We start from the raw sequence: 57,671 nt of genomic DNA, 5'->3' as shown, positions 1-57,671 counted from the left end.
CTCGGGCGATCCCAAGAACCGCCTGACGCTGCCGGTGATCTACCAGTCGTTCTCGTTCCAGGACGATGCCGGGACGCAGAGCCACGAACTGCGCCTCAACGGCAAGATCGGCGGCGTGATCTACCAGATCGGCGGATTCTACTTCAAGGAGAAGCTTGACCGCGAGAACGGCTTCTTCCTCGGCCCGATCGCACCTCCGGCTGGCACCTACCTCTCGTACTTCGGCCGCAAGATCTCCAGCGACAGCAAGTCTCTGTTCGGTCAGGTCGAAGTGCCGTTGGGCGACAAGCTGACCGCGGTCGGCGGTCTGCGCTACACTGACAACTCGCGCGACGCCGTCTACGTCAATGGCACGCCGTTCGTTCGCTACAATACCGCGCCCATCCCGCAGCGCCCGGATTGCCCGACTGTCGGGTCCTGCCCCGTCGGTGGCCCCAACTTCACGCTGCTCGGTGCGGGTCCGGGACGCAAGGATCTGAACGCCATCAATGCTCAGATCCTGCCGCTGGGCAGCAACGACAGCAAGGTCACCTGGCTCGCCGGGCTGAACTACAAGCCCAATGCCGATACGCTGGTCTATTTCAAGGCCTCCACCGGCTTCAAGGGCGGTGGCTTCGACGCGGTCGGCACTTACCGGCCCGAAACCAACACCGCCTTCGAAGGCGGCTGGAAGCAGACCTTCGGCGATCACCGCCAGCACCAGTTCAACCTCGGCGCGTTCTACTACGACTACAAGGACCTCCAGGTCTCGGTCCTGCTCGACACCACGGTGGGCGGTCAGACCTTCAACGCGGGCAAGGCCAAGATCTGGGGCATCGAAGCCTCGGCGAGCATCCAGCTGGATGACGCGACGAACTTCCACACCTCGTTCAACTACCTGAACGCGGAGTACAAGGAACTGCTCGCCCAGTTCAACGTGCTCGATCTGAGCGGCGCGCTCAACGGCATCGGCGATCTCGATCCCACGACTCCCGGCGTGCAGCAGCCGAACTTTGCCGGCAATCGCCCGCCGTTCTCGCCCAAGTTCATCATCACCGCCGGGATCGACCACACCTTCCAGTTGGGCGGTGCGGGCAGCCTGACGGCGCGTGCGGACACGACCTTCAAGTCGTCCTACTTCACCGACTTCTACAACTACCGCGACGGCACGCAGCAGGCGTTCACGCAGAGCGACTTCAGCCTCGAGTACCAGACCGCCAACAAGCGCTACTCGCTGATCGCCTTCGTGAAGAATGTCGAGAACACCCGCCCGCTGACTTACGGCAGCTTCATCTCGGCAGGTCCGGACGACGTGTTCAACTGGCAGTTCGGTACGCCGCGCACCTACGGGATCCGTCTCGGCGTGAAGTTCTGATCTGATCTGACTTTCCAGGCGGGGGCGTCTGGCGCGCGCCCCCGACATCCGGCAGCCGGCCGATCGAACAAGGGAGAACGGACATGACCTTGTCCGTCTGTGTCGAATGGCCGCTTGCCGAACGTAAGGAAACGCCACGGGAGCAGTCCTGCGTCAACAGGGCCGCATCCTGTGCCTGAGCGCCTCTCGCTGGCCGAACGGGCCAGCTACGGCTTCGGCGATTTCGGCTACAGCCTTGCCTACAACATGGCAGGCGCGTTCCTGCTCTATTACTACACCACTGTCGTCGGGCTTCCGGCGGCAGCGGTCGGCACGATCTTCCTCGTCGCGCGCCTGCTCGATGCGGTGATCGATCCGCTGGTGGGCATCGCGGTCGACAAGACGCGCAGCCGCTGGGGCCGCACCCGGCCCTATTTCCTGTTCACCGCGCTGCCCTATGTCGCCGTCTTCATCGCCACGTTCAACGTGCCGCACTGGGGCCAGAGTGCGCAGCTCGTCTATGCCTTCCTCACCTTCAAGGCGCTGGGCATCATCATGAGCTTCGGCTCGATCCCCTACACCGCGCTCATGCCGATGATGACCGACGCTCCGGCGGACCGCCTGCGCCTTGGCGGCTGGCGCTCGATCGGCACCTCCGTGGGCGTCATCCTCGGCACCGCTGCGACGATGCCGCTGGTCGGCGCGCTCGGCGGCGGCAACGAGGCGCATGGCTTTCTCATGGTCACGCTGCTGTTCGGCGCGCTCTCGCTCCTCGCGCTCGCGATGCTCTTCCGCAACTGCCGCGAGCGCATTGCCGACGAGGCGCCTGCTTCGGCCTTCCGCACCCTTCCAGCCATCGGCCAGATGCTGCGCAACCGCGCCTGGGCCGTCTGCTTCGGCTTCTGCCTGCTCTACTTCGTGCGTTTCGGCGCGATGCTGGGCCTGACGATCTTTTATGCCAAGGACGTCGTCCAGAAGCCGTGGCTGATCCCGGTCATGCTGCCGATGGTCTCGGGCGGCCTGCTCCTCGCTGCCTTCATCGCTCCGCCGATCCTCGCGCGCACCGGCATCAGCAAGGGCTGCATCGGCGCCATCGCGACTGCATTGGTGCTGCTTGCCGCCATGGCCGGACTCGATCATGCGGCAGACTTGCAGTTCGGCGCGCTCGCCGTACCTCCGCTGCTGCTCCCCTATTTCGCGTTCTCCATCGTCACCTCGGTCACGATCACCGGCATCTTCTCGATGGCCGCCGCGACCGCAGACTACCACCAGGCGCTGTTCGGCGTGCGCCACGAAGGCCTCCTGTCTTCCGGCATCAGCACCTCGACCAAAGTCGGCATGGCCATCGGCACCGCGCTCGGCGCCTTCGTGCTGTCTTGGGCCGGCTACGTCCCCGATGCGGTTACCGAGGCCGTCCGCGCCGATATCCGCCAAGCCTATTTCCTCGCCGCTGGCACCCTGCTTGCGGCGCAGGCCGCCGTTGTCTGGTTCTGGCCGATGGATGGCAACTGGCGCGCCCGGTTCGGCGCAAAGGCCCCTTGACTCGGACCGCAAATTTCTAGAATTAGCATTCTAATAATGCTTCAGGAATCGCAGGCAGCCACGCGATTCCATTTCACGATCAGAGCGGCGCTTTGGCAGCCGCCTCAGGGGAGACAGCACAGTGCCGATTCTGCGCGGCGTAAGCCTGTACAGCTTTCAGAACGAGACCTTCCAGGGCCAGATGACCCTTGAGGACTGCATCCGCACCTGCGCCGAGATGGGCGCGAACGGCATCGAGGTCATCGGCGAGCAAACCTTCTGGGGCTGGCCCGAAGTCGGCGTCGACGACGCGGAAATCGCCAACTGGCACCAGCTCATCGCCAAGTACGATTGCGTGCCCGTCAGCCACGATTTCATGCTCGACTACAAGCGCTACAAGGGCCGCGAGATGCCCTTCGCCGAGCAGGTCGCCAGCGTGAAGAACGACATCGACTTCGGCGCCCGCCTCGGCATGAAGTACATCCGCGCGCTTGTCTCGATCGCACCCGAAGTGCTCGTCGCCGCCGCGCCTTATGCCGAGGAAAAGGGCATCAAGATCCTTATCGAGGTCCACGCCCCGCTGCACTTCGATCATCCGTGGATCATCCGCCACGCCGAATGCTTCGAGAAGTCGGGTTCGGATGCGCTCGGCTTCCTGCCGGACATGGGCATGTTCCTCCATGCCTTCCCGCCGGTCTGGAAGGAAAAATTCATGCGCATCGGCGTGCCGCAGAACATCGCCGACTACATCGTGAAGGCTTACGAGGACCGCGTCCTTTCGGAATACGTCATCCTCAACGTCCAGCAGATGGGCGGCACTGGCCCCGCCATCGCGATGGCCGAAACGCTGCGCCACAATGCCGCGTTCGAGCCGAAGCGCATGCTCGATTACATGCCGCGCATCCACAACATCCACGGCAAGTTCTACGAGATGACCCCGGATTCCACTGGCTCCTACGTCGAGCCTTCGATCCCCTACGACAAGATCGTCGCGGTGCTCCAGCAGGGCGGCTACGACGGCTACATCTGCTCCGAATACGAAGGCAACCGCTGGATCGAGGACAAGGAAGAGCCCGACAGCGTCGAGCAGGTCCGCCGCCAGCAGGTCATGCTCGCGCAGCTCCTCGGCGAACCCACCCCCCAGCTCCGCGCTGCTGCCTGAGGAACCGATCCCATGATGGACAACAAGATGATCGTCGAGGCCAGCCTCGAGAGCTCCGATCTGGGCTTCGCCTTCTACGGCCGCCTGCCCTACTACCGCGGCCTCGGCCTCTCGATGGTCGAGGACATCGTCGTCACCGTAGACGGCGAGCCGGTCGCCCGTGAGGACATTCGCTTCCACGTGCGCGGCAAGACCTACACGCTCGACCAGATGGAAACGGTCTATGACGACCGCTGGAACTTCGGCGAGAAGGCCAAGATCATCGCGATGAAGCCCGGCGGCCTCCCCGCCGGCGATCACAAGATCGAGTTCGCGGTGCGCATGCGCGTGTCCTACCTGCCCTTCGTCCCCACCACGAAGGACACCAAGGTTCTCGCGCTGGCCGCCTGACACTTATGACCCAACTGACTCTCGACCAGGCCGCTCTCCTCACGGCGGGAGCCTCCATGTGGGCCACGCCCGCCGTGCCGGACGTCGGCATTCCGTCGTTCGCCATGAGCGACGGACCGATGGGCATCGCCAGCGGCCTTGTCGACGAGCGTGACGTCGCCCGGCTTTCCCCTTGCGCCACCGCGCTGGGGGCAAGCTGGGACATCGATCTCGCCCGGCGCATCGGCACCTTGGTCGGGCAGGAAGCAGTGGGGCGCGGCATCGACATGGTGCTCGCCCCCAATATCAACCTCGCCCGCAGCCCCCTCGCCGGCCGCGCATTCGAGTATTTCTCCGAAGACCCGCTGCTGGCCGGCGTTCTCGGCGCAGCTTGGATCGGCGGCCTGCAATCGACCGGCACCGGCTCCTGCGCCAAGCACCTCGTCTGCAACGACAGCGAAACCGCGCGCGACACAATGAACGTCGAGGTCGACGAGCGCACCTTGCGCGAGGTCTACCTCCTCCCCTTCGAATTCGCCGCCGCCGCTGGCTGCGCGGGCATGCTTGCCGCCTACAACCGCGTGAACGGCCAGTATTGCGCCGAGCAGCACCATATCCTCACCGAAATCGTGAAGGGCGAATGGGGCTACCAGGGCGTCATCATGTCCGACTGGTTCGGCACCCATTCCACCGCGCCGACGCTGCTCGGCGGGCTGGACCTTGAAATGCCCGGCCCAGCGCGGTTCCTCGGCGCCAAGTCCGCCGCTGCCGTCACCGCAGGCGAAGTCGCAGAATCCCGCGTGCAGGATGCCGCCACCCGCGTGGCCAACGCCGCAGCGCGCGTCACCGGTGCCAAGTCGCAGCCGCTCGCCGAAGCCCAGATCACCGCGCTGCTGGAAGAAGCCGCCGCTGCCGGGATGGTTCTCCTCAAGAACGACGGCGATCTCCTGCCGCTCGATCCCGCCAGCACCAAGACGCTCGCCGTCATCGGCCCCAACGCCGCCGCCCCCTGCTTTCAGGGCGGCACTTTCGCCAAGATCTCGGTCCGCCCGGACCTCCCCTCGCCCATCGACGCCATCCGCGCCCGCTTCGGCAAACACTGCGAGGTGATCTTCGAACCCGGCGTCGATCCCGCCCCGCGCCTGCCGCTGATGCCCGTCGCCCCCGCGCACGACATCGGCGATGGCTGCACAAGCGGCATGACGCTCGACTACTTCGCCACGCCCGATTGCAGCGGCGAGCCCATGACCCGCGAGACGCGCGACACCAATTCGCTCGTCTGGTTCGCGGGCATGCACGATCAGGCCCCCTTTGCGAAGGGCGGCTCGATCCGCGCCGCGGGCCGCTTCACGGCCGCGAAGTCCGGCACCCACCGTTTCCACCTCGGCGCCACCGGTGTCGCGCGCCTCCTCGTCGATGGCCGCGAAGTCCTCGCCACCACCGAATGCCCTCCGGGCGACACCATGGGCGTGCTCAAGGCGGGTGACAGCGAGAGCGCTCCGATCGAGCTGACCGCCGGCCAGACGGTCGACATCGTCGCCGAATTCACCTTCACCGGCGCCCGTGTCCACGGCCTGTGGTACGGCATCCGGGCCCCCGGCAGCGGCGAGGAACTGCTCGCCGCCGCCGAAGCCGCCGCGCAAAGAGCCGATGCCGTCGTCCTCATCGTCGGCGAGACCTCGGACAGCTCGGTCGAAAGCAAGGACCGCCCCGACACGCGCCTTCCCGCCGGACAGCTCGAACTGATCGCGCGCGTCACCGCCGCAAACCCCCGCGTCGCCGTCGTCACCAACGTCGGCCACGCCTATGACGCCGCGTGGGAAGACCACGCCGCCGCCCACCTCGCCACCTGGTACCCCGGCGAAGGCTTTGCCGCTGCGCTTGCTTCGGTGCTCGCCGGAGACCGCGAACCCGGCGGCCGCATGCCCGTCACCATCGCGCGCGCCGAGGCCGATTATCCCGGCTATCACCTGCAGCCGCAGGCCGATGGCTCGCTGCCCTATACCGACGGCACGCGCATCGGCTATCGCGGCGTGATCACCGCCGGTAAGACCGCGCGCCACACGCTGGGCGCCGGGCAAGGCTACGCCCGCTTCGAATGGTCGCACCCGGCAGTCGCGGCAGAGGGCGTCGCGATCACGGTCACCAACCTCTCCGCACGCGCCGGTTCCGATATCGTTCAGGTCTATCGCGACAGCCCGGAGCCGACGCTGATCGGGTTTGCCAAGGTCCATCTCGAACCGGGCCGCGCAGCGCTCGTCACGGTCCCGCTCGCCCGCCGCCGCTTCATGACGTGGGGCGATGCTGGCTGGGAACTGCTGCCGACCCCGCACACCGTGCGCATCGCACGCCATGCGGAAGATTCCGGGAGCACGCTGGACATCGATGCCCGGACGCTCGAGCATCAGGCGCCCTAGAACCAGAAACCGCAGTATGGAGAAGGATCAGTGAGTCGGTTGCGCATGGCCATGATCGGCGGCGGCCCCGGTGCCTTCATCGGCCCCGTCCACCGCATTGCCGCCGAACTCGACCGGGAAATCGAACTGGTCGCAGGGGTCTTCTCCAGCGATCCCGCCCGCAGCCGCGTCGGCGGCGAGGCCTATGGCCTCGATCCGGCCCGCGCCTTTGGCAACCTTGCCGAAATGCTCGCCGCTGAAACGGCCCGCGCGGATGGTGCCCAGTTTGTCGCCGTGGTCACGCCGAACCACGACCATCTCCCCTCCGCCAGGGCCGCGCTCGCCGCAGGCCTCCCCGTCATCAGCGACAAGCCGATGACGGCCACGCTGGCCGAAGCGCGCGACCTGGCCGCCGCCGTCGGAGCATCCGGCCTCCCCTTCGCCCTCACCTACACCTATTCCGGCTACCCGCTCGTGCGCGAAGCCCGCGCCCGCATCGCCGCCGGTGCGCTCGGCCAGATCCGCAAGGTCGTCGTCGAATATCCGCAAGGCTGGCTTGCAGGACCAGCGGAAGGCAAGCAGGCCGAATGGCGCGTCGATCCGCTACGCGCCGGTGCCGGCGGCTGCATCGGCGATATCGGCGTCCATGCCTTCCAGCTGGCCGAGTTCGTGACCGGCCTCCACGTCACCGAACTGCTGGCAGACCTCGGCGCCGTCGTCCCCGGCCGCCAGCTCGATGATGATTGCTCCGTCCTTCTCCGCTTCGAAAACGGGGCGCGCGGCGTCCTCCTCGCCAGCCAGATCGAAGTCGGCGAGCTCAATGGCCTGCGCATCCGCGTCTATGGCGAAAGTGGCGGCCTCGCGTGGAAGCAGGAGGAGCCGAACACGCTCATCCTCCACCATCTCGATGGCCGCAGCGAGGTGATCCGCGCGGGCACCGGCCTGCTCGGCCCCGACGCTGCGCGCCGCACCCGCACCCCCGGCGGCCACCCCGAAGGCTATCTCGAAGCCTTCGCCAATCTCTACCGCGACTTCGCCGAACTGGTCCGCGGCGGCAGCGCTCCACTGCTCCCCGGCGCCGCCGAAGGCCTGCGCTCGATGGCCTTCATCGACACCGCCGTCCGCGCCAGCGCTGCCCGCAGCGGCTGGACCCCACTTACCGTCTGAGGACCCGCCCCCATGAAGACGATTCTAGGCCCCGGCATCTTCCTCGCCCAGTTCGCAGGCGATGCAGCCCCCTTCAACAGCCTCCCCGCCATCGCCGACTACATGGCCGGCCTCGGCTACAAGGGCCTCCAGATCCCCAGCTGGGACGCGCGCCTGTTCAACCTCGATCTCGCGGCGGAAAGCCAGACCTACTGCGACGAGATCAAGGGCATGCTGGCGGACAAGGGCCTCGCCATCACCGAGCTGTCGACCCACCTGCAAGGCCAGCTCGTCGCGGTCCACCCCGCCTTCGACGCGCAGTTCGATGGCTTCGCGCCCGCCGAACTCCACGGCAAGCCCAAGGCCCGGCAGGAATGGGCCGTCCAGCAGGTCAAGAACGCCGCAGTGGCAAGCCGCCGCCTCGGCCTCACCGCGCACGCCACGTTCTCCGGCGCGCTGGCCTGGCCCTACTTCTACCCCTGGCCCGCCCGCCCCGCCGGCCTTGTCGAGGATGCCTTCGCCGAACTTGCCAAGCGCTGGAAGCCGATCCTTGACGTGTTCGAGGACAACGGTGTCGACGCCGCCTACGAAATCCACCCCGGCGAGGACCTCCACGACGGCGTCACTTTCGAGCGCTTCCTCGAAGCCGTCGGCAACCACCCGCGCGCCAATATCCTCTACGATCCCAGCCACTTTGTGCTGCAGTGCCTCGACTATCTGCAGTTCATCGACATCTACCACGAGCGCATCAAATGCTTCCACGTGAAGGACGCCGAGTTCCGCCCCAATGGCCGCTCCGGCGTCTACGGCGGCTATCAGGGCTGGGTCGACCGCCCCGGCCGCTTCCGCTCGCTGGGTGACGGACAGGTCGATTTCGGCGGCATCTTCTCCAAGATGGCCGCCAACGACTTCGCCGGCTGGGCCGTGCTCGAATGGGAATGCGCCTTGAAGCATCCCGAAGTCGGTGCAGCGGAAGGCGCGCCTTTCATTGATCGGCACATCATCAAGGTCACCGAGCACGCTTTCGACGATTTCGCCGCAGGTGGTGCCGACCGCGCGCTCAACCGCCGCATCATGGGCATCGGCGAATGACCGGCTGGAGCCGCCGCAGCTTCCTCGGCGCGGCTTCGCTCGTCGCGCTGCTCAGCTCAGCGCCCGGCGGCGCTGCAGTGCTCAAGGCCCTTGACCCGAAGGCTGCGCCCTCCCCCCGCCAGCGCAAGCTGATGCGCGTGGTGGCCGAAGCCGTGATCCCCACCACCGACACCCCCGGTGCCGGTTCTGTCGGCGCAGGCGATTTCGTGCTGGTCGCGCTTGCCCATGGCCTTGAAGGGACACGCAAGCCGCTTGCTTCCGATCCGTCGCTCACGCCCTACCTGCGATCAGATGGCAGCCTCGATCACGCCGCCTGGCTCGATGGCAAGCTCGGCGCGGCCTGGCTCACGCTGCCCCCGGCGCGCCAGTCCGAACAGCTCGCCTCACTCGATGCGTCTGCATTCAAAGGCGATCCCGCCGCCGCCCCATGGCGCGCGATCAAGGCGCTGATCCTTACCGGCTACTATACCAGCGAAGTGGGCGGCTCCAAGGAACTCAACTACGAACTGGTCCCCGGCCGGTTCGATCCCAAGGTGCCCGTGACGCCCGAAACGCGCGCCTATTCCAGCGACTGGACGGCAGTGGACTTCGGCTGATGGACGACAATCTCACATTCGACGCAATCGTCGTCGGCTCCGGCATCACCGGCGGCTGGGCGGCCAAGGAATTGACCGAGGCTGGGCTCAAGGTCCTCCTCCTCGAACGCGGCCGCAAGATCGAGCATCAGGTCGATTACGAGACCGAATTGAAGGCGCCGTGGGAAATGCCCTTCCGCGGCGAGGGCGATGCCGATCTCTACGCCAGCGAATATGCAGTGCAGCGGCTCAATCGCCATTTCACCGAGTTCACGCAGAACCACTTCGTGAACGACGCGCAGAACCCCTACCAGACCGGCGAGGGCACCGATTTCACGTGGTTCCGCAGCTACCAGCTCGGCGGCCGCTCGCTGACGTGGGGGCGGCAGTCCTATCGCTGGTCGGACTACGATTTCGGCGCCAACAAGCGCGATGGCCACGGCACTGACTGGCCGATCCGCTACGCCGATCTTGCACCGTGGTACGACAAGGTCGAGGAATTCATCGGCGTCTCCGGCGCGGCGGAAGGCCTGCCCCAGCTGCCCGACGGCAAGTTCCTCCCCCCCTTCGCGCTCAACGTGGTCGAGCAGGCGGCGCGCGAGAAGATCATGGCGGCGTGGCCCGAACGCCGCCTCACCATCGGCCGCACGGCCAATCTCACGCAGGAAAAGGACGGCCGCGGCCCCTGCCAGAGCCGTTCGATCTGCGCGCGCGGCTGCTCCTACGGCGCCTACTTTTCAACCCAGTCGAGCACGCTGCCCGCCGCGCAGGCGACCGGCAACCTGACGCTGATCACCGACGCGGCGGTCGAGAAGATCGACTACGACCCGAACACCCGCCGCGTCACCGGCGTGCGCTGGATCGACAGCAAGACGAAGACCCGCCGTCAGGCCACCGCACGGATGGTCTTCCTCAATGCGGGTGCCTTCAACTCGGTCCACCTCCTGCTGAACTCGGCGAGCGAGGCCATGCCCAGCGGCCTCGCCAACATCAGCGGCGTGCTCGGCACGCACATCATGGACCACGCCAACACGCTCTCCGCCGCCGCGATCATGCCCGGCTTCGAGGCGTGGACCACCTTCGGCAACCGCCCCACCGGCGCGATCATCCCGCGCTATCGCAACATGGACGTGATGGACGGCGTCGGCCACACGCGCGGCTTCTCGTTCCAAGGCGGCGCGCTGCAATCGACGTGGACGGCCGGCAAGCGCGAGGCCGGGATCGGCGCCGACTACAAGGCCAGGCTCAGGAAGCCCGGCCCATGGCGCATGGTCCTCGTCGCCTTTGCCGATTGCGTCCCCCGCGCGAGCAACCGCCTCACGCTCGACCGCACGAAGTTCGACGCCAACGGCATCCCGCAGCTCCACATCGATTTCGCGTTCGGCGCGGAGGAGCACGCTGCGCTCGCGCAGGCCAAGGCCGACGCGACCGAAATGCTGACCAAGGCCGGCGGCCACGTGATCTTCGGGTTCGACCGCCCCGGCGCGGGCGGCACCGCGATCCACGAAATGGGCGGCGCGCGCATGGGGCTCGATCCGGCGACCTCGGTGCTCAACAAATGGAGCCAGGCCCACGACGTCGCCAATCTCTTCGTCACCGACGGCGCGCAGATGGCCTCCTCCGCCTGCCAGAACCCCTCGCTCACCTACATGGCGCTGACCGCGCGCGCCGCCGCCCATGCCGTCTCCCTCCTCAAATCGAGTGCGATATGACCGACTACGTCAGGAATGTCTGGTACATGGCCGCATGGGCCGACGAGATCGTCGGCGATGCGATGCTGCCCCGCACCCTGCTCGGCAAACCCTGGCTGATCTGGCGCAAGGCCGATGGCACCTACGCCATGATCGCCGACCGCTGCCCGCACCGCTTCGTGCCGCTCTCGATGGGCACGCGCGTGGGGGACACCGTCCAGTGCCGCTACCACGGCCTCCGCTTCGACAGCACGGGCACTTGCGTCCACTCGCCCTTCCCCGGCGATCCGCCCGCGCATATCACCGCGCCTGCGATGCCGATTGTCGAGAAGCATCGCGGCCTGTGGTTCTGGCCCGGCGATCCGGCCCTCGCGGACCCGGCCAAGATCCCCGACTTCAGCTTCCTCGACGAGGAGCGCGGCATGCACCGCGGCGTCCTGCGCATCGAGGGCAACTACGAACTCATCACCGACAACCTGATGGACCTCACCCACGCCGAGTTCCTCCACATCGAGACCTTCGGCGTCAACGGCTCGATCTTCCACGGCGAACAGACCGTCCGCCACGACGGCGACAACACCATCGGGGGCGCCATCTGGAACAACTGGGACATGACCGAGGCCGAGCCACCCGAATGGTCCAAGCCCATGCTCGAACCCGGCGCGAAGATCGACCAGTGGCTCTACATGCGCTGGCATGCCCCCGCCGCGATGGCGCTCACCGTCGGCCTTGCCAAGTCCGGCACCCAGCGCGCGGACCTCATCGTCCCGCCGATGATCAACCCGCACATCATCACGCCGGAAACAGAGACCTCGTCGCACTATTTCTACGATCACGAGGACAACGCGGCTGCCGCCGAGATGGCCCGCCGCGTCTTCGTCGAGGAAGACGAGCCGATGATCGAGGCTGCCCAGCGCGCGCTCGGCAATCAGGATTTCTGGGACGCGCGCCCCGCGATCCTCAAGACCGACGCCGGCGCGATCCGCGCCCGCCGCGCCCTGATGCAAATGCGCAAGGCGGAAGATACAACGACCTACGTCTAGGCACTCAGCGCAGCTTGGTCAGAAACCCCGAAGTCCGCAGCCACTTGTAAAGCAGCTCGATCCATCCTTCCTCGGGTGTCCCCGGCTGGCCGATGCCGAAACCGTGGCCTCCGCTCGGAAACAAGTGGAACTCGATTGGCCGCCCTGCCGCGCGGTAGCTTTCGATCAGCGGGAAGCCCTTCTCGCGCGCCAGCAGGAAATCGTCCCGCGCGATGGCCACGAACATCGGCGGCGCATCCGCCGGAACCGCCAGTGGCGCCATGTTCGGATAGATCGGCGCCGTGAATGCAGGCCGATCCGCCTTGTCCGTCAGCACCATCGTGCGGCTGAGGAACCCGCCCGCCGAAAAGCCCATGAAGCCGAGCCGCGCGGGATCGACGCCGAACTTCACAGCATTGGCGCGCACAAGCCTCAGCGCTGCAAGGCCATCCTCGCGCGCGATATCGGGCGTGTCGTCCGGCAGCTTCATTGCCGAAGGCTGGCCGTGGATCAGCTTCGTCAGCTCGTCGACGAACACGCCCTGATCCTTCGGCGTGGGCAAGGTCCGGTACTTCAACACGAACGCAGCGACACCGTGGTCCGCCAGCCACCGCGCGATCTCATACCCTTCCTTGTCGATGGCGAGACCAAGGAACCCGCCGCCCGGCGCCACAATCACCGACGCACCGGTTGCGCCCGCTTTCGGCAGAAACGGCAGCAAGGTCGGGCACGTCACATTGCGCACCGCCGGCTTGCCGGCATCCGGATGCCAAATCTCGCTGGCGGGGTCACAGCCTTGCACCGGGAGCGCGATCACGCCCGGCTGCGGCGGCGCAGGCATCGTCGTGCGGGCAATCTCCGACTGCGCCAGAGCATTGGTCCTGAAGGCCACGCAGCCCAGCAGCGCGGCGGCGAGCAGGCGCTTCATGCCGCCGCCCCCTTCTCGCCGTCCTGCGAAAGCAGCACCAGCAACACGATCGCACCCGCCGCGCTGACGATGCCCGCCACAAGGAACGCGCCCTGCATCGTGCCGGTCAGACCGCGCAGCAGCGAAACCAGCAGCGGCGAGGAGAACTGGCCGAAGAAGAACGTCGCCGTCCAGATCCCCATGCCGCGCCCGCGATGCGCGAAGGGCAGCTTGCTTTGCGCCCAGGCGATCAGCGTCGGGATCGCCATGCCCGCGCCGGTCTGCTGCAGCGCCATGCCGAGGATCATGCCCTTCCAGTCCAGCGCCAGTCCCATCGCGGCGAGGCCCGCACCGAGGAAGCCGAGAAAAATCGCGATCAGCGTGGGCGAGCCGACACCCTTCGATCCCAGCCACCAGAACAGCGTCGCGCCGACCAGGATGAACAGCGTCGGCAGCGCGGTGATCTGGCCGATGCTTTCCGGATCCGTCACGCCCAGTTCCTGCCAGACGGTCGCACCATTGACGATGAACACATAGTAGATCGCCGAGGAGAACAGCGTCAGCCCGGCGATCCCCAGCATTGCGCTCCACGGGAAGCCTGCGGTGTCCTTCTCGTCCATGCCCAGCATCATGCGCACGGTGGCATCGCTCTCCGGCTCGAACATCCAGCGCACCATCGCCGCCCAGATCGGCACTGCCAGCAGATAAAGCAGGAAAATGCCGTTCCAGCGCCACGCGGTCATCGTCCCGGCAAAGAAGATCATCACCGAGGACAGCGCCGGCCCGACCAGCCCCTGCAAGGCCAGCCATTTGCGGCGGCCATCGTCGGGCCAATAGTCGGCGATCAGCGTGTTGACCGTGGTCAGGATCACCGCCTCGCAAAGCCCCAGCAGCAGCCGCGAAGCATAGATCACGTTCAGGTTCTCCAGCAGGAACGGCGCGGCGCCGATCAGGCCGTAGAAGAAGGTCGAAACCAGCAGCAGCTTGCGCCGCCCGAAGCGGTCGACCATCAGCCCGGCAAACAGCGCCACCAGCGCAATCGTCAGCCCCGGCGCAGTGACCATCGAGGGTACCTTGGTCGGCGCGGTCGGATCGGTCGGCGCAAAGTGGCCGATGATCGCCGGGATCGCCGGAAACATTGTCACGATGGCCAGAATCGGCAGGAAGCCCGCGATGATGACGGTCATGCCCTGCGGCAATCCTGCGTGAGGGCCGGCCTTGCGCCCGTCCATAGGTGTACTTGCCAAGGTATTCTCCCGAAACAATTTTTCTGCGCCGAACGGGCTGTCATCCCCATGATACCCTGCGCGCCAGCCTTGACCATAGGCGACACATCGGCATAATAGAAGCAAGATTTTAATTTGACCGGGCCGACAGCCCCGGCTGACGGGGACAACAAACAGGCGATGACAGCGCACGCAGCCTCGGCAGCCCGAAAGCCCGGCAAGCAGCCGCACGAACTCGATGATCGTCAGCGCGCGCTCGCCTTCTTCACCGTGCTTACCGCCGTCGTCCTCGAAGTGGCGGACACCACCATCGTCAACACCGCGCTGCCTGCGATCCGCGACGGGCTCGGCGCGTCTCCCGCTGCCATGCAATGGATCGTCGCGGGCTATCTGCTTACGCTCGGCTCGCTGCTGCTGCTCGGCGGACGGCTGGGCGACACCTTCGGCCATGACCGCCTGTTCCTCGGCGGCGTCGCCAGCTTCGTCGCCGCCTCGGCCCTGTGCGGCCTCGCCCCCACGCCGGGCGTCCTCGTCCTCGCCCGCGTGCTGCAAGGCGCGGCAGGCGCGATGATGGGCCCGCAGACCATGGCCATCGTCCAGCTGCTCTACACCCCGCTCGAGCGCGTGAAGCGGCTCGCCTTCTTTGGCATGATCATCGGCCTTGCCGCCATCGTCGGCCCGATCATCGGCGGCTTCCTGATCGAGCTCAACCTGTTTGGCCTCGGCTGGCGGCTGATCTTCCTGATCAACCTCCCCGTCGGCCTCTTCGCCCTCGCCATGGGCCGGATCACGCTTCCCCGCACCGGCGAGGAGCACAAGGGTCTCGCCATCGATCTCACCGGAGCCGCCCTTTTCGCCTTGGGCTTCGGCCTGATCCTCTTCGCGCTGATCCAGGCGCACGAGAACCTCGGCCCCGTCGCCGCAGCAGCGATCCTTGCGGCAGGCCTCGGCGCAGTCATCCTCGGCGTCCGCCGCTCCATCGCCCGCCGCGCAAAAGGCCTGCCGGCGATGATCGAGCCGACATTGTTCGCGCTCCCCACCTTCCGCTGGGGCGTCACTGCGGCCATGGCCTTCAACAGCAGCTCGGTCGGCTTCCTGATGATCTTCGCCGTCGCGCTCCAGCAGGGCCTTGCGCTCACCCCGCTGAAGACCGCGCTGATCCACATCCCCTTCGGCCTCGGCGTGATGATCGCGGTCGGCCTCCTCGTCCCGCGCCTGCTTCCCCGCCTCGGACGGCTGCTCCCGATGGCAGGTGGCATGCTGATGGCCGCAGGCATCATCAGCACCCTCGTCCTGATCCACCGCCGGATCGACGGCGGCGCGATCCTGATCGTCACGCTCGCGCTCGCCGGCATCGGCTTCGGCACGCTGTCCGGCCCGCTCGGGCCCATTGCCGTCTCGGAAGTCCCGCGCACCCACGCCGGCACCGCGAGCGCCACCATGCGCACCGCCCAGCAACTCGGCGGCGCGCTCGGCATCGCGCTCGTCGGCTCGGCCTATTTCGCGGTCGGCGGGCACGATCCGGCAGCGCGCCTCGCCGGCCTCATCCCCGGCGCCCTGATGATCGCCGCGCTGCTCACCATCGCCATACTTGCCGTCTCGCGCCTGCCGACAACATTGTTCGCGGCAGAGCGCAAACCCGCCGCGGATTGACCTTGCGCCCATACATCGGCATTGTCGATTGGAATCAAATTAAATCCATCCATCAAATGGATGGATAATCATCGCGGGAGATTATATGGAAGTGAAACCCGTCCGCCGCGTCGTCACCGGCCACAATGCGTCCGGCCTTGCGATCATCCAGGAAGACGGCGCCGCGCCCCGCGTCCAGCAGGTCGGCGGCGCCATCGGCCCGATGTTCCACGAAGTGTGGAACACGCAAGGCACGCCCGCCTTCATCGACGCCGCCTCGGGCGAACCGCATGAAGCCGGCATCGTCCTCGCCCCGCCCAAGAACGGCACCCGCATCCGCGTGCTCGACATTCCGCCCGAAGGCGACGGCATCCGCAACATGACGGCAGAGGAAGCCGCCGCCCACTTCGCCGAGATCGGCGCCGGCCACGCCTCCAACGCCGCCAAGGCAGGCGCCCGCCACGCGCTGATGCACCGCACCGAAACCATCGACTACGGCATCGTCATCGAAGGCGAACTCGTGCTGATCATGGATGAGGGCGAAACCACGGTGTACCCCGGCGACATCGTCATCCAGCGCGGCACCAACCACGGCTGGGCCAACCGCAGCGACAAGAACTGCCGCATCGTCTTCGTCCTGATCGACGGCGAATTTGCGCCCGAGCTCAAGGCATGAGGCTCGCCACCCTGCGCGACGGCACGCCCGATGGCGCGCTGGCGGTCGTCTCGGCCGACGGGACGCGCGTCCTGCGCGTCGGCGGCAGCCTGCTTTCGGCGATGGAGGACTGGCTCGCAGCGCAGGCCAGGCTGGAAGCCGCCGAAGCCCGCCTCGCCGCCGGCGAAGGCGTCTCCACCGACGACGTCGACTTCGCCGCGCCGCTCCCGCGCACATGGCAGTGGCTCGATGGCTCGGCCTTCACCACCCACGGTGATTTGATGGCCGTGGCCTTCAACCACGATCCGCTCGGCAATGATCGCCCGCTGATGTACCAGGGCCTGTCCGATCGATTCTACGGCCCCGCCGATCCGGTCCCCTTCCCCGCGATGGAGCACGGCATCGATTTCGAAGGCGAATTCGGCGTCGTCGTCGATGCCGTCCCGATGGGCACGACCGCCGAAGAAGCGCTCAAGCACATCCGCCTGATCGTCCAGATCAACGACTGGTCGCTGCGCGCCATCGCCCCCATCGAGATGAAGACCGGCTTCGGCTGGGTCCAGGCCAAGCCCGCCTGCTCGATGGCGCCCTTCGCCGTCACGCCCGATGAGCTCGGCAATGCCTGGCAGGACGGCCGCGTCGGCCTCGATCTCATCATCGACTGGAACGGTAAGCAGGTCGGCCGCGCCAACGGCGCCCCGATGGCTTTCGGCTTCCACGAACTTGTCGCCCACGCCGCGCTCACCCGCGATCTTGTCGCCGGAACGGTGATCGGTTCGGGCACTGTCTCGAACGCCAACTATGCCGAAGTCGGCTCCAGCTGCATCTCGGAAATCCGCGCGATCGAGACCATCGCCCACGGCGCGCCGCAGACGCCGTTCATGGCCTTCGGCGATACCGTGCGGATGACCGCGGTGGACAGCGCAGGCCGCGCGCCGTTCGGCCAGATCGATCAGGAGGTCGTGAGGGCCTAGCAATTGCGGGCCGCCCCGGTGTAGGATCACCGAAACGACCCCATTACGAGGCGGCCCCACACCCATGACCAGACCCAAGCGGGCCACTATCGTCGACGTCGCGCGCATGGCCGAAGTCTCCGCCAAGACCGTCAGCCGCGTCGTCAACAACGAGCCCCATGTCACCGAAGCGGTGAAAACCCGCGTGCGCGAGGCGATGCGCGCGCTGCGCTATCATCCCAATGTCGCCGCGCAAGGCCTCGTCCGCAGCCGCTCCTACCTGATCGGCCTCGTCTACGAAAAGCCCAGCCCCAGCTACGTCGTCGAACTCCAGAAGGGCGCGCTCGAACGCCTCCACGGCGAGCGCTTCCGCCTCGTCGTGCTGCCGGTCGAATCCGTCACCGAGCGCGAGGACGAGATCATCGCCCTCCTGCGCTCCGCCGCACTCGATGCCGTCCTCCTCGCCCCGCCAGCCTCGGACCACGCCGGGCTGATGAAGGAATTGCGCGAAGTCGGCATGCCGTTTGCGCGCATTTCGCCCACCCGCCTGCTCGGCCAAGGCCCCTCGGTCGCGATGGACGATGTCGCCGCCGCGCAGGAAGCGGCCGAACATCTCGTCAATCTCGGCCACAAGCGTATCGGCGTGATCAAGGGCGATCCCAGCCACGCCGCTTCCGACGCGCGTCTCGTCGGCACGATGCAGGCGCTCGCCAAGGCCGGGATCACGCTGCACCCCGAACTCATCGAATCCGGCCTGTTCACCTTCGATTCAGGCCTCGCCGCCGCGCGCCGCCTGCTCGCGCTCGATCCGCCCCCCACCGCGATCCTCGCCCAGAACGACGACATGGCCGCCGCCGCCATCACCGCCGCGCGCGAATGCGGGCTGCTCGTACCGGAAGATCTCTCGGTCGTCGGCTTCGACGATTCCGATATCTCGCGCGTCGTCTGGCCCCCGCTCACCACGATCCGCCAGCCCGTGGAAGACATGGCCTACCGCGCGATGGACATGCTCCTCCACGTGCTGCGGGGCGAACCCGAAGGTGCCGACGTCCAGCTCGGCCACGAACTCCTCATCCGCCGCAGCACCGCCCCGCCGAAAGCGGGACTATAGGCCAGAACCCCATTCCAAACCCCGCTCACCCTGAGCCTGTCGAAGGGTGCTGGCACCACGTCCGGGTATGATGCTTCGACAAGCTCAGCATGATCGGCTGGTGGCGTGAGACAGCCCGCCTAATCCGCCAGCGCCAGATCGTCGAACGAGAGCAGCGCCGCCCCCACCGCCGAGGCATCCTCCGCCAGCGCCGCCGCCATCACCGGCGCGATCGCCGGAGCCTCGCGCCCGCCGCTGCGCAGCAGGAGATTGGTCCGCTGCGTCAGCCGCTCCAGCAGCGGCATGGGCAGTCGCCCGCCTACCAGCACAACCCCCGGATTGATCAGCAGGTTCACCGCCACCAAGGGCTGCACCAGCGCCCGCGCGCATTCCTCGATCCAGTCGTCGAGCACGCGCTGCAGCGCCGCGTCGGCCCCGCTTGCCTCGCCTTGCGCGAACGGCGGCCGGCCCGCCTGCGCCAGTCGCCGGTTAAGCCCAGCGATCGAGACGAGGGACTGCAGCGGCACCGGCGCGCCGCCCTCGCCCAAGACCGGCATGAACCCGATCTCGCCGCTGCGCCCGTCCGCGCCGCGATCATAATGCCCGCCGACGACCAGTCCACCGCCGAGGCCATAGCTGATCAGCACATAGAAAAAGCTCTGCTCGCGCTGCCCGCGCCCGAACTGCATTTCGCCGATGGCCGCCGCCGCCGCATCGTTCTCGATGAAGATGGGCTTCCCCAGCGGCTCGGCAAACAGCGCCTCGAGATTGGTCGCCGACCACTGCGCATAGTCCCCCGGCCTGCCCGGCAAATCGACCACCCCAAGGCCATCGGGCAGCGCAAGGCCGATCCCGGTGATCGCCTCCGCCTCGACCCCGGCCATCGCCAGCAGCTTGTCGAGATTGCGGCGGTAGAAACTGCGCACCTGCTCGGGCAGCGCAAAGGCCACCTCGCTGTCGAGCCGAGCCTTCACCGTGCCCGCAAAGTCCGCCAGCACCATCGTGATATGGTCGCGGTCGACATTGAGGCCGACGGCATGCGCGCCTTCCGCATTGATCACGAGCCGCGTCGCCGGCTGTCCGCGCCCGCCGCGCTGCATGCCGGCAGTGCGCAGCAACCCGCGCTCCATCAGGCGCCGCGTGATGTTGGTCACGGTGGGATGAGCAAGGCCCGTCTGGCGCGCGAGTTCCGCCTTGGTCAGCGTGCCCTGCGCCCGGATCGCCCGCAGCACCATGCGCGTATTGTGCGCCCCCGCATCCTCGATTGTCGCGCCGCGATAGCCGCTGCGCGTCAGCCCCAGGTTCACGCTTCCGCACCCTCCAGCACATCGAGTGCGATTGCCAGCGCGCCCATCGGCCCGGCCTGATCGCCCAGCACCGGTGCACCGACCGTAAACGAAGCTTGCGCATAGCCGCCCAGACTTTCGCGCGCCGCCGCCTCGACCCGCGCCACCAGCCCGGGCCGGTTCGCCAGCACGCCGCCACCCAGCGCGACCCGTTCGGATGCTCCGGTCAACACGATGGTATGGACGAGCCGTGCAAGCACATGGACAAACGGATTCCATACTGGATGCATTTCGTCCAGAGCCTCACCGCTCCGACCCGTTCGGGCAGCCAGCGCGGGTCCGGCTATGAGTCCTTCCACACAGCCCCCGTGAAACGGGCAAATCCCCGGCGCATCGTCACCCGGCGCCCGGTCCACGAATATGTGGCCCATTTCACTGTGTGCACGCCCCGCCATAGTCCGCCCGCCGACCACGAGGCCGACGCCTACTCCGGTGCCGACGGTGATATAGGCATGGTTCGCCATCCCCTGCGCCCCGCCCCAGCGCCCTTCCGCCAGCGCCGCGCCGTTCACATCGCTGTCGAGCCCGACCGGGAGGTCATAGCGCTCCTGCAGATGCGCCGCGAGCCCGAACCCCTGCCACCCCGGCTTGGGCGTCGCGAGGAACGTGCCGAAATCCGCCGCACTGCGGTCGGTCTGGATCGGCCCGAAGGCGGCGACCCCGATGGCTTCGATGGGATAAGCCGCACACCAGACATCGAGGATCGCCGTCAGATCACTTACCGTCGCAGGCGCATCGCGCGTCGGCATCCGGCGCTGGTCGATCACCTCACGTCCCTCGGCGAGCGTCGCGACGCATTTGGTTCCGCCAAGCTCTAGTCCGGCGATCATGCGCCGCCCCACGTCTGTTTGAAGTTGGGCCGCCCCTTCAGCGCCGGATCGAGCAGCCGCGCCAGCATCGCCAGATGCGTCGGCGCCGCCGCACGGTAGCGGCCCATCACCTCGCGGATCTGCCCGATCACCCGCCGCACTTCGCCGAAATCCGCCGCATCGGCCAGCGGATCAAGCGCCTCGGGCACGATTCCCATGCCAGCCGCGACAAAAAACCAGCTGATATCGGCAAACAGCTCCCGCCGCCGCGACACAATCCGTCCCGTCCGCCGGAACAACTCCAGCTTGGCCGCCAGACTGTCCGGCAGAGGGTTCGCCCTGATCTCGTCCCAGAACGGCTCGCCATGCCGCCGGTTGGGCACGTAGTGGAGCAGCAGGAAATCGCGGATATGCGCATATTCGTCCGCCGCCTCGCGGTTGTAGGCCGCCGCCAACGCCGGATCGCAGTGCCGGTCCGGGAAGTAGTCCAGCAGCCGGTTCAGCGCGGTGTGGATGAGGTGAATGCTCGTCGATTCCAGCGGTTCCAGAAATCCGCTCGAAAGCCCGACCGCGAGGCAGTTCTTCACCCACATCGCCTTGCGGTGCCCGGCGGTGAAGCGCAGGAAGCGCGGCTCTGCCAGCGGCTCTCCTGCCGCCGCCTCGCGCAATGTCTCCGCCGCCTGCTCGTCGCTCACATGGCGGCTCGAATAGACATAGCCATTGCCCACCCGCGACTGCAGCGGAATGCGCCAGCGCCACCCCGCCTCGTGCGCTGCCGAAATCGTGTAAGGCGCAGGCGGCCCCACTGTCGCCGTCGGCATCGCCACCGCCCGGTCGCACGGCAGCCACGAGGTCCAATCCTCATATCCCGCGTGCAGCGCTTCCTCGATCAGCAGCCCGCGAAAGCCCGAGCAGTCGATAAAGAAATCCGCCTCGATCCGCCGCCCATCGGTCAGCCGGACCGCTGCAATCGCGCCATCATCCGCCAGTTCGGCCCCGACAATCCGCGCATCCACATGCGTCACGCCGCGCGCCGTCGCATGCTTCCTCAGGTATTCCGCCACCAGCCCCGCATCGAAATGCAGCGCATAGTTGAGCGCCCCGCCCGGATAGCTGCCATCCGGCGGCGGAAACGCGAACTTGCCGTCCTGAGCCAGCGCAATCGCCGGGCACAGATCGGCAAATGTCTCGTCATGCCCCGCCGCCTTGTTCTTCCACCAATAATGGTGAAACGGCCGCTGGTTGATCGTGACGCCCAGATTGCCGAACGGGTGCCAATAGGAATGGCCGCGTTCCAGCCAGTCGTCAAAGCGGATCGCCAGTTTGAAGGTCGCCTGACAATGGCGAATGAAATCAATCTCATCGACGCCGCAGTTGCTGAGGAACTCGAACACCGGCGGGATCGTCGCCTCGCCCACGCCGACGGTGGGCACATCGCTCGATTCAATCAGCGTGATCTTGCAACCGCTCGGCGCCAGCACAGCCGAAAGCAGCGCCGCCGCCGACCAACCGGCCGTGCCGCCACCCACAATCAGGATCGAGCGCAAGGGATCAGGTGTCATCATCGGTCCGGTTCGATGCTGGCCGTCATCCGGCTACAAGACAAGGCCTCACAAGAAAGGGGGGAAGGCCTAAGCCCTCCCCCCAGAAGAGGCTCCGAGGGAGGTGGAGCAAGCGTTCAGAAGTTGAACTTCACACCGGCGAAGATCCGGCGCGAACCCGATTCAAACCGGAACGGCAGTTCGGGGAATTGCAGGTAGGTCTTGGTGTTTTCCTTGTTGAGGTTGATGCCCTCGACGAACACGTTGAAATTCGGCGTCAGCTGGTAGGAAATCTGCCCGTCGAGCTGGCCATAAGGCTTCTGGTAGATACCCAGCGTGCGCGTCACCCCGCCATCGCCGAAGCCGAAGTTCCCGAGGTAGCTCTTCGAACGCCACGAGTAGGACGCGCGCGCCGCGAACCCGCTTTTCTCGAAGTAGATCTGTCCGTTGAACGAGTGCTTCGACACACCCGGCAGCGGCAGGCCCGTCTCGAAATCGTTCCTGAACTCGGTGCTCGTGTCGGAGAACGTGTAGTTCGCGGTGAAGCCGAGCCCGAACGGGAAGGCATATTGCGCCGCCAGTTCGAAGCCCTTGACCCGGCCGCCATTGCCGTTGACCGGCTGCGAGACCGGACCGATCCGTCCGCCCGCCTGGTCGTTGACGAAGACCGGCACCGTCTGCGTCACGACGAAGCTGTCGACTTCCTTCCAGAACACGCCCGCCGAAAGCAGGCCCTGCCGTCCGAAGTAGTACTCGACGCCAAGGTCGAACTGATAGGCGCGGAACGGATCGAGGCTGGCATTGCCCCGGTTGCCGCTGGTGAACAGGAACCGGTCCGTCGCCGCATCGCGGGTGAAATCGGTGGCGAAACCGCGGCCCAGATCGAACAGCGGCTGGCGCGACGTCACGCGGGCGGCCGAGGCACGCACCTTGATCTCCTGCGTGGCATCGACGACCACGTTCACGCTCGGCAGGAAATCGGTGTAGGACCGCTGGACGCTGGTGGTGTCGAAGTCCTTGACCACGCCGTTCCAGCTGTCGGTGCCGTAGTAGGTCGGGTTCGCCGTGCCCTGGTTCTGGTCCACCTTCAGCTGGGTATTGACGATGCGCAGGCCCACGTTGACGTGGAAGCTGTCATCCTTGCCGCCGATATCGGCCATCACATAGCCGGTCTTGGTCTCTTCCTTGACGAAGAAGGTCTGCAGCGGATCCTCGTAGAAGCCGAAGGGCGTCGAGGGATAGAGGTTCTGGATCCATTTCAGCGCATTGACCATCTGCGCGCGGTTCTGGATCAGCAGCTTGCCGCCCGGAACGTTGGGATTGACCAGCGTCTCGACCCGGCCCGCATTGCTGGTGAACGTGTCGTAAGGCGTGATCAGCGCGGGCGAATTGCCGAAGCGGCTGCAGCCCTTGAACGCCGCCGGCTTGTTGGCCTCGGGCAAGTCGCAGATCTTGTAGCCGATCGCGCCGTCCTGGAAGTAGCCGAGCGGTGTGTAGTTGTAGTTGAAGCCAGGCACGCGCTCGGCCGCGGGGATCTTGGTCGCGTCGATTTCGCCCTTGCCCGAATAGTCGGCCAGATAACGGCCCGAGGTGAAGTCCACCGTGCGCTGGCCATAGCGGAAGCCCGCGCTCACCGTGATCTTGCCCTTCTCGGACGGATCGACATCCCACGCCACGTCGGTGCGGATCGAGTGCCCCTTGATCTTCGAACGGTCCCCGAAGGCCCAGTGCGACTTGAAGAAGCCGTAGGCCGGATTGCTGAACAGGTCCTGCGGGCTGTTCTGCGCGATGCCGAACCTGGGCAGATCGCCGTTGCTGTAGGTGAAGTCGAACGTCGCCGGGGCCGCGCTGTTGAGCGCCACGCCGTTCTGCAGCGGCCCGCCGACCGCGCCCTGCCGTACCGTGTACTTGGTGAAGCGCACGTCGTTGTTGGCGACATCGCGGAACAGGCTGCCGTTCGAGTAGGTCGCCTCGACGTTGGCGCGAAAGTTGGAGCCATTGTCGTACTTGGCGCCGAACTGCACGTTGTCCGAACGGATGCTCGATTCATCCACCACCGAGATCGCCTCGGCCGATTGCGCGCGGACCGTGCCGCTCGTCAGCACGCCGTTGCTGTTGATCTGATAGCCGGGCAGCAGGCCCAGGGATTCGCCCTGGCCGAACGGGAACTTCACCGACCCTTCGCGCGTGTCCACCTTGAGGTCGGAGTGGAAGTATTGCAGGTCGAGGCTCAGCGTATCCGTCGGACGGAACGCGAGGCCTGCCGAAACGCCCCAGCGCGTGCGGTACTGGTCGCGGTCGGTGAGGTAGCGGTATTCGGGCGCGTAGTAGTTGGTCGGCACCGTCGCCGTGTCGCGGCGGCCCGCGCCGAAGGCCCAGTTGCCGCGGTTCTCGCCGCCCAGAATGTCGAAGTGGGCGTTGGTCTTGCTGTAGCTGCCCGAAACGATGATGCCGATCTTGTCGTTGAAGTTGTAGCTCGCGACCACCGCGCCGGTCGGCTTCCACCCGCCGATGCCATTGGCCTTGTTGAGCCGCGCGTTGCCCGCCACGGTCAGGCCGTTCTTGAGATCGAGCGGATTGCGCGTCTTGAGGTTGACGATACCGCCGAGGCCGCCTTCGAGCAGCGAGGCGTTGGGCGACTTGTAGACTTCGACGCCGCCGATCAGTTCGGACGGCACGCTTTCAAGGCTGTCGGTGCGGGTGAAGTTGCCCTCGCCCACCTTGAACACTTCCTGGCCGGTCACGAACAGCTCGTTGTTCAGCACGGTGAGGTTCTGCTCGAGACCGCGGATGCGCACCTTGGTGCCCTGGCCGTTCTCGCGGTCGATCTGGATGCCGGGCAGGCGCTGCAGCGATTCGGTGATGTTCTGGTCGGGGAACTTGCCGATATCCTCGGCGCTGACCGATTCGAGGATCAGGTTCGAATTGCGCTTGGCATCGAGCGCGGCGGCCAGCGACTGGCGGAAGCCGGTGACGACGATCGGCGCATTGCCCTCATCGCCCGCGGCGGCATCGGCCTGTGCAGCCTGCTGCGGTGCGCCCTGCGCGGCGGCATTGCCGGCAATCAGCAGCGCCATGATCGACGCGGCGCCCATAAGCCCGTTTCTGGAAAGCACAGTCCTGGGACGTGCGGTGCGATCAGACATGGTCTCTCCCCTTGCAAGTTGAGCGACACCCTCCGTTTTATTCGGGGTGATGCCGCCTTTCTGGTTGTCCGGCGCCCCTTGGAAGGGAGTTGACCGGACTGTGTGGCACGGTTGCAATACGATGATCTTGTCCGTATTGTCAACGTTGTCATTCAATTTATATCATCATCATGCATTAAAAGGGGAGCCCGGCACGCTTAGCCAGCCGGGAACCGGAGAGGAAAACCAAGGAATGAAGCGGATTTCTCGCCAGACCGGGTCACTCAGAACAATGGCCTCCGCGATGGTCCTCGCAGGCACTTTTACAACTGCGATGGCCCAGGCCACACCGCCCGCCGCTAAGGCCGAGTCGGCTGCGAACGTTCACCCTGAGCAATGGCCGCGAATCGCCTGGCCGAAAGTTGTGACGGACGCCGACGAGGCCAAAATCGCCCAGCTTATCAAGCAGATGGACCCCGCCTGCAAAGTCGGACAGGTCATCCAGGGCGATATCGCCAGCCTCACGCCCGAGGATGTCGCGAAGTACAATCTCGGCTCCGTCCTCAACGGCGGCAATTCCGGTCCCGGCGGCAACGACCTTGCCCCTGCCAGGGAATGGCTGCGCTACGCCGACCTGTTCTACGCCGCCTCGATGCGCGGTCGCCCCGGCTGTCCGGGCATTCCGATGATCTGGGGCACCGACGCTGTCCACGGCCACAGCAACATCATTGGTGCCACCCTGTTCCCCCACAACGTCGGCCTTGGCGCCATGCGCGATCCCGATCTCATCGAGAGGATCGGCGCCGCCACCGCCGTGGAGATCCGCGTCACCGGGCAGGAATGGACCTTTGCCCCCACCGTCACTGTCCCGCAGGACTACCGCTGGGGCCGCGCCTACGAAGGCTATTCCTCCGATCCCGCGCTGGTTGCCAGCTACGTCGGCCGCATGGTGCGCGGGCTGCAAGGCCCGCCCACAACCGACCGCGTCCTCGCCGGCCCGCACGTCATCGCCAGCACCAAGCACTTTCTCGCCGACGGCGGCACCACCGACGGCCACGACCAGGGCGACGCCCAGATCGACGAGACCACGCTGCGTCTCGTCCACGGCGCGCCCTACCTCCCGGCGATCGAGAACGGCGTCGCCACCGTGATGACCAGCTTCTCCAGCTGGAACGGCGTCAAGATCGCCGGCAACAAGGGCCTCGTCACCGACGTGCTCAAGGACCGCCTCGGCTTCGGCGGCCTCGTCGTCACCGACTGGAACGCGCACGGCCAGATCGCCGGCTGCACCAACGCCAGCTGCCCGCAGGCGCTTCTCGCCGGGATCGACATGGTCATGGCGCCCGACAGCTGGAAGCCGCTTTACGGCAGTCTTCTGGGGCAAGTGCAGGACGGCACCGTCCCCATGGCCCGCCTCGATGATGCCGTCACCCGCATCCTGCGCGTCAAGGCCCGCCTCGGCCTGTTCGAAATGGGCGCACCCAGCACACGACCGCTCGCCGGCCAGTGGAACCTGCTCGGCAGCCCCGAGCACCGCGCCGTCGCCCGCGAAGCCGTGCGCAAGTCGCTGGTCCTGCTCAAGAACACCGGCGTCCTCCCCCTGAAAAAGGGCGCGCGCCTGCTCGTCGCGGGTGACGGCGCGGATGACGTTGCCCGCCAGTCCGGCGGCTGGACGATCACCTGGCAAGGCACCGGCCTCACCCGCGACCAGTTCCCCGGCGCCACCACGCTGTGGGAGGGCCTCAAGTCCGCCGCCGAAGCCTCCGGCGGCAGCGCCGAATATGCACCCGACGGCCAGTTCCAGCAAAAACCCGATGCCGCCGTGGTCGTCTTCGGCGAAACCCCCTATGCCGAGTTTCAGGGCGACATCCGCTCGCTCCAGCTGCGCAACGATCTCACCGGCCCGCTCGCCACGATGAAGGCACTGAAGGCCAAGGGCATCCCCGTCGTGGCCGTCATGCTCACCGGCCGCCCCTTGTTCGTGAACCCCGAACTCAACGCCGCCGACGCCTTCGTGGTCGCGTGGCTCCCCGGTTCCGAAGGCGAAGGCGTCGCCGATGTGCTCTACGCCAAGGACGGCGCCGACTTCACCGGCCGCCTCCCCACCGCGTGGCCGCGCACCGCCCGCCACGGCGATGATCCGCTCTACGCCTATGGCTACGGCCTCACGATGAAGCAGGGCGCGGCGCCGTGGACCGCCCTCCCCGAAGACCCCGGCGTCGCCGCCGAAGCGGTTCCCGGCGTCTATCTCCAGCGCGGACAGGCGCAGACCGGCTGGTCGCTCGTCCTCACCGATCCCTACGCCGCGCCCCATGTCGTCGGCCCCGTCCCCGCCGCCACGCCCGGCGGCCGCATCGCCATCACCGCCATCGACAAGGACGTGCAGGAAGGCGCGCGCCGCATCGTCGTCGGCAAGGGACCCGAACCCGCCACCATCGCACTCGAAGCCGCCAGCCCCCGCGACCTGTCGCGCGAGACCAACGGCGATGTGCTGCTGCTGCTGAATCTCAAGCTCGATGCCAAACCCGGCGCCCCCGTCACCATCTCGGCCCGCTGCGGCAGCGGCCCTTGCGGCGCACCTGTCGCGCTGCCCGAGCTTGCCGCCCTGGCCCTCGGCGAATGGAAAACCCTTGCGGTTCCACTCAAGTGCCTGCTGCCCGCCGGCTCCACCAGCAACGCCGTCTCCAGCCCGCTCGTCCTCGCCACGCGCGGCCCGCTCTCGTTCGGCCTTGCCAGCGTGACGCTCGGCACGAAGGGCGATATCCTCGCAGGGTGTTCGAACAAATAATGCATTTATTTTATATTTTTATTTGACTATGGTAACGCCATCTGATTGCGTTGTCAGCCAATCTGGGCCTAACACACCGGGAGGCGAGGAGAGAGACCGGAAATGCCTACAATTGCGCGCCATCTGGCGCCGCTCCTCCCTGTCGCCGGTGCTTTTGCCGCCAGCGCGCTCAACGCCGCGCCGGTCCATGCCGAAGTGCCCGACGGCGGCGGCCCCTACAACGTCCGCATCCTCGAAGGCGGCATCGGGATCGAGCGCGAAATCCCGGCTGCCGCGGCCAACGCGCCCTTCACGCTCTCCACATGGATCAATCCTGACCGCATCCAGCCCGGCGAAGTCACCCTGATCCAGCAGAGCCGTGGGCTCGTCCTCGTCGACGGCCGCCCCGCCCTGCGCCTCGGCGAAACGCTGATCACCGCCGCCACCCCACTCGCAGCCGGACGCTGGACCCACCTCGCCGCCACATTCGACGGAAAGACCGCACGGCTCTACATCGACAGCAAACTTGCCTGGCAGCAAGCCGCAACCGCCCCGGCGACAGACCCTGGCATCGCCATCGCCCCGCCGTTCCCCGGCAAGCCGCACTTCGCCGGTTCGCTCGCCGAAGCCACGCTCGACAACACCGTCCGCGACGCGGCAGCCCTCTTCGCCCGGCGCCCCGATTTCGCCGTGGTCCAGTTCCGCGAGGTCGGCGTCGGCTGGCCCTTCCAGCGCAAGGCAAACATCGGCCTCACCGAACAGCAGGACGCCTGGCTCCTGCCGCACGCCAACACCCCGCCCAGCGCCTCCCGTGCCATCCCGGTCAAGGCCCAGCCCGCGCTCGCCCCCGCCACTCCGGGCGAGTGGCAAATGAATGGCTGGAGGCTGATCCCCGCCCCCGATCTCGGCCCCGCTGATGGCGCCGCCCTCTCCCGCCCCGGCGTCGATACCGCCAAGTGGCTCGCCGCGCGCGTCCCCGGCACGGTCCTCGCCACCATGGTCGACCGCGGCGTCTACCCGGACCCCTATTACGGCTTGGGCAACCTCGCGATTCCCGAAAGCCTCGCACGGCAGGACTACTGGTACCGCACCAGCTTCACCGTCCCCGCCGAAGCAGTCGGCAAGTCCCTCGCCCTACGCTTCGACGGGATCAACTACACTGCCGAAGTCTGGATCAACGGCCAGCGCCTCGGCACCATGAAAGGCGCCTTCGCCCGCGGCCGCTTCGCCTTCACCCCGCAAGCCGGGGAAAACGTGGTCGCCGTCAAAGTCAGTCCTCCACCGCACCCCGGCATCCCGCACGAACAGTCTGTCAAGGGCGGCGTCGGCGAAAACGGCGGCCAGCTTGCCATCGACGGGCCCACCTTCGTCGCCACCGAAGGCTGGGACTGGATCCCCGGCATCCGCGACCGCAACACCGGCCTCTGGCAAGGCGTCGCGCTCGAAGCGACCGGCCCCGTCCGCCTCGGCGATCCGCACGTCGTCACCGACCTGCCGCTCCCGAAAACCGACAGCGCCGATGTCACCATCACGGTCCCGCTCACCAACCCCGCCGCGCAGCCAATCCCCGTCACCGTAACCGCAAAGATCGGCGACATCACCCTTACCCGCACCGTCACCGCCGCCCCCGGCGAAACCACCGTCGCCTTCTCACCGACGACCGACCCCGCGCTCCGCATCGCCAATCCCCGCCTCTGGTGGCCCAACGGCTACGGCGACCCGGCCCTCTACACCCTCACCCTTTCCGCCGCCGCCAATGGCCAACCCTCCGACACCCGCACCCTCCGCTTCGGCATCCGCGAAGTCAGCTACGAGCTCGCGCTGTTCGACCACGCAGGCCGTTTGAACCGCGTCGAAGTCGATCCCACCGACGCCAGATGCGGCGAACTACCCCTGATCGACGTCCGCCACAGCGCCATCAAGCAGACCCCGCTCGGCTGGGCACAAAGCCTGACCCCCGCAGGCGAAAAATCCCCCGCCGTGCGCCCCGTCCCGCCGTCGACCCAGCTCCCCCACCTCACCCTGCGCGTCAACGGCGTCCGCATCGCCGCGCGCGGCGGCAGCTGGGGCATGGACGATGCGATGAAGCGCTTCGGCCGCGCCGAGCTCGAACCCTATTTCCGGCTCGAGCGCGAAGCCCACATGAACGTCATCCGCAACTGGATGGGCAACAACACGCAAGCCGCGTTCTACGACCTTGCCGACGAGAATGGCATGATGATCCTCAACGATTTCTGGCAGTCCACGCAGGATTTCCAGATCGAGCCCGAGGACCCGCAGCTCTTCCTCGCCAATGCGGCGGACACCATCGCGCGCTACCGCAATCACCCCTCGATCGTGGTCTGGTTCGGCCGCAACGAAGGCGTGCCCTATCCCGCGCTCAACGAAGGCCTCGATGCCCTCGTCACCAAACTCGACGGCACCCGCTGGTACACTGGCTCCTCCAACGTCGTGAACCTGCAAGGCTCCGGCCCCTACAACTACCGCCCGCCAGAAGGCTATTTCACCGATCTCGCCAGCGGCTTCTCGGTCGAAACCGGCACCCCCTCCCTCGCCACCCGCGAAGCCATCGAAGCCAGCGTGCCTGCCGCCGACCGCTGGCCGCTCGGCGATACGATGGCCTACCATGACTGGCACTTCAGCGGGAACGGCGACACGCGCACCTTCATGGACACGCTGGCCGCCATGTTCGGCCCCGCGACCAGCCTCGCCGACTTCGAGCGCAAGGCACAGATGATGAACCTCGAGACGCACAAGGCGATGATGGAAGGCTTCCTCGGCCACTTGTGGACGAAAAACTCCGGCCGCCTGTTCTGGATGACTCACCCCTCGTGGCCTTCCAACGCCTGGCAGCTCTACAGCTCGGACATGGACACCCACGCCGCCTACTACGGCGCCCGCGCCGGAGCGGAACCGGTGCACATCCAGCTCAACCTGCCGGACAACCAGCTCATGGTGATCAACACCACGCGCGGGGATATCCCGGCGCTGACGGCGCGGGTTCGCGTCACCGATCTGGCGGGACGTACACTCCTCCAGCAGGAAATGCCGCTGAACGCTCCGGCCAACACGGCAACGCCGGCAGGAACAGTCGATCTCGCCCCGCTCATGACGAATGGCGCGATGGTCCTCGTCGCGCTCGATCTCGTCGATACCAAGGGCGCGCTGCTCAGCCGCAATTTCTACTGGCGCGGCCGCGACACCGCCGCCTACCGCGACCTGAACACGATGCCCGCCGCCGCGATCAGCCTCACGGCCAAGGCCGGGGCGCCGCAGGGCAGCGACCGCCCGCTCATCCTCAGCCTCGCCAACACCGGCAAAACCCCCGCACTCGCGATCAAGCTCACCGTCCTCGACAAGGCAGGCGCCCGCGTCCTCCCCGTCTTCTACGAAGACAACTACATCTCACTGATGCCGGGCGAGGCGCGCACCCTCACCGTGCGTGTCCCCCCCAGCGCCAAGCCCGCCAGCATCGCGATCCGCGGCTGGAATGTGCCGGAAAGCGCGACAGCTCTGGCTCCGTAACCGATCATTCCCCACCCTCGTCATTCCCGCGAAGGCGGGAATCCAGAGCCGCAAGGCACCGCGCCAGCCGACCTGGATCCCCGCCTTCGCGGGAATGACGAAAGGAGAAGGCAGCAGTCCGAAACCCCGGACTCGATCCGGAGTCCCGCAACCCCTCGAAATCAAGCCTTCGCCTGATCCTTGATCGGCAGCGCCCGCACCCGTTTGCCCGTCAGCGCGAACAGCGCGTTTGCCAAGGCTGGCGTCGCCGGCGGCAGGCCCGGTTCGCCGATCCCGCCCATCTCCGCCCCGCTGTTGATGAAATGCACATCCACCGTCGGCGCATTCGCCAACTTGAGCACCTCGTAATCGCTGAAGTTGCTCTGCTGCACCGCGCCCTTGTCCAGCGTGATCGCCTCACCGATGCCCGAGGAAAGCCCCATCACCAGCCCGCCGAGGATCTGCCCCTCGGCCGCCGTCGGATTGACCACCGTTCCGCAGTCCACCACCGCCCAGGCCTTGTGCACCTTGGGCATGCCGGCCTCGTCGAGCGAAGCCTCGATCACCTGCCCGACAATCGTGTTGAAGCACTCGACCACGGCCACGCCGCGCGCATGGCCCGGCTCGACCGGCGAACCCCACCCGCTGCGCTTCGCCACTTCCTCCAGCACCGTGCGGTGCCGCCCGGGCTTCAGGTGCTTCAGGCGGAACTCGACCGGATCGGTGCCCGCCGCATGCGCCAGCTCGTCCATGAAGCTTTCGGTCGTGAAGCCGTGCTGCGTCGCGTTGACCGAACGCCATGCGCCGACAGTCTGGTTCGAGACCTGCTTGAAATGCCGCCGCGCCACGGCGGGCACATCATAGAAGAACGGCACTTCGCGCAGGCCATCCTCCGGCTGCGCGAAATCGTTGCGCCACGCGGTGATCTTGCCGTCCGCCGAGAGCGCCGCCGTCAGCTTGGCCGAGCTCTGCGGACGGTACGCGCCTTGCGAGACTTCCTCCTCGCGCGACCAGATCAGCTTGACCGGATAGGGCACCTGCATCGCAACGCGTGCCACCTGATCCACGATCTCCATATACATCGGCAGGCGGCGGCCGAAGCTGCCGCCGATCAGCATCGGGTGGAACGTCACCTTGTCCGCGCCAAGGCCCGCCGCGCTCGCCGCCGCGGCCTTGGCGCCGAGCGGGTCCTGCATGCCGCCCCACACGTCGAGGTGCCCGTCCTTGTAATGCGCGGTGAGCGCAAAGGGCTCCATCATCGCGTGGTGGAGGAACGGCATGCGGTAGTCCGCCTCGATCACCTTGACGCCATTGGCCTTGAGCGCGGCATCGACATCGCCTTCGCCCATGGTCTTGGTCGGCTTGCCTTCGCTCCGCAGCTTGTCCTGCTCGGCGAAGATCGTCGCCGTGGACAACAGGCCGTGCCCGCCATCGGTGAACTTCGGCGTCAGCGCCCGCGCGCCCTTCAGCGTGTGCCAATAGCCCTTGGCCACGACCACCACCGCGGCATCGAGGCTGATCACCTTCTCGACGCCCGCCACGGCCAGCGCGGGCTTGGGATCGACCGACTCCAGCTTGCCCCCGCGCACCGGTGCCGCGATCACCGTCGCCACCCGCATGCCCGGTTTCATCACGTCCATGCCGTATTGCGCGGTACCGTTGACCTTGGCCGGAATGTCGAAGCGGGGAATGGATTTCCCCATGTGCTTGAAGTCCTTGGGGTCCTTGAGCGCGACCTTGGTCGAAAGGCTGCGCGTCGCCGCTTCCGCCGCGAGTTCGCCATAGCGCAGCGATTTGCCCGACTTGGCATGGACAACCTTGCCGTCCGCTGTCGCCAGTTCGCCCGCCGGAACGCCCATGCGCCCCGCCGCCGTCTCGATCAGCGCCTGACGCGTGCCTGCGCCCAGCACGCGCAGCCCGTGCTGCCCGGTGAAGCGAAGCGCCGACGAACCGCCGGTGATCTGCAGGTTGAGCTGCCGCGCGATCGTTCCCAGCAGCGACATCGGCATCGCCCCGATAATGCCCGGATAACCGCTCATTTCCGAAAGGAAGCCCTTGCCCAGCACCACGTTGGCAAACGCGGACTCAGCGGGCGCCGAGACGACCGAAAGCTTGCTCCAGTCTGCGTCCAGCTCTTCGGCCAGCATCTGCGCGAGGCCGGTGTTCGAACCCTGCCCGATATCGGTGTGCGGCGAATAGAGCGTGACGGTGTCGTCCTCGCCGATGCGCAGCCATGTGCCGAAATTGTGTCCGTCCTTGCCGTCGGTCAGCTTGGCCGCCTGCGACCTGGCCGAGCTGTCGCCATACTGGACCGCGAAAATGCCGCCGCCGACCAGTGCCGCGCCGCCGATGAGGAAGGTTCTGCGGATCATGCCCATCTGCTTGTCTCCTCAGGCCGGGGTTGCGGGTGCGGCGGCGGCGGTGCCGGCGACGTCATGGCCAGCAACATCGTGAATCGCGGCGCGGATGCGCGGATAGGTCCCGCAGCGGCAGATATTGGTCATCGCCGCGTCGATATCGGCATCGGTCGGCTTGGGCGTCTTCGCCAGCAAGGCCGCCGCAGCCATGATCTGGCCCGACTGGCAATAGCCGCACTGCGGCACCTGATGCGCGATCCATGCCTGTTGCAACGCAGTGAGCGTTCCATCGGCGGCGGCGAGGCCCTCGATCGTGGTGATCGACTTGCCCGCCACATCGCTGATCGGCACGCTGCACGAGCGCGTGATCTCGCCGTCGATATGCACGCTGCAGGCCCCGCAGGCCGCGATCCCGCAGCCGAACTTGGTGCCGGTCATCCCCAGCTCCTCACGGATCGCCCAGAGCAGCGGGGTATCCGGTTCCCCCGCGAAGCTTACCGGCTTGCCATTCACCTTTGCCTCGATCGCCACGCTGTCGTCTCCCCACGGGCCTTGATTTGCGTTGCTTGTAGCAACTGATCACGCCCTGCGCCACTGCCAAGACGGGAGTGCGCGGTGAAGGTCCGGGGGGATGATCTTCACCCTGGCGGGTCACCTCGCTGCACCGCAGCAGGCGTTGCACTTTGAAACTAGGACACTTACGAGAGTTAAGTGCGTCGAATCATTTCTCTCCCCCTCCTCGCCGCAGCGGCGCTTGCCGCTTGCTCCCCTTCAGCCCCCCCGCCACCCCCCAAGCCGCATGTCTCCGCCGCCGTTCCGCTGAAGCGGCAGGTGGTCGATTGGGACGACTACGTCGGCCGGTTCGAAGCCGTGCAGGACGTCGAGATTCGCCCGCGCATCTCCGGCACGGTCGAAAGCGTGAACTTCCGCGAAGGCGTCGAAGTGGCGAAGGGCCAGGTCCTCTTCACCATCGATCCGCGCCCCTATCGCGCCGCCGCCGAACAGGCCCGCGCCGATCTCGCCAAGGCCCAGGCGGCCCTGACCAATGCCCGTACCGAGCTGGCCCGCGCGCAGAAGCTTGTCGATGCGCAGGCCGTCAGCCGCGAGGAGTTCGAGACCAAGGAAGCCAACTTGCGCAGCGCCGTCGCAGCCGCCGACGCAGCCAGGGCAAACCTCGAAGCCAAGTCGCTCGATCTTTCCTTCACTACGGTCCGCTCCCCGATCAGCGGGCGCGTCTCGGACAAGCGCGTCTCGATCGGCACTTATGTAGCCGCCGGGCAGACGGTGCTCACCCGCATCGTCACCGTCAATCCGATCCGCTTCGCCTTCGAAGGCGCGGAGACTTTCTACCTCAAATATGTCCGCCAGGCGCAGGCGGGCGAGCGCGAATCCTCGCGCTATGCCCCCAATCCGGTCGACATCAAGCTGGCGGACGAGACAAGCTACCGCTGGCACGGCCTGATGAAGTTCGTCGACAACGCGATCGACCGCAATTCGGGCACGATCCGCGCCTTCGCCGAAGTCAGCAACCCCAATGGCTTCCTCGTCCCCGGCATGTTCGGCCGCGCCCGTCTGCTGGGGTCAGGCACCTACAGCGCGCTGCTCGTGCCCGATGAGGCCATTGTCACCGACCAGACCCGCCGCTTCGTCTACGTCGTCGACAAGGACGGCAAGAGCCTGCAACGCAATGTCGAGACCGGGCCTCTCGTCGAAGGCCTGCGCGTGATCAAGACCGGCCTCGCGCCGACCGAGAAGGTCATTCTCGATGGCCTTGCGCGGCTCCAGCCCGGCATGCCGGTCGATGCCAAGCTGATCACGCTCAAGCCCCGCGCGGCGGCGGATTCGCCCGCCTCGAACGCCATCGCGGCGCCCGCAGCCGCCGAGGCCACGGCCAAGTAATGCGCCTGCCGCATTTCTTCATCGACCGTCCGATCTTCGCAGGCGTGCTTTCGATCCTGATCGTCATCATCGGGGCGATCGCTTATCCGTCGCTGCCCGTCGGCCAGTATCCTGAAATCGCCCCGCCCACCGTCGTCGTCTCGGCGAACTACCCGGGCGCGACTGCGGAAACGCTCGCCGAAACCATCGCCGCCCCGCTCGAGGAGTCGATCAACGGCGTCGAGAACATGATCTACATGCAGTCGTCCTCCACCGGCGACGGCAACGTGGCGATCACCGTCACCTTCAAGGCGGGCACCAATGTCGATCAGGCGCAGGTGCTCGTGCAGAACCGCGTCGCCACGGCGGAGCCGCGCCTGCCCGAGGAAGTGCGCCAGATCGGCGTGACAGTGCGCAAGAACTCGCCCGACCTGCTTATGGTCGTGAACCTCTTTTCGCCCGACAAGTCGCTCTCCCACCAGTATGTCGCCAACTACGCGACCTTGCAGGTGCTCGACCGGCTGAGCCGCATTCCCGGTGTCGGCGGCGTCCGCATCATCGGCGCGCGCGACTACAACATGCGCGTATGGATCGATCCCGATGCCGCCGCGAGCCGCAACCTCACGGTGGACGAGATCATCGCCGCGATCCGCGCGCAGAACGCGCAGGTCGCGGCCGGGTCGGTCGGGCAGCCGCCGTTCAACCAGGGCGGCACCGCGTTCCAGCTCGGCATCCAGACGCAAGGGCGCCTCACCTCGACCGACGAGTTCGGCGACATCATCATCAAGCGCGACGATCAGGGCCGGCTCACCCGCCTGCGCGATATCGCCCGTCTCGAACTCGGCGCGCAGGACTACGGCACCAACGCCTATCGCGACGGCTTTCCCTCGCTCGGCCTCGCGGTCACCCAGCTGCCGGGCTCGAACGCGCTCAAGACCGCCGCGGCGGTCGATGCCGAGCTGGACGCCCTGTCGAAGTCGTTCCCGCCCGGCCTCGTCTATTCGGTCCCGTTCCACCCGACCGAATATATCAGCGCCTCGATCGAAGCCGTCCAGCACACCCTGCTTGAGGCGATCGTGCTTGTCGCGCTCGTCGTGCTGGTGTTCCTGCAGAGCTGGCGCGCCTCGATCATCCCGATCCTCGCGATCCCGGTCTCGCTGATCGGCAGCTTCGCCGCGATGGCCGCCTTCGGCTTCAGCCTCAACAACCTCTCGCTGTTCGGCCTCGTCCTCGCCATCGGCATCGTCGTCGACGACGCCATCGTCGTGGTCGAGAACATCGAGCGCCTGATGGAAGAGGAAGGCCTCACCCCGCGCGAGGCTGCGCACAAGACGATGGACGAAGTCTCCGGCGCGCTCATCGCCATCGCGCTCGTGCTGTGCGGCGTTTTCATCCCGACCGCGTTCATCCCCGGCATTTCGGGCGCCTTCTACAAGCAGTTCGCGCTGACCATCGTCAGCGCCACCGCGATCTCGGCCTTCGTCTCGCTGACCCTCTCGCCCGCGCTCGCCGCGCTGATCCTGAAGCCGCGCGACCATGACGAGACGCCCTGCCCCACCGGCTGGCGCGGCCTCCCCGTCCGCTTCGCGCGCGGCTTCAACCAGCGCTTCGAAACCCTGTCGCAGCGCTATGGCCGCCTCACCGCGCGGCTGGTGCGCTCGCTCGGGATGATCGGCGTCGCCTATGTCCTGCTCCTCGCCATCGCCGGCTGGCGGCTTTACGAGACGCCGACCGGCTTCATCCCCGCGCAGGACCAGAGCTACCTGATCGGCGTCGTCCAGCTCCCGCCGGGCAGCTCGCTCCAGCGCACCGACGAGATTGTCCAGGCCGCCGCCAAGATCGCGCGCGACAACCCCGCGGTAAAGGCCACCATCGCCTTCGCCGGGTTCGACGGCGCGACCTTCACCACCGCGCCCAACGCCGGCGCGATCTTCATCACGCTCAAGGACTTCAACCACCGCAGCGTCTCCGCCGATCAGGTCGCGAACGAGCTGCGCAAGTCCTATGGCAGCATCACCGCCGGCAACGTCCTCGTCGTGCCGCCGCCACCCGTGCGCGGCATCGGCACCGGCGGCGGCTTCAAGATGATGATCGAGGACCGCTCGGGCGCAGGCTACGCCGCGCTCGAAGGCGCCGCGTTCAAGATGATGATGGCGGCCAACCAGCAGCCGGGCCTCACTTCGGTCTTCACCACGTTCAACACCAAGACCCCGCGCCTCAAGGCCGATATCGACCGCGAGCGCGCCGAGCAGATCGGCGTGCCGGTCGAGCGCGTCTTCGCCACGCTCGGCACCTATCTCGGCAGCACGTACGTCAACGATTTCAACTTCCTCGGTCGCACCTTCCGCGTGACCGCGCAGGCCGACGCGCCCTACCGCGACGATATCGGCGATATCCTCCGGCTCAAGACGCGCTCGGCTTCGGGCGCGATGGTCCCGCTCGCCGCGGTGATGACGCTCAAGAACGACAGCGGCCCCTACCGCGTCGTGCGCTTCAATCTCTATCCCGCCGCCGAACTGCAAGGCGATACCAAGCGCGGGTTCTCCTCGGGCCAGTCGCTGACCACGATGGACCAGCTCGCCAAGGCCAACCTCCCCGCCGGCTTCACTTACGAATGGACCGAACTTGCCTACCAGCAGCAGCAGGCGGGCAACACCGGCATCCTCGTGTTCGGCCTCGCGGTGGTCTTCGTGTTCCTGCTCCTCGCGGCGCAATACGAAAGCCTCGTCCTTCCGCTCGCGGTGATCCTGATCGTGCCGATGTGTCTCCTCGCCGCCATCGTCGGGGTCGACATCATGGGCCGCGACAACAATATCCTTACCCAGATCGGCCTCGTCGTGCTGATCGGCCTCGCCGCCAAGAACGCGATCCTCATCGTCGAGTTCGCGCGGCAGGGCGAGGATGAGGGGCTCGAACCGCGCGCCGCCGCCGAACGCGCCGCGCACCAGCGCCTGCGCCCGATCGTGATGACCTCGATCGCCTTCATCCTCGGCACCCTGCCGCTCGTCATCGCCACCGGCCCCGGCGCGGAAATGCGCTCGGCGCTCGGCATCGCGGTGTTCTTCGGGATGATCGGCGTGACCGGCTTCGGCCTGCTCTTCACGCCCTCGTTCTACATCATCAGCCGCAATTTCGGCGAACGCGTCGGCCAATGGCTGCGCCGCAAGCCAAAGGCCCTCCCGGCGGCGGAGGGCGAAGCATGAACCGGGGCATGAAGCGCCTCGCCGCCCTCCTCCCCGCGCTGCTCCTGACGGCCTGCGCCGTCGGCCCGGACTACAAGCGCCCCGCCGCGCTCCCGCCCGAGCAGGTCCGCCTCACCGAAGCGCTGGAAAACGGCGCCGTCACCCCTTCGCCGCTCCCGCCGAAGTGGTGGCAGCTGTTCAAGGACCCCGAGCTCGACCGGCTCGTCACGCAGGCCCTGACAAAGAACTCCGACCTGCGCGTCGCCGCCGCCAATCTCCAGCGCGCCCGCACCGTGCTCTCCGAAGCCGGCGCCGCGCGCCTGCCGACCTCCGGTGCGACCGCGCAGTTCACCAACAGCCAGCAGGTGGTCCCCGCGCTCAGCCGCACCGTCTCGTTCGATTTCTTCTCGGTGGGCTATGATGCCTCCTACGAAGTCGATCTCTTCGGCGGGGTCAGCCGCTCGCTCGAAGCTGCCCGCGCCGATGCTGCCTCAGCACAAGCCGCCGTCGATGCCGCGCGCGTTGCAGTCGCTGCCGAGACCGCGCGCGCCTACGCCTCGGCCTGCGGCTTCGGGCAGCAGGCCGACGTCGCGCGCGAAACCGAGGACCTGCAGGCCAGAACGCTCGATCTCACCCGGCGCCGTCTCGCCGCCGGACGCGGCACGCAGAGCGAAGTCGATCAGGCCACCGTCCTTATCGAGCAGGCCCGCGCGCAGGTTCCGGTGTTCGAAGCCCAGCGCCGCTCCGCGCTCTACGCGCTCGCCGTCCTGATCGGCGATGCACCCGCCACGATCCTCGACAGCGCCGCCGCCAAGTGCCGCGCCGTGCCGATGGCCACCGAACCGCTCCCGGTCGGCGACGGCGAAGCGCTCCTCGCGCGCCGCCCCGATGTCCGCCAGGCCGAACGCGCGCTTGCCGCCGATACCGCGCGCATCGGCGTCGCCACCGCCGCGCTCTATCCCAAGATCTCGCTCCTCGGCAGCACCTCGCTCGGCGCCACGCAGCTCAGCAACCTCGGCTCGGCCAGCTCGGTTGGCTACTCGGTCGGCCCGCAGATCAAGTGGAACTTCCCCTTCAACGGCGCCGCCCGCGCGCGCGTCCGCGAGAGCAAGGCCGTCGCCGAAGGCTCGCTGGCAAAGTTCGACGCGGCCATCCTCAATGCGCTCAAGGAAGCCGAACAGTCGCTCGCCCGCGCCGGCGGTGCCGCCGAACGCGAAACCGCGCTGCGCCGCGCGATGACTGCCAGCAACGACGCCGCCCGCCTCTCGCGCATCCGCTTCGATTACGGCGCCGACAGCTTCCTGCAACTGCTCGACGCCGAACGCCAGCGTGCGCAGACCCGCGCCGCTCTCGCCCAGGCCGAAGCCGACCGCGCCGACGCCCAGATCAGCGTGTTCAAGGCCCTCGGCGGCGGCTGGGAAGCCCCGGCAAAGCCCTAGCCCAGCCCCTTCTCCAGCATCCGCCGCGCCGAGCGCTGCACATGCTCGGCGATCATGCGGAACGCCGCCTCCATGCTCGTCCCCCGCCGCCACGCCAGCGCCACCGAACGATGCGCCTTCCACCCCGCAACGTTGACGACAGCAATCCCCGAGAGCCCGCCCACATCGCTCTGGAGGTAGAGCCGCGGCAGCACAGTCAGCCCCAGACCCGAGGCCGCCATCATGTGCAGGCTATCGAGGCTCGTCCCCTCATAGTCCGGGCTCAGCGCCATATGATGCGCTTCGGCTATAAGCTGCGTCTCTCGGTGCAAGTGATGCCGCGTGTCGAGCGAGAGCAGCACCTGCCCCGCCAATGCCCCCGGCTCCACCCGCCCTTGCGCCAGCGGGCTATCCACCGCCACCACCAGATCGAGCGGCTCGCGGAACAGGGGCTCGATCTCCAGATCATCCCCCCGGATCGGCAGCGGCCCGAGCATCACGTCAAGCTCACCGCGCGAGACCTGCAGCGCCTGCTCGTCCGGGATGCCCTCGCGCACATAGAGCCGCAGCCCCGGTGCCGCACGGTGCAGATCGGCAATGATCGGCGAAAGCAGATAGGGCCCCAGGGTCGGCGTCGTCCCCATCCGCAGCGTCCCGGTCAGCCCCGTTGCTGCAGACTGCGCCAGCTCCTCGATGCCGCGTACTTCACCCAGAATGCCGCGCGCCTTGGACACAATGCTCCGCCCGATCGGCGTCAGGATCGCCCCCGTCGTCGAGCGCTCCAGCAGCCGCACCCCGAGCCGCTCCTCCAGCGCCTTGACCTGCTGGCTCAGCGCCGGCTGCGAGACGTGGCTGATCCGAGCGGCTTCCGCGAACGAACCCGTATCGGCCAGCGCGACAAGGTGGTGGAGTTGGCGGATCGTGGTCATTCTTTGGTTATAACCATAGCCTATAGGGGCCAGACAAGAGATGTAATTGGCGCTGCGCTGCACAATGTCCTAAATGCACCGCACCGATACCGGAAATCAGAGCTCTCAGGGAACTTCATGGCTGCACCAACGCGGGTCGAACTGCGCGATGCAATACGATGGCTGGCCGAAATCATCGGGCCGGACGCGGGATATCTGCGCCTGGCGGCGGTCTATGGCATTGCCATAGGCCTGCTGTCGCTCGCCACCCCCATCTCGGTCCAACTCCTGATCAACAGCGTGGCCTACACCGCGTTGCCTGCCCAGCTTTGGACGCTGGCGGCGCTCCTTTTCACGCTGCTGTTCGTCGTGGCGATGCTCTCGGCGCTGCGCGTCTATGTGATGACGCTGTTCGAGCGGCGCCTGTTCGCCCGCGTCGTCGCCGAAATCACCATCCGCGCCGTCCACGCGCGCGATCCCTTCTTCGGCGATGCGCGCCGGGCAGACCTGTTCAACCGCTTCTTCGACCTGACAGTGGTGCAGAAATCGGTGCCGAGCCTGCTCATCGGCGGGTTCACCATCGTGCTGCAATCGGCGGTGGGCCTCATCGTCACCAGCTTCTATCACCCCTTCTTCCTCGCCTTCAACGTCACGCTGCTGCTCGCGCTGCTCGTCGTCTGGCTGCTCTGGTCGCGCGGTTCGATGACCAACGCCGTCGCGCTCAGTCACGCCAAGCACGATACCGCGCGCTGGCTCGAAAGCGTCGGCGGCTCCAATGGCTTCTACAAATCGAGCCGCCACGTCGGCTTCGCGATGGACCGCTCGGAGGCGATGACCGCCAACTACATCGCCAAGCACAAGGGCTATTTCCGCTACAGCTTTGCCCAGACGCTCGCCTTCTTCACGCTCTACGCCACCGCTTCGGCCGCGCTCCTTGCCCTTGGCGGCAATCTCATCCTCGCGGGCGAACTGACCATCGGCCAGCTCGTCGGCGCCGAGCTCATCCTCTCCGGCGTGTTCTACGGCGTCAGCCAGCTCGGCTGGTACCTCGATTCGTTCTACGATCTCGTCGCCTCCTGCGAGGAACTCTCGCTCCTCTACGGCATTGCGCAGGAAAAGCTGCCCATCCCCAGCACGCAGGGCCCCCGCGACGGCGCCATCTCCCTGCGCGACGTCAAGCTCGGCGAGACGCATCTCAACTTCTCGCTTGCCGCCGGCGAACGCCTCGTCACTGTCCCCGAACCGGGCGTCGAGCGCACGCTTTCGATGCTGCTCAAGCGCCACGTCGCGCCTGACCACGGCCTCGTCACCGTCGGCGGCTCCGATCTCGGCGGGCTCAACATGTACCTGCTGCGCTCCGAAATCATCGTGCTCGACCGGCCAACGATCGTCGAAGTCACCATCCGCGAATACCTCAATCTCGCCATCTCTGACGCGACCTCGGAAAGCATCCTCGACGCCATCAATGCCGTCGGCCTCAGCGAACGCATCGCCAGCCTGCCCGAAGGACTGGATACGCCGCTCGCCTCCTCGGGCTGGCCGCTCACCGTGGGCGAGGTCATGGAGCTCAAGCTCGCCAACGCGCTGCTGGCCTGCCCCAAGGTCCTCGTCCTCGCGCCGGTGTTCGATGTGATGCCGCCCGCGCAGCTGTTCGGCGTGCTCGAACGCCTGAAGGCCGCCGGCACCACCGTGCTCCTGTGCACTTCGCGCCCCGGCTCCTTCGCGCTCGATGGCTGGCTCTGGCTCGGCCGTCAGGAGCAGATCCGTTTCGCCTCCGCCGCCGAACTCGCGGCCCACGTAGCAGACCGGGAGGCAGCCCGTGCCCTATCGTCTTGAGCATATCGATCACTTCCCCACGCTCGCAAAGATGAAGGCGCCGCGCGTGGTGGTCATCACCGCGTGGCTGGTCGCGCTCGGCATCACCGCCGCCGCGCTGGTCATGGCCTTCGTGCCCTGGGTCCAGACCGCGAACGGGGATGGCCTCGTCGTCGCGCTCAATCCCGATGACCGCGCCGCCGATGTCTCCAGCCTCGTCTCCGGGCGCATCAGCGAATGGTACGTCAAGGACGGCGAGCAAGTGAAGGCTGGCCAGCCTATCGCCCGCGTGATCGACCTCGACCCTGACTACCTCACCCGCCTCGCCGCAGAACGCGCGCAGATCGAGGCGGAGATCGCCGCGGTCACCCAGTCGCGCGCCACCGCGATGCTCGACGTCAACCGCGCCTCCGCCCTGCTGCGCGATGGCCTGATCGCCCGCCGCGACTACGAACTCGCGCAGATCAAGGTGGCCGAAGGCGGCGCCAAACTCGCCGAATCGCGCGCCAAGCTCCAGCGCATCGACGTCCAGCTGGCGCGCCAATCGAGCCAGGTCGTCCGCGCCCCCCGCGATGGCCGCATCCAGACCGTGAACGCCGCGCTCTCCGGCGGCGTGGTCTCACCCGGCTCGGTTCTCGCCACCGTCGCGCCCGAAACTGCCGAGCGCGCCGTCGCGCTCTACATCGATGGCCGCGATATCGCGCTCGTCCGCCCCGGCCAGCAGGTCCGCCTCGAATTCGAAGGCTGGCCCGCGATCCAGTTCTCCGGCTGGCCCTCGGTCGCGCAAGGCATCTTCGATGGTCGCGTCCGCGCGGTCGACCCCACTTCGAACGCGGGCGGCCTGTTCCGCGTCCTCGTCGAACCCGCCCCCGGCAAGCGCCCCTGGCCCGACCTGCGCTTCACCAAGCTCGGTGCCAAGGTCCGCGGCTGGATCCAGATGGAAACCGTCCGCGTCGGCTACGAACTCTGGCGCCAGCTCAACGACTTCCCGCTTGAATTCAGCAAGGACATCAAGGATTCGATCAACGCCAAGGGCGGCAAGAGCGCCGGCGACGACTATGGCGTTGCGAAGGACGACGACGCCACCGTGCGGAAAGCGGGCAAGCCCAAATGATCCGCCGCCTTCTGCTGGCTCTCGCGCTGCTGTGGCCCGTCGCCGCAGCAGCGCAGACCCCGCCCCTCACTCTGGCTGACGTGCTCGACAGCTCGGCCCGGCAGGCGCCGCAGATCGTCGAGGCGATGGCCCGCGTCCGCCAGGCCGAAGGCCGCGCGCTCTCGGCGGAAGGTGCGTTCGATACCGTGTTCGATGTCGATGTCGGCAGCCGCGTGCTCGGCTACTATTCGGGCAGCTATCTCGAAAGCAAGGCAACCCGCCCGCTCACCAATAACGGCGGCTCGATCTACGGCGGCTACCGCGTCAGCAGCGGCACCTTCCCCATCTACGAGGACAAGGCCTATACCGACCGCCTCGGCGAACTGAAGATCGGCGGCCTGTTCGCCCTGCTTCGCGACAAGGCCATCGACGAGCGCCGCGGCCGCATCGCCATCGCCGCGCGCGATATCGACGCCGCTCGCCTCGAACGCGAGATGGTCGCCATCGGCGTCCAGGCCCGCGCCGCCGCCACCTATCAGAACTGGGTCGCCGCCGGCCTGCGCCTCAAGGCGTATCAGGCGCTCCTCGACCTCGCCGAGCAGCGCCGCGCCGGCATCGCCCGGCAGGTCCAGCTCGGCGCACGCCCCGCGATCCTCCTCACCGAGGCGGACACCAACATCGTCCGCCGCCGCGCGCTCGTCGTCCGCTCCGAGCAGGAATTCGGCGCCGCCGCCAACGCGCTCTCGTTCTTCTACCGCGACGAGAACGGCGAACGCCTCGTGCCCACGCCCGATCGCCTGCCCGCCTCGCTCCCCGGCTTCCTGCCCTCGCGCCCCGGCCAAGCGGCGGACCGGCCCGACGTGCAGACTCTCAGCGCCCGCCTCGCCCAGTCCGAATTGAAGCTCGCGCTTGCCGAAAACGAACTCAAGCCCCGCCTCGATGTGCGCGGCGAGCTTTCCTACGACATCGGCAAGACCGGGCCCGGCGGCAAATCGCGCGACGGCGAGGAAGCCATTGTCGGCATCCGCCTCACCGTCCCGCTCCAGCGCCGCAGCGCCAAGGGCAAGATCGCCGAGGCCCGCGCCGAGATCGACGGCCTGCGCACTCGCCAACAGCTCGTGCGCGAACAGATCGCCGTCGAAGTCAAGGGCATCGCCATCGCCGTCGACGGCGCCGCCAAGACCGCCCGCCTCGCCGCCGACGAAGCCGCCCTCGCCGACGACCTCGCCTCCGCCGAACGCCGCCGCTTCGATCTCGGCGCCAGCGACTTCTTCCTGCTCAACATGCGCGAGGAAGCCGCCACCGACGCCCGCGTCCGCCTCCTCGATGCGCAAGCCCGCGCAGCCCTCGCCGGCATCGACCTCGCCGGCGCCACCGCAGACCGCGCGGCACTCGGCCTGCCCGACGGGCCGCTTCCCTAGAAATCAAAAGCCCCTCCCCCTTCGGGGAGGGGTTGGGGAGGGGTATCCCGAGCCAGCAGATCAACGATTGACCCCTGCTTCTTAAGCCCCTCCCGCTCATCCTGAGCCCGTCGAAGGAGGTGGAGTTTGGGGTGGGCAGGCGGCTCAAGCCAACCTTGCCGCCTCGCGAAACGTCACCATCCCGCGCCGCTCCTCATCCCACAGCGCGAGGCGCAGCGTCCCGCACGCCTGCACCACATTGAACCGGTTCAGTTCGCGCAAGACCGGATGCTGCTCCAGCACTTCGGGCAGCCGGTAGAACGGGATCTGGCTCGAAAGGTGATGGACATGGTGGATCCCGATATGCCCGGTAAACCACGCGAGAATGCGCGGCAGCTCAAGATACGAGCTCCCTTCGAGCGCGGCTTCGAAGAACGACCAGTCCCCGCGCTGCTCCCAGTAGGCATCCCGGAACTGGTGCTGCACATAGAACAGCCACACGCCCAGCGATGCCGCGCTCAGCACGATCGGCAGGAAAACCAGCGCTGTCACGCCGAAACCGAAGACGTAGAGCGGCAGCGCGAACAGCAGCGCCGTCACCAGATTGGTTCCCAGCGCGCTCACCCAGTAAACCCAGCCCGCCGTCATCAGCCCGATCGGCAACCGGTGGCGCAGCAGAAACAGATAGGCCGGCCCCAGCCCCAGCAGCACCGCGGGATGGCGATAGAGCCGGTAGCCAAGCCGTCTCAGCCAGGACAGTTCGCGGAATTCGCGTACCGTCAGCATGTCGACGTCACCAGACCCGCGCGCCTCGAGATTGCCGGTGCCCGCATGATGCTGCGCGTGGGAATAGCGCCAGCAATCGTAAGGCGTCAGCGTGAACGCCCCCAGCAAGCGCCCGATCCAGTCATTCCCCGCGCGGCTGCGCAGAAATGCGCCGTGCCCGCAGTCATGCTGGATGATGAACAGCCGCAGCAGAAACAGCCCCGCCAGCGGCGTCGCCGCCAGCGCCAGCCAGTAGCCTGCCTTCACCGCCACCGCGATAGCCGCGAACAAGGCCACAAACGGCACCAGCGTGATCGCCAGTTCCCATGCGCTCCGCACCGGCGAGGGATCACGAAACGCCTGCAAATCTCGCGCCAGCAACCGCGGATCGATCCGCGTGGCCAGAGCTGGTTCGGGTTCGGAAAGGGCGGGCGCTTTGCGTGCTGTAACGGTCACAAGTGGCTCGCTACAAACCTGCGCCGAATTTGTCACGCCGGTTCGCAAACGCTCCACAACTGGCAGAGGCAGATGTCTCCCGCCAACCGGAATACCACCCCGGTTTCCGTCGCCCCGTGCTTGACACGGGGCTTGGCTTTTCTTCCTGTACAGGCCTGACCTGCATTCAACCGGGGAGCGCGGCGCTTGAAGGCCCTTTTCATCATCGCACTAGCCATAGCCCTCTCGCTCCCGGCAACCGCGAACGCCCAGCCGCAGCGCACCCTGCTCCGCCCCGCAGCAGTCTTCGACGGCACCGACCCCGCCCCCCATCCCGGCTGGCAAGTGCTGGTGGAGGGCGAGCGCATCGCCGCCGTCGGCCCGAACCTCTCCGTCCCCGCTGGCACGCAGACCATCGATCTGCCCGGCCAGACGCTCATGCCCGGCATGATCGAGGGCCACGGCCACTTGTTTCTCCACCCCTACAACGAAACGCCGTGGGATGATCAGGTCCTCCACGAACCGCTCGCTGTCCGAACCATCCGCGCCGCCAAGGCCGCCGAGATCACGCTGAAGGCCGGTTTCACCACGACACGCGACCTCGGCACCGAAGGCGCTGGTTATGCCGACGTCGGCCTGAAAAAAGCCATCGACAGCGGCCTGACCCCCGGCCCGCGCCTCCTCGTCGCCACCCGCGCCATCGTCGCGCAAGGCGCCTATGGCCCCAAGGGCTTCGAGCCCGGCGTCATCGTGCCCCAGGGCGCCGAGGAAGCCAGCGGCGTCGAACGCATTGTCCGCGCGGTCCGGGGTCAGATCGCGGCGGGCGCCGATGTCGTGAAGCTCTATGCGGACTACCACTACCGCCCGGGCGAGCCGAGCCTGCCCACGTTCAGCCAGGCCGAACTGGACGCCGCCACCGCCGCCGCCCACGATGCCGGGCGCACCGTCGCCGTCCATGCCGTCACCGCCGAAGGCATGCGCCGCGCCATCGCCGCCGGGGTCGATACCATCGAGCACGGCGATGAAGGCACCCCCGCCGTCTTCAAGGCCATGGCCGCCAGGCACATCGCCTTCTGCCCCACGCTCGCCGCTTCCGAGGCGATCTCCCGCTATCGCGGCTGGACCGATCCCGAACACCCGCCCGCCGCCGTCGCCGAGAGCCGCACTGCGTTCCGCGCCGCGATGGCCGCTGGCGTACCAATCTGCATGGGCGGCGATGTCGGTGTCTTCGCCCACGGCGACAACGCGAGCGAAATGCGCGCAATGGCCGCCGCCGGGATGGCGCCAACGCAAGTCCTCATCGCCGCGACCTCGGGCAATGCTGCGGCGTTCCACCTGACCGATCGCGGCGCAGTCCGAACCGGCCTCCTCGCCGACCTGATCGCGGTCGAAGGCGACCCGACCCGCGACCTGACCGCCCTCACCCGCATCAGGCTGGTGATGAAAGGCGGTGCGGTCGTGCGCTGATCAGGCGAGATTGTTCCGCGCCAGCGTGGTCCCCGCGCGCCATGAGACACCGACTTCGTGCCAATAGCCCGCGATCTTCTCCTGCGGCGCAATATCCAGCAGTTCCTCGACCGGCGAATCGAAGTACGTGAGGTCGAAATCACCCTTGAAGCAGCGCCCGAAATCGACGTCGTAGCTCGACATCGTCACCACTTCGTCGAGGCTCTGCGTCCCGTCGGTCTCGATCGCCGGCATCCAGCGGTTGTGCACCATCGGCAGGCCATTGACGAAGCCCGGCTTCTCCGCCGTCTCCGTGATGGTGAAGCGCCCCTCCGCCAGCCGCCGGTCGAACGCCGCCAAAGTCACGCCGAATGTCCCGCCCGGCTGCAGCCGCGGCCCCGCCTTGCCGACATAGACCGGACGGCTCATCTGGATCGAGCCGAGCTTCTTGGGATAGCCCTGATGCTGGCCCCGCAGCATCGCGAATTCCTTGTCCACCCAGATATAGACACAGCGCGACCACGTCTTGCCCTGGAACTTGCAGCGCACGACGATGAACATCTCCTTGTACTGCACGCGCACCGGATCAAGGATCTGCGCCGGATCGTCCGAAGTCGATTGCCAGTCCGCCCAGATCGCCGCGACCGCGCCCGGATCCTCGTCCGCCAGCGAAAAGCCCTCCGGCAGCAGCGCCGCGATCTTGGCCGGGTCCGTGCGGTATTCCAGCGTGATCAGCTCGCCCGAATAGTGCCACGGCACCGGCGGCACGATGCTCGCCTTGCCGCTCGGCGTGCGCGGATAGAACAGGCCCTTCAGGTCGCTCATGGATACCTCGTCAGAATGTCTCGCACCCGTATCTAGCGCCCCCGCCCCGCCAAGCTTGGCCGCAGCGGCCAATGCCTGTGGCGCCCGGCGCGGCTAAGGGATACCACAAATGGAAACGAGGGCCTCCCGATGACCACCGAATATCGCCGCATCCTGCTCGATGGCTACCCCATCCTCACCACCCGCCACGGCGACGAGCTCGTCACGAAGGACGGTCGCAGCATCGGCATCGATGATGCGGTGCACCTTGCGCCGTGCAACCCCAGCAAGATCATCTGCGTCCATTTGAACTACGAAAGCCGGGTCAAGGAGTTCATCACCAAGCTCCCGCCCGCGCCGACCTACTTCCACAAGCCGATCACCGCGCTCAACACCCACAAGGGCGCCGTGGTCCGCCCCGAACGCTGCAAGTACCTCAACTACGAAGGCGAAATCGCCATCGTCATCGGCCGCTCTTGCCGCAACATTTCGCCGGAGGAAGCCGCCGACTACATCCTCGGCTACTCGGTCGCCAACGACTACGGCCTCCACGATTTTCGCGACACCGATGCGGGCTCGATGCTGCGCGTCAAGGGGTCTGACACGCTCTGCCCCATCGGCCCCGGCCTCGTCACCGGCTGGGATTTCCGGGGCAAGCAGATCCGCACGATCGTCAACGGCGAGGTCAAGCAGGACGGCAACACAGCCGAGATGGAGTGGGACATGCTCTACCTCGTCGCCGATATCGCCCGCACGATCACGCTCGAACCCGGCGACGTGCTCCTTTCCGGCACCCCTGCGAACAGCCGCCCGGTCCAGCCCGGCGATGTGGTCGAAGTCGAAGTCGAAGGCCTCGGCAAACTCACCAACACCATCGTCCACGGCCCCACCCCGATCCGCGACGATTGCGGCGCGCAGCCTACTGAATCCGAGGAAGTGATCTCCACCGCGATGGGCGGCGACTGGGAATTCCGAGGGCTGCGCGCCGCCGGCGGCCAGGGCGCTGCGTTCTATGAGTCCGCGCTCGAGACGAAGTGACGGCAACCGCGGCGACTGATAGGTTCGCCCCATGGCCGAACCCCAGATCGCCGCGCAATTCCTGCGCCACGTGGCCAACTGCGTCGAACTCACCGGCCATTCCGCCGCCAGTCTGCTCGCGCGCATCGGCGTCACCCGCGCCATGCTGGAAGACCCCGACGGCCTGATCCCGCTCGCAAACTTCATCGCCTTTTTCGAGGACGCGGCACAGCTCGTGCGCAATCCCCATTTCGGCCTCCACGTCGGCCGCCTGTCCGGCTCGGACAGTCTCGGCCCGCTGAGTTTCCTGTTCCTCAGCGCACCCGATCTCAGGACCGCCTTCACCAGCTTCACCCGCCACCTTGCCACCATGCAGCAGGCGAGCCGCAACCAGTTCACCGATGAAGGCCGCTGGGCCACCTTCTCCTACGGCGTGCTCGATCAATCGCTTACCCGCCGCCGGCAGGACGCGGAATATTCCATCGGCGCGATGGTCAGCCTTGCCCGCCAGTTCACCGGCGGCGAGATCGAATTCCGCGAAGTCCGCTTCGAGCACGAACGGGTCGGCGAATATGCCCGCTACCGCGATTTCTTCGGCTGCGACGTGTTCTTCGAGCAGGATTGCAACGCGATCACCATGGACGGCCGCTACCTCGACACCCGCGGCCGCGTGCTCAGCCCCAGCCTTCATCCGATCATCGAGGAACACCTCCAGCGCCTCGCCGGCCGCGGCTCCGACGCCTCGCTCACCGGCCAGGTCCGCGCCCTGATCGAAGCCGCCCCCCTCGATGCGCCGCCCAGCCTCGCCGAAGTGGCGTCACGGCTGGGCCTCTCGGTCCCCACCCTCAACCGCCGCCTCGCCGCCGAAGGCACCGGCTGGCGCACGCTCGTCAATGCCCAGCGCATGGAAGCCGCCGCCCGCCTGCTTCGCACCAGCCGCCGCAACGTGAGCGCCATCGCCCTCGACGTCGGCTTTTCAGAAAGCGCCAGCTTCACCCGCGCCTTCGCCCGCCACTTCGGCTTATCACCCGGCCGCTACCGCAAGACCGAAAAATAGGGACAGTCCCCTTTTTCGCCACTTCAGGGCCTGTGGGGATTTGGCTCAGGGTGGAGCGAGAATGGCTGGCTTCCGCGACCCGGAGCGCAGCGTACTTCATGTACGTGAGCACCGGAAGCGCGGAAGGCGGCCGTTCGCAGCCCTCCCTGGGGCAAATACCCGCAGGCCCTAGCCCGCTACCCGCCGCATCACGCCGGTGAGCCGGTCCATCGCCTCTCCCAGCAGCTCGTCCGGCATCGTCAGCGCCGGCAGGAACCGCACCACATTCCCGCGCATCCCGCACGACAGCAGCAGCAGCCCGTCCTTCGCGCCTTCGGTCACCACCGCCTTGGTCAGCTCCGGATTGGGCCGGTCCGGATCGCCATCGTGCACCAGTTCCATCGCCACCATCGCGCCGGGACCACGCACATCGCCGATCACGCGCATGCCGCCCTGCTGGAGCGCGCGCAGCGTGCCCTTGATCGTATTGCCGATATGGACCGCGCGCTCGCACAGCCCGTCGGATTCGATGATCTTGAGCACTTCCAGACCCGCCACGCAGCCCAGCGGCGAGCCGCCATAAGTGCCGCCCAGCCCGCCCGTCTCCGGCGCGTCCATCAGGTCCGCCCGGCCCATCACGCCCGAGATCGGGAAGCCGCCCGCCATGGCCTTGGCGATGGTCATGATGTCCGGCGTAACCCCGGTCGCCTCGCGCACCCAGTCCATCGCGAAGAGCTTGCCCGTCCGCGCAAAGCCCGATTGCACTTCGTCGGCGATCAACAGGATGCCGTGCTTGTCGCAGATCTCGCGCAGCGCGCGGAAGAAGGCATAGCTCGCGGTGTAGAACCCGCCCTCGCCCAGCACCGGCTCGAGCACGATGGCGGCGACGGCACTCGGCTCGATGGTCGAAGCAAACAGCGCCTGCAGCGCCTCGACGGCCTGCTTCTCGTCAAACCCGTGATACGGGATCGGGAAGCGCGTGTGGTGCACATCCCCCGGCAGCGGCCCGAACCCGGCCTTGTACGGCAGCACCTTCCCCGTCATCGCCAGGGTCAGCAGCGTGCGCCCGTGATAGCCGCCCTGGAACGTCACGATCCCGCGCCGCCCGGTGGCAGACCGCGCGATCTTCACTGCATTCTCCAGCGCCTCCGCCCCCGTCGTCAGGAACACCGTCTTGACCGGCCCCGCGATGGGCGCCGCCGCATTCAGCTGCTCGGCCAGCGCGATATAGCTCTCGTAAGGCGTCACCTGGAACGAGCAGTGCGAGAATGCATCGAGCTGCCGCTTCACCGCCTCGACAATGCGCGGGTCCGAATGGCCAGTGTTGCACACCGCGATCCCGGTCGCGAAATCGATGTAGCGATTGCCTTCCGCGTCGAAGGCTTCCGCATTCACCCCGCGCTCGAAAAACCGCGTGTGGATCGATCCGACCCCGCGCGGCACGGCGGCTTCGCGGCGGGCCCAAAGCTCAGTGTTGCTGGTCATGCGCCTATTCCCCCCATCAGGCAGTATTTGAGTTCGAGATATTCATCGAGGCCGTGGCGCGATCCTTCGCGGCCAAGGCCGGATTGCTTGATGCCGCCAAACGGCGCGACTTCAGTCGAAAGGATGCCGTCGTTCACCCCGACCATCCCGTATTCGAGGCCCTCCATCACCCGCCACACGCGCCCCAGATCGCGCGCGTAGAAATAGGCGGCAAGGCCGTAGGGCGTGTCGTTGGCCAGCCGCACCGCCTCGGCTTCGTCGCTGAACCGGATCATCGGCACAACCGGCCCGAATATTTCCGAAGTCGCGATTCCCATATCGCCGCGCACATCGGTCAGCACGGTCGGCTCGAAGAACCCCGGACCTGCGTTGGAACGACTGCCCCCCATCAGCGCCTTCGCTCCGCCCGCCAGCGCATCGCGCACCAGGCTATCGACCTTCTCCACCGCCGCCGCATTGATCAGCGGGCCGATGGTCGTCCCCGGCGCCGCGCCATCGCCGACCACAAGCGCCGCCACCTTCGCCCGCACCCGCTCGACAAACGCATCATAAACCCCGTCCTGCACCAGCACGCGGTTGGCGCAGACGCAGGTCTGCCCGGCATTGCGGAACTTCGACGCCATCAGCCCGTCCGCCGCCGCATCCAGATCGGCATCGTCGAACACGATGAACGGCGCGTTCCCGCCCAGCTCGAGGCTCAGCCGCGTCACGTTCTGCGCCGCCTGCGCCATCAGGATCTTGCCGACGCGAGTCGAGCCGGTAAAGCTCAGCTTGCGCACCTTGGGATGCTGGCAGAACAGCGTGCCCACCCCCGCCGGATCATTGGAAGGCGTCACGCGGAACACATCTTCCGGTACACCGGCCTCGCGCGCCAAAGTCTCCAGCGCCAGCGCGGACAGCGGCGTCGCCTCGGCGGGCTTGACCACGATGGAACACCCCGCCGCCAGCGCCGGCCCCACCTTGCGGGTGATCATCGCAATCGGGAAATTCCACGGCGTGATCGCCGCGCACGTGCCCACCGGCTGCTTGATCGTCAGCACGCGCTTGCCATTGGCAAAGGTTGGCACCGTCTCGCCATAGGCGCGCTTGGCTTCCTCGGCGAACCACTCGATGAACGCAGCGCCATAAGCCACTTCGCCGCGCGCCTCGGCCAGCGGCTTGCCGCATTCGGCGGTGATCAGCGCGGCAAGCTCCTCCTGCCGCTCCATGATCAGCCCATACCAGCGCCGCAGCACGCCCGCGCGCTCCTTGGCCGTCCTCGCCGCCCACGCCGGGCGCGCCGCATCCGCCTCATCGATGATCGCGCTGATCTCGGCAGGCGCATAGTCGCGCACCGTCGCGATCAGCGCGCCGGTCGCAGGGTTATGGACAGCGAGGCCGGTTCCTTCCGGCACGGTTTCAAACACGCACGAACTCCTCTCGAAACAAGGTCAGGCAGGCAGCGCGGATAGCGCCTGATGCTTGCGGATGGGAATGAGCAGCAGCGCATAGCTCACGATAAACAGCCCCACGCAGAGCAGCTCCGCCGAACGATAGCCAGAGCCATCGAGCAGCTGCCCCGCAATCAGCGGACCGCCGCCGAGGCCGATCATCTGCATCATGATCGCGAACGACATCATCCGCCCGCTCTCGTCGAAATCGCACACGCGGCCCAGAATGAACGGCAGCACGAAGTTCCACAGCACGTTGAACCCGCAGACCCCGACCACAAACAGCGTCAAACTCGGCTTCCCGATCAGCAGCGCAATGCTCGCCGCCCCCGCCAGAATGCCGAACGCAATCGCGCCGTTGCGGTTCACATGCCCCGCGAGGAAAACAGAGGCGAGCGCGCCGCCCACGGCCAGAATCTGCGAGAGGAACAGCGCATCCGCCACCGCCTGCTCGCCAAGCCCGGCTCCCACGCCGACCAGAAACAGCACCGCCCAGGCAATCCCCTGCGCCAGATTGTAGGCCAGCACCCCCGCCAGCGCGACCACCAGCAGCGGCGTCCCCAGCTGCCGAGCCTCCGGGTTGACCATCTCCTCCGCCGAATAGGCATGCGGCAGAAACGGCAGCGTCAGCAGCGACGCCAGCGAGAGCACCGCAAAGCCGATGAACATCGCATCCAGCCCATGGCTCCCCAGAAACCCCGGCAGATACCACAGCCCGAACGCGCCATAGGTCAGCAGCAGCGTGAGATAGAGCGCCAGATTGCGCTCGGCGCGCACCGTCACACCCACGAAGGTGAAGCTGATCGAAGTGATCGTTCCCTCGCCCAGCCCCGCGACAAACCGCGCGATCTCGAAGCGCCCGCCCAGCGGCGCGCCGAGCGAGGTCAGATTGCCTGCCGCCGCAATCAGCAACCCGCCCGCGACCACCCAGCGCCAGTTGATCTGTGTTCCCCGCACCGCCATGAAAATCGTCGCCAGCGCCACGCCCAGCATCTCGACACCGGCGAGGTTCACCGCCGTCGCCTCATCCACCTTCAGCTGCGTGACATAGCCCTGCACCACGCCCGGCTGGATGATGAACGACAGCACGCCGATCGTGCCAAGGATCACCGCACAGAGGATCGCCGGCCAGCCGTTCACATCGATATCGCGCCTTACCGGCCCAGCTGTCGCCATCTGCAAGGTATCTCCCGACTGTCATCGCCGCCCTTGCATGGCAGGGGCCGCCCCGCTTGGCAGGATCGGACATTCCGGACGCGGCGTCCATGCCCTCGCCAGTGAAATTTTCGATCATCTTTTGATGATTTAGATCAATATTCGTAGCCAGCGAATCGCTTAGCCTCACACCATAAGGATACGTGCCTCGGGGAGACAGCATGGCACCTGCGACCGTACGCGCCGCCGCAATGAACGGCTGGGAGAGCTTTCTGGAAGACACCGCCGCCGCGCCCATGCTGGGTGACGGCCCGCCGCCGGACTCGATGCCGCTGGCCGAATTCGTCCGCTTTTCCGAGAATGTCGTCACCCGCACCCGCGATGTCGCGATCCCCTGGCTTGCCGGCGGCACCTACGATCTCGCCGGGCTCGGCCCGCTGGGGGATGCGATCAATTCCGCCGGCCGCGTCGGCTCCGCGCTGCGCCGCCTCGTCGATTACTTCTCCCTCCTGCAGGACTGCACGGATATCCGCCTCGGGCTCGAGGACGACATGGCCTCGGTCAGCTACCGCATCCTCGATCCCGATATCTGGCCGCGCCATCACGATGCCATGTTCACCCTCGGCATCGTCAGCCAGATCCTCAAGCGCGGCACGCGTGGGCATTGGGACAAGATCGAGTTCGCGTTCGAAGCCGAAAGCCACGAAATGCGCGGCGATATCGGCAAGGTCGTCTGCGCGCCCTGCACGTTCGGCGCCGATACCAACCAGATCCGCTTCCCCGCCGCGCTCCTCGATCTCGCGCTGCCCACCGCGCAACCCGGTGCGGTCGACGTGCGCCAGCTCACCCGTTCGATCGTCACCAAGCGCCGCGAGACCCCGCTGGTCGACCGGCTCAGCCAGATGGTCCTGCGCGATCTCAATACTCAAGCGATCGAGCAGGAGCGTTTCGCCCGCGAAATGGGCATGTCGAGCCGCACCCTGCGCCGCAAGCTCACCGAGCAGGGCTCCTCGTTCCAGCAAGTGCTTGATGAATGCCGCATGCGGCAGGCGGTGTTCGAATTCCGCGTCCGTCCCGATTTGTCGATCGCGCAGATCGCGCTAAGGCTGGGCTATGCCGAACACAGCAATTTCACGCGCGCCTTCCACCGCTGGAGCGGCCAATCCCCGCAGGCCTACCGCGCGAACCTTGCCGCCACGGCGCACTGACTTTCAGGACCTGACATGACCCGACTGCTGCTGCTCGAAGGCAACACCGCCCCCAAGCGCGCCCGCGCCCATGAACTCGGCGTGCGCACCTCGAGCGAAATCTACATCGAAGCCATCGCCGCGCACTATCCGGACATCGCGCTCGACGTCCTCAACGGCGCCGACGAGGGCGAGACGATCCCCGGCGGCCGTACCTGGTCCGACTACGCGGGCTTCGTCGTCACCGGCTCGGCGCTCCACGCCTACGACGCCGAATTTGCCGTCACGAACCAGATCGAATGGCTCAAGCAAGCCGCCGAAGCCGGTCTCCCCATCTTCGGCTCCTGCTGGGGCCTCCAGATCGCAGCCGTCGCGGCCGGCGGCGAAGTCGCCTACAATCCCAAGGGCCGCGAAGTCGGCTTCGCCCGCAAGATCCTGCTGAATGACGCGGGCCGCGCGCACCCGATGTTCAAGGGCAAGGCCCCCGTCTTCGACGCGCCCTGCATCCACTACGACGAAGTGATCCGCCTCCCCGAAAGCGCCACCCTGCTCGCCTCCAACGCGCACAGCGAGATTCAGGCGGCCGTCATTCCGCTGGCGAACAGCGAAGTCTGGGCGGTGCAGTACCACCCCGAATTCGACCTCGCCCAGCTCGTCCAGCTCTACACACTCTACGCCGAAGACATGGTCACCCAGGGCTTCTTCGCCGACATGGCCGAACTCGCCAGCTACCGCGAAAAGCTCGAAGCCCTCGCCGCCGATCCCGCCAACGCGGGCCTCGCATGGCAGCTGGGCGTGGACGAAGACGTCCTCGACAACCGCATCCGCCGCGCCGAAATCCTCGCGTGGATCGAAGCCAAGGTGCTCTCCCGCTGAAGCAACCTGCCCCTCCCCCGGTCGGGGGAGGCCGGGTGGGGGCGCGCCGCGCTCACAGAGACACGTCACCCTTGACAAAACGAACCATATAGGTTACATGCCCCACCCAGATCGGGAGCAGG

Annotated in this window: 41 protein-coding genes (1 of these 41 running past the window's edge); 27 read left to right on the top strand and 14 right to left on the bottom strand. The window is 67.0% G+C overall.

The features are described from left to right. The 10 genes from IP83_RS00205 to IP83_RS00160 all read left to right on the top strand — a co-directional run. Nucleotides 1–1,354, top strand: the 3' portion of a protein-coding gene (locus IP83_RS00205; RefSeq protein ID WP_054120184.1) for a TonB-dependent receptor. 1,073 nt of this gene lie to the left of the window's left edge; only the last 1,354 of its 2,427 coding nucleotides appear in the window; the start codon falls outside the window, past its left edge; its stop codon occupies nucleotides 1,352–1,354. Between the two features lie 171 nt (nucleotides 1,355–1,525). Next, nucleotides 1,526–2,875 (top strand): MFS transporter, encoded by a 1,350-nt coding sequence (locus tag IP83_RS00200; protein WP_054120183.1) that lies wholly within the window; start codon nucleotides 1,526–1,528, stop codon nucleotides 2,873–2,875. Nucleotides 2,876–2,996: 121 nt separating this feature from the next. Further along, entirely contained in the window at nucleotides 2,997–4,016 is a 1,020-nt protein-coding gene (locus IP83_RS00195) for a sugar phosphate isomerase/epimerase (RefSeq protein WP_054120182.1), read from the top strand. Nucleotides 4,017–4,028: 12 nt separating this feature from the next. Then, entirely contained in the window at nucleotides 4,029–4,406 is a 378-nt protein-coding gene (locus tag IP83_RS00190; protein ID WP_054120181.1) for a DUF6379 domain-containing protein, read from the top strand. A gap of 56 nt (nucleotides 4,407–4,462) precedes the next feature. After that, a complete protein-coding gene (locus IP83_RS00185; protein WP_231624846.1) occupies nucleotides 4,463–6,802 on the top strand; it encodes a glycoside hydrolase family 3 protein in 2,340 nt (779 codons plus the stop codon). 45 nt (nucleotides 6,803–6,847) lie between these two features. After that, nucleotides 6,848–7,948 (top strand): Gfo/Idh/MocA family protein, encoded by a 1,101-nt coding sequence (locus IP83_RS00180; RefSeq protein WP_054120179.1) that lies wholly within the window; start codon nucleotides 6,848–6,850, stop codon nucleotides 7,946–7,948. A 12-nt stretch (nucleotides 7,949–7,960) separates the two neighbouring features. Then, nucleotides 7,961–9,019, top strand: coding sequence for a sugar phosphate isomerase/epimerase (locus IP83_RS00175; protein WP_054120178.1), 1,059 nt, complete (start codon nucleotides 7,961–7,963; stop codon nucleotides 9,017–9,019). Then, complete coding sequence (locus tag IP83_RS00170) at nucleotides 9,016–9,615, top strand: gluconate 2-dehydrogenase subunit 3 family protein (RefSeq protein ID WP_054120177.1); 600 nt, start codon at nucleotides 9,016–9,018, stop codon at nucleotides 9,613–9,615. Before IP83_RS00175 ends, IP83_RS00170 begins: the two co-directional genes overlap by 4 nt. Continuing rightward, on the top strand, nucleotides 9,615–11,306 hold the full coding sequence (locus tag IP83_RS00165) for a GMC oxidoreductase (protein ID WP_054120176.1): 1,692 nt from the start codon (nucleotides 9,615–9,617) through the stop codon (nucleotides 11,304–11,306). Before IP83_RS00170 ends, IP83_RS00165 begins: the two co-directional genes overlap by 1 nt. Beyond that, a complete protein-coding gene (locus IP83_RS00160; protein ID WP_054120175.1) occupies nucleotides 11,303–12,328 on the top strand; it encodes an aromatic ring-hydroxylating dioxygenase subunit alpha in 1,026 nt (341 codons plus the stop codon). Before IP83_RS00165 ends, IP83_RS00160 begins: the two co-directional genes overlap by 4 nt. A gap of 4 nt (nucleotides 12,329–12,332) precedes the next feature. Here the strand turns inward: IP83_RS00160 and IP83_RS00155 are convergent, their stop codons facing one another. Together IP83_RS00155 and IP83_RS00150 are read right to left on the bottom strand one after the other, a co-directional pair. After that, nucleotides 12,333–13,235, bottom strand: coding sequence for an alpha/beta hydrolase (locus IP83_RS00155; RefSeq protein ID WP_054120174.1), 903 nt, complete (start codon nucleotides 13,233–13,235; stop codon nucleotides 12,333–12,335). Continuing rightward, nucleotides 13,232–14,401 (bottom strand): MFS transporter, encoded by a 1,170-nt coding sequence (locus tag IP83_RS00150; RefSeq protein ID WP_231624845.1) that lies wholly within the window; start codon nucleotides 14,399–14,401, stop codon nucleotides 13,232–13,234. The genes IP83_RS00155 and IP83_RS00150 overlap by 4 nt, the downstream gene beginning before the upstream one ends. Before the next feature lie 219 nt (nucleotides 14,402–14,620). On the opposite strand from IP83_RS00150, the gene IP83_RS00145 reads away from it, so the two are divergent. From IP83_RS00145 to IP83_RS00130, 4 genes are all read left to right on the top strand, one after another. Beyond that, nucleotides 14,621–16,093 carry an MFS transporter gene (locus tag IP83_RS00145; RefSeq protein WP_156309511.1) on the top strand — a complete coding sequence of 491 codons (1,473 nt, stop codon included), beginning with the start codon at nucleotides 14,621–14,623 and terminating at the stop codon, nucleotides 16,091–16,093. An 85-nt stretch (nucleotides 16,094–16,178) separates the two neighbouring features. Continuing rightward, nucleotides 16,179–16,748 carry a cupin domain-containing protein gene (locus tag IP83_RS00140; protein ID WP_054120171.1) on the top strand — a complete coding sequence of 190 codons (570 nt, stop codon included), beginning with the start codon at nucleotides 16,179–16,181 and terminating at the stop codon, nucleotides 16,746–16,748. Beyond that, nucleotides 16,745–17,701, top strand: coding sequence for a fumarylacetoacetate hydrolase family protein (locus IP83_RS00135; protein ID WP_054120170.1), 957 nt, complete (start codon nucleotides 16,745–16,747; stop codon nucleotides 17,699–17,701). The genes IP83_RS00140 and IP83_RS00135 overlap by 4 nt, the downstream gene beginning before the upstream one ends. Nucleotides 17,702–17,765: 64 nt before the next feature. Beyond that, nucleotides 17,766–18,791: a LacI family DNA-binding transcriptional regulator gene (locus IP83_RS00130; protein WP_054120169.1), complete on the top strand. Its 1,026-nt coding sequence runs from the start codon at nucleotides 17,766–17,768 to the stop codon at nucleotides 18,789–18,791. Nucleotides 18,792–18,910: 119 nt separating this feature from the next. On the opposite strand, the gene IP83_RS00125 is transcribed toward IP83_RS00130, so the two are convergent. The 4 genes from IP83_RS00125 to IP83_RS00110 form a co-directional block, all read right to left on the bottom strand. Then, nucleotides 18,911–20,077 (bottom strand): ROK family transcriptional regulator, encoded by a 1,167-nt coding sequence (locus tag IP83_RS00125; RefSeq protein ID WP_054120168.1) that lies wholly within the window; start codon nucleotides 20,075–20,077, stop codon nucleotides 18,911–18,913. Beyond that, nucleotides 20,074–20,946 carry an ROK family protein gene (locus IP83_RS00120; RefSeq protein ID WP_054120212.1) on the bottom strand — a complete coding sequence of 291 codons (873 nt, stop codon included), beginning with the start codon at nucleotides 20,944–20,946 and terminating at the stop codon, nucleotides 20,074–20,076. The genes IP83_RS00125 and IP83_RS00120 overlap by 4 nt, the downstream gene beginning before the upstream one ends. Next, nucleotides 20,943–22,490: a tryptophan halogenase family protein gene (locus IP83_RS00115; protein ID WP_143146649.1), complete on the bottom strand. Its 1,548-nt coding sequence runs from the start codon at nucleotides 22,488–22,490 to the stop codon at nucleotides 20,943–20,945. Before IP83_RS00115 ends, IP83_RS00120 begins: the two co-directional genes overlap by 4 nt. A gap of 113 nt (nucleotides 22,491–22,603) precedes the next feature. Next, on the bottom strand, nucleotides 22,604–25,543 hold the full coding sequence (locus tag IP83_RS00110) for a TonB-dependent receptor (protein WP_197274227.1): 2,940 nt from the start codon (nucleotides 25,541–25,543) through the stop codon (nucleotides 22,604–22,606). 472 nt (nucleotides 25,544–26,015) lie between these two features. On the opposite strand from IP83_RS00110, the gene IP83_RS00105 reads away from it, so the two are divergent. After that, a complete protein-coding gene (locus IP83_RS00105; protein WP_231624844.1) occupies nucleotides 26,016–28,379 on the top strand; it encodes a glycoside hydrolase family 3 protein in 2,364 nt (787 codons plus the stop codon). A gap of 102 nt (nucleotides 28,380–28,481) precedes the next feature. Then, nucleotides 28,482–31,883, top strand: a complete 3,402-nt coding sequence (locus IP83_RS00100; RefSeq protein WP_054120166.1) for a LamG-like jellyroll fold domain-containing protein — start codon at nucleotides 28,482–28,484, stop codon at nucleotides 31,881–31,883. Between the two features lie 161 nt (nucleotides 31,884–32,044). On the opposite strand, the gene IP83_RS00095 is transcribed toward IP83_RS00100, so the two are convergent. Next, nucleotides 32,045–34,234, bottom strand: coding sequence for a molybdopterin cofactor-binding domain-containing protein (locus IP83_RS00095; protein WP_231624843.1), 2,190 nt, complete (start codon nucleotides 34,232–34,234; stop codon nucleotides 32,045–32,047). 18 nt (nucleotides 34,235–34,252) lie between these two features. Next, nucleotides 34,253–34,750 carry a (2Fe-2S)-binding protein gene (locus IP83_RS00090; protein WP_304437608.1) on the bottom strand — a complete coding sequence of 166 codons (498 nt, stop codon included), beginning with the start codon at nucleotides 34,748–34,750 and terminating at the stop codon, nucleotides 34,253–34,255. A 180-nt stretch (nucleotides 34,751–34,930) separates the two neighbouring features. Here IP83_RS00090 and IP83_RS00085 point away from each other — a divergent pair, with 180 nt between their 5' ends. The 3 genes from IP83_RS00085 to IP83_RS00075 are packed head-to-tail and all read left to right on the top strand — an operon-like array spanning nucleotide 34,931 to nucleotide 40,718. Then, the gene (locus IP83_RS00085) at nucleotides 34,931–36,118 is read left to right on the top strand and encodes an efflux RND transporter periplasmic adaptor subunit (protein WP_054120165.1); all 1,188 of its coding nucleotides are present in this window, start codon (nucleotides 34,931–34,933) and stop codon (nucleotides 36,116–36,118) included. Then, entirely contained in the window at nucleotides 36,118–39,300 is a 3,183-nt protein-coding gene (locus IP83_RS00080) for an efflux RND transporter permease subunit (protein ID WP_054120164.1), read from the top strand. The genes IP83_RS00085 and IP83_RS00080 overlap by 1 nt, the downstream gene beginning before the upstream one ends. Continuing rightward, the gene (locus IP83_RS00075) at nucleotides 39,297–40,718 is read left to right on the top strand and encodes an efflux transporter outer membrane subunit (RefSeq protein WP_231624842.1); all 1,422 of its coding nucleotides are present in this window, start codon (nucleotides 39,297–39,299) and stop codon (nucleotides 40,716–40,718) included. The genes IP83_RS00080 and IP83_RS00075 overlap by 4 nt, the downstream gene beginning before the upstream one ends. On the opposite strand, the gene IP83_RS00070 is transcribed toward IP83_RS00075, so the two are convergent. Beyond that, a complete protein-coding gene (locus IP83_RS00070; RefSeq protein ID WP_054120163.1) occupies nucleotides 40,715–41,626 on the bottom strand; it encodes a LysR family transcriptional regulator in 912 nt (303 codons plus the stop codon). The two genes, IP83_RS00075 and IP83_RS00070, sit on opposite strands and share 4 nt — an antisense overlap. A 117-nt stretch (nucleotides 41,627–41,743) precedes the next feature. Between IP83_RS00070 and IP83_RS00065 the strand changes: the two genes are divergently transcribed. Genes IP83_RS00065 through IP83_RS00055 form a run of 3 tightly spaced genes read left to right on the top strand, consistent with a single transcriptional unit; the run spans nucleotide 41,744 to nucleotide 45,934 of the window. Then, nucleotides 41,744–43,441 carry an ABC transporter ATP-binding protein gene (locus tag IP83_RS00065; RefSeq protein ID WP_054120162.1) on the top strand — a complete coding sequence of 566 codons (1,698 nt, stop codon included), beginning with the start codon at nucleotides 41,744–41,746 and terminating at the stop codon, nucleotides 43,439–43,441. Beyond that, on the top strand, nucleotides 43,425–44,534 hold the full coding sequence (locus IP83_RS00060; RefSeq protein WP_369816976.1) for an efflux RND transporter periplasmic adaptor subunit: 1,110 nt from the start codon (nucleotides 43,425–43,427) through the stop codon (nucleotides 44,532–44,534). Before IP83_RS00065 ends, IP83_RS00060 begins: the two co-directional genes overlap by 17 nt. Continuing rightward, nucleotides 44,531–45,934, top strand: coding sequence for a TolC family protein (locus IP83_RS00055; protein ID WP_054120160.1), 1,404 nt, complete (start codon nucleotides 44,531–44,533; stop codon nucleotides 45,932–45,934). Before IP83_RS00060 ends, IP83_RS00055 begins: the two co-directional genes overlap by 4 nt. A gap of 144 nt (nucleotides 45,935–46,078) precedes the next feature. Here the strand turns inward: IP83_RS00055 and IP83_RS00050 are convergent, their stop codons facing one another. Then, on the bottom strand, nucleotides 46,079–47,134 hold the full coding sequence (locus IP83_RS00050) for a fatty acid desaturase (RefSeq protein ID WP_054120159.1): 1,056 nt from the start codon (nucleotides 47,132–47,134) through the stop codon (nucleotides 46,079–46,081). Between the two features lie 186 nt (nucleotides 47,135–47,320). On the opposite strand from IP83_RS00050, the gene IP83_RS00045 reads away from it, so the two are divergent. After that, nucleotides 47,321–48,580 (top strand): amidohydrolase family protein, encoded by a 1,260-nt coding sequence (locus tag IP83_RS00045; RefSeq protein WP_054120158.1) that lies wholly within the window; start codon nucleotides 47,321–47,323, stop codon nucleotides 48,578–48,580. On the opposite strand, the gene IP83_RS00040 is transcribed toward IP83_RS00045, so the two are convergent. Beyond that, complete coding sequence (locus IP83_RS00040; RefSeq protein WP_054120157.1) at nucleotides 48,581–49,384, bottom strand: acetoacetate decarboxylase family protein; 804 nt, start codon at nucleotides 49,382–49,384, stop codon at nucleotides 48,581–48,583. Between the two features lie 129 nt (nucleotides 49,385–49,513). Between IP83_RS00040 and IP83_RS00035 the strand changes: the two genes are divergently transcribed. Further along, entirely contained in the window at nucleotides 49,514–50,401 is an 888-nt protein-coding gene (locus tag IP83_RS00035; protein WP_054120156.1) for a fumarylacetoacetate hydrolase family protein, read from the top strand. A 31-nt stretch (nucleotides 50,402–50,432) separates the two neighbouring features. Continuing rightward, nucleotides 50,433–51,437: an AraC family transcriptional regulator gene (locus IP83_RS00030; protein WP_054120155.1), complete on the top strand. Its 1,005-nt coding sequence runs from the start codon at nucleotides 50,433–50,435 to the stop codon at nucleotides 51,435–51,437. Between the two features lie 168 nt (nucleotides 51,438–51,605). On the opposite strand, the gene gabT is transcribed toward IP83_RS00030, so the two are convergent. Genes gabT through IP83_RS00015 form a run of 3 tightly spaced genes read right to left on the bottom strand, consistent with a single transcriptional unit; the run spans nucleotide 51,606 to nucleotide 55,507 of the window. Further along, a complete protein-coding gene (gabT, locus tag IP83_RS00025) occupies nucleotides 51,606–52,901 on the bottom strand; it encodes a 4-aminobutyrate--2-oxoglutarate transaminase (protein WP_054120154.1) in 1,296 nt (431 codons plus the stop codon). Then, nucleotides 52,898–54,307, bottom strand: coding sequence for an NAD-dependent succinate-semialdehyde dehydrogenase (locus IP83_RS00020; protein ID WP_054120153.1), 1,410 nt, complete (start codon nucleotides 54,305–54,307; stop codon nucleotides 52,898–52,900). The genes gabT and IP83_RS00020 overlap by 4 nt, the downstream gene beginning before the upstream one ends. Before the next feature lie 24 nt (nucleotides 54,308–54,331). Continuing rightward, complete coding sequence (locus tag IP83_RS00015) at nucleotides 54,332–55,507, bottom strand: MFS transporter (protein ID WP_054120152.1); 1,176 nt, start codon at nucleotides 55,505–55,507, stop codon at nucleotides 54,332–54,334. A gap of 200 nt (nucleotides 55,508–55,707) precedes the next feature. Between IP83_RS00015 and IP83_RS00010 the strand changes: the two genes are divergently transcribed. Both IP83_RS00010 and IP83_RS00005 read left to right on the top strand, forming a co-directional pair. Further along, nucleotides 55,708–56,694: an AraC family transcriptional regulator gene (locus IP83_RS00010; RefSeq protein ID WP_082364370.1), complete on the top strand. Its 987-nt coding sequence runs from the start codon at nucleotides 55,708–55,710 to the stop codon at nucleotides 56,692–56,694. Nucleotides 56,695–56,709: 15 nt separating this feature from the next. Next, on the top strand, nucleotides 56,710–57,549 hold the full coding sequence (locus tag IP83_RS00005) for a type 1 glutamine amidotransferase (RefSeq protein ID WP_054120150.1): 840 nt from the start codon (nucleotides 56,710–56,712) through the stop codon (nucleotides 57,547–57,549). Nucleotides 57,550–57,671: the final 122 nt, after the last annotated feature.

The organism is Novosphingobium sp. AAP93 (assembly GCF_001296055.1).
Lineage (GTDB): Bacteria > Pseudomonadota > Alphaproteobacteria > Sphingomonadales > Sphingomonadaceae > Novosphingobium.
This window is presented reverse-complemented; position numbering and strand designations above follow the sequence as displayed.

Coding starts and splice junctions, on each gene's coding strand:
- IP83_RS00190 (WP_054120181.1), top strand. CDS start 4,029: ATGATGGACAACAAGATGATCGTCGAGGCCAGCCTCGAGAGCTCCGAT.
- IP83_RS00185 (WP_231624846.1), top strand. CDS start 4,463: ATGTGGGCCACGCCCGCCGTGCCGGACGTCGGCATTCCGTCGTTCGCC.
- IP83_RS00180 (WP_054120179.1), top strand. CDS start 6,848: ATGGCCATGATCGGCGGCGGCCCCGGTGCCTTCATCGGCCCCGTCCAC.
- IP83_RS00175 (WP_054120178.1), top strand. CDS start 7,961: ATGAAGACGATTCTAGGCCCCGGCATCTTCCTCGCCCAGTTCGCAGGC.
- IP83_RS00170 (WP_054120177.1), top strand. CDS start 9,016: ATGACCGGCTGGAGCCGCCGCAGCTTCCTCGGCGCGGCTTCGCTCGTC.
- IP83_RS00165 (WP_054120176.1), top strand. CDS start 9,615: ATGGACGACAATCTCACATTCGACGCAATCGTCGTCGGCTCCGGCATC.
- IP83_RS00160 (WP_054120175.1), top strand. CDS start 11,303: ATGACCGACTACGTCAGGAATGTCTGGTACATGGCCGCATGGGCCGAC.
- IP83_RS00155 (WP_054120174.1), bottom strand. CDS start 13,235: ATGAAGCGCCTGCTCGCCGCCGCGCTGCTGGGCTGCGTGGCCTTCAGG.
- IP83_RS00150 (WP_231624845.1), bottom strand. CDS start 14,401: ATGACCGTCATCATCGCGGGCTTCCTGCCGATTCTGGCCATCGTGACA.
- IP83_RS00145 (WP_156309511.1), top strand. CDS start 14,621: ATGACAGCGCACGCAGCCTCGGCAGCCCGAAAGCCCGGCAAGCAGCCG.
- IP83_RS00140 (WP_054120171.1), top strand. CDS start 16,179: ATGGAAGTGAAACCCGTCCGCCGCGTCGTCACCGGCCACAATGCGTCC.
- IP83_RS00135 (WP_054120170.1), top strand. CDS start 16,745: ATGAGGCTCGCCACCCTGCGCGACGGCACGCCCGATGGCGCGCTGGCG.
- IP83_RS00130 (WP_054120169.1), top strand. CDS start 17,766: ATGACCAGACCCAAGCGGGCCACTATCGTCGACGTCGCGCGCATGGCC.
- IP83_RS00120 (WP_054120212.1), bottom strand. CDS start 20,946: ATGATCGCCGGACTAGAGCTTGGCGGAACCAAATGCGTCGCGACGCTC.
- IP83_RS00115 (WP_143146649.1), bottom strand. CDS start 22,490: ATGATGACACCTGATCCCTTGCGCTCGATCCTGATTGTGGGTGGCGGC.
- IP83_RS00110 (WP_197274227.1), bottom strand. CDS start 25,543: ATGGCGCTGCTGATTGCCGGCAATGCCGCCGCGCAGGGCGCACCGCAG.
- IP83_RS00100 (WP_054120166.1), top strand. CDS start 28,482: ATGCCTACAATTGCGCGCCATCTGGCGCCGCTCCTCCCTGTCGCCGGT.
- IP83_RS00095 (WP_231624843.1), bottom strand. CDS start 34,234: ATGATCCGCAGAACCTTCCTCATCGGCGGCGCGGCACTGGTCGGCGGC.
- IP83_RS00080 (WP_054120164.1), top strand. CDS start 36,118: ATGCGCCTGCCGCATTTCTTCATCGACCGTCCGATCTTCGCAGGCGTG.
- IP83_RS00075 (WP_231624842.1), top strand. CDS start 39,297: ATGAACCGGGGCATGAAGCGCCTCGCCGCCCTCCTCCCCGCGCTGCTC.
- IP83_RS00070 (WP_054120163.1), bottom strand. CDS start 41,626: ATGACCACGATCCGCCAACTCCACCACCTTGTCGCGCTGGCCGATACG.
- IP83_RS00065 (WP_054120162.1), top strand. CDS start 41,744: ATGGCTGCACCAACGCGGGTCGAACTGCGCGATGCAATACGATGGCTG.
- IP83_RS00055 (WP_054120160.1), top strand. CDS start 44,531: ATGATCCGCCGCCTTCTGCTGGCTCTCGCGCTGCTGTGGCCCGTCGCC.
- IP83_RS00040 (WP_054120157.1), bottom strand. CDS start 49,384: ATGAGCGACCTGAAGGGCCTGTTCTATCCGCGCACGCCGAGCGGCAAG.
- IP83_RS00035 (WP_054120156.1), top strand. CDS start 49,514: ATGACCACCGAATATCGCCGCATCCTGCTCGATGGCTACCCCATCCTC.
- IP83_RS00030 (WP_054120155.1), top strand. CDS start 50,433: ATGGCCGAACCCCAGATCGCCGCGCAATTCCTGCGCCACGTGGCCAAC.
- gabT (WP_054120154.1), bottom strand. CDS start 52,901: ATGACCAGCAACACTGAGCTTTGGGCCCGCCGCGAAGCCGCCGTGCCG.
- IP83_RS00015 (WP_054120152.1), bottom strand. CDS start 55,507: ATGGCGACAGCTGGGCCGGTAAGGCGCGATATCGATGTGAACGGCTGG.
- IP83_RS00010 (WP_082364370.1), top strand. CDS start 55,708: ATGGCACCTGCGACCGTACGCGCCGCCGCAATGAACGGCTGGGAGAGC.
- IP83_RS00005 (WP_054120150.1), top strand. CDS start 56,710: ATGACCCGACTGCTGCTGCTCGAAGGCAACACCGCCCCCAAGCGCGCC.